This window comes from Fodinibius sp. (genome assembly GCF_034521915.1).
Classification (GTDB): Bacteria; Bacteroidota; Rhodothermia; order Balneolales; family Balneolaceae; genus Fodinibius.
Window position 1 is genome coordinate 115344 of sequence record NZ_JAXHLU010000013.1, and the last position, 57671, is coordinate 173014.

At 43.3% G+C, this 57671-nt stretch carries 58 protein-coding genes and 7 pseudogenes (2 of these 65 cut by a window edge); 34 read left to right on the forward strand and 31 right to left on the reverse strand.

From position 1 onward, the window contains the following. From U5J89_RS08745 to U5J89_RS08760, 4 genes are all read right to left on the reverse strand, one after another. On the reverse strand, positions 1-686 hold the beginning of the coding sequence (locus U5J89_RS08745; RefSeq protein WP_322575235.1) for a SusC/RagA family TonB-linked outer membrane protein. 2710 nt of this gene lie to the left of the window's left edge; 686 of the gene's 3396 nt are visible here — the first part of the coding sequence; the start codon lies at positions 684-686; its stop codon lies off the left edge, out of view. A gap of 51 nt (positions 687-737) precedes the next feature. After that, complete coding sequence (locus U5J89_RS08750) at positions 738-1277, reverse strand: FecR family protein (RefSeq protein ID WP_322575236.1); 540 nt, start codon at positions 1275-1277, stop codon at positions 738-740. 22 nt (positions 1278-1299) lie between these two features. Continuing rightward, the gene (locus U5J89_RS08755; RefSeq protein ID WP_322575237.1) at positions 1300-1797 is read right to left on the reverse strand and encodes a hypothetical protein; all 498 of its coding nucleotides are present in this window, start codon (positions 1795-1797) and stop codon (positions 1300-1302) included. Between the two features lie 166 nt (positions 1798-1963). After that, positions 1964-2536 (reverse strand): sigma-70 family RNA polymerase sigma factor, encoded by a 573-nt coding sequence (locus U5J89_RS08760; RefSeq protein ID WP_322575238.1) that lies wholly within the window; start codon positions 2534-2536, stop codon positions 1964-1966. A 384-nt stretch (positions 2537-2920) separates the two neighbouring features. Here U5J89_RS08760 and U5J89_RS08765 point away from each other — a divergent pair, with 384 nt between their 5' ends. Continuing rightward, entirely contained in the window at positions 2921-5278 is a 2358-nt protein-coding gene (locus U5J89_RS08765) for a glycoside hydrolase family 3 N-terminal domain-containing protein (protein ID WP_322575239.1), read from the forward strand. 96 nt (positions 5279-5374) lie between these two features. Here U5J89_RS08765 and folE2 read toward each other — a convergent pair whose 3' ends face one another. From folE2 to U5J89_RS08825, 11 genes and pseudogenes are all read right to left on the reverse strand, one after another. Then, positions 5375-6274, reverse strand: coding sequence for a GTP cyclohydrolase FolE2 (folE2, locus tag U5J89_RS08770; protein WP_322575240.1), 900 nt, complete (start codon positions 6272-6274; stop codon positions 5375-5377). 24 nt (positions 6275-6298) lie between these two features. Next, positions 6299-6751 carry a 6-pyruvoyl trahydropterin synthase family protein gene (locus U5J89_RS08775; RefSeq protein WP_322575241.1) on the reverse strand — a complete coding sequence of 151 codons (453 nt, stop codon included), beginning with the start codon at positions 6749-6751 and terminating at the stop codon, positions 6299-6301. Between the two features lie 233 nt (positions 6752-6984). Further along, on the reverse strand, positions 6985-7581 hold the full coding sequence (locus U5J89_RS08780) for a protein-tyrosine-phosphatase (RefSeq protein WP_322575242.1): 597 nt from the start codon (positions 7579-7581) through the stop codon (positions 6985-6987). Between the two features lie 120 nt (positions 7582-7701). Then, positions 7702-8596, reverse strand: a pseudogene (locus U5J89_RS08790) (arsenite methyltransferase). A 1-nt stretch (position 8597) separates the two neighbouring features. Further along, positions 8598-8933: a metalloregulator ArsR/SmtB family transcription factor gene (locus tag U5J89_RS08795; protein WP_322575245.1), complete on the reverse strand. Its 336-nt coding sequence runs from the start codon at positions 8931-8933 to the stop codon at positions 8598-8600. 142 nt (positions 8934-9075) lie between these two features. Then, positions 9076-10164, reverse strand: coding sequence for an ACR3 family arsenite efflux transporter (arsB, locus tag U5J89_RS08800; protein ID WP_322575246.1), 1089 nt, complete (start codon positions 10162-10164; stop codon positions 9076-9078). A 47-nt stretch (positions 10165-10211) separates the two neighbouring features. Next, on the reverse strand, positions 10212-11051 hold the full coding sequence (locus U5J89_RS08805) for a universal stress protein (protein WP_322575247.1): 840 nt from the start codon (positions 11049-11051) through the stop codon (positions 10212-10214). A gap of 47 nt (positions 11052-11098) precedes the next feature. Beyond that, complete coding sequence (arsA, locus tag U5J89_RS08810) at positions 11099-12880, reverse strand: arsenical pump-driving ATPase (RefSeq protein ID WP_322575248.1); 1782 nt, start codon at positions 12878-12880, stop codon at positions 11099-11101. A 393-nt stretch (positions 12881-13273) separates the two neighbouring features. Next, positions 13274-13909, reverse strand: a complete 636-nt coding sequence (gene arsD / locus U5J89_RS08815; protein WP_322575249.1) for an arsenite efflux transporter metallochaperone ArsD — start codon at positions 13907-13909, stop codon at positions 13274-13276. A 29-nt stretch (positions 13910-13938) separates the two neighbouring features. Further along, positions 13939-14385, reverse strand: coding sequence for a DinB family protein (locus U5J89_RS08820; RefSeq protein ID WP_322575250.1), 447 nt, complete (start codon positions 14383-14385; stop codon positions 13939-13941). Positions 14386-14477: 92 nt separating this feature from the next. Further along, a complete protein-coding gene (locus U5J89_RS08825) occupies positions 14478-15242 on the reverse strand; it encodes a metallophosphoesterase family protein (RefSeq protein WP_322575251.1) in 765 nt (254 codons plus the stop codon). A 993-nt stretch (positions 15243-16235) separates the two neighbouring features. Between U5J89_RS08825 and U5J89_RS08830 the strand changes: the two genes are divergently transcribed. Together U5J89_RS08830 and U5J89_RS08835 are read left to right on the forward strand one after the other, a co-directional pair. Beyond that, positions 16236-16472: a thioredoxin family protein gene (locus tag U5J89_RS08830; protein WP_322575252.1), complete on the forward strand. Its 237-nt coding sequence runs from the start codon at positions 16236-16238 to the stop codon at positions 16470-16472. A 26-nt stretch (positions 16473-16498) separates the two neighbouring features. Further along, positions 16499-17476, forward strand: coding sequence for a permease (locus tag U5J89_RS08835; RefSeq protein WP_322575253.1), 978 nt, complete (start codon positions 16499-16501; stop codon positions 17474-17476). Positions 17477-17687: 211 nt separating this feature from the next. On the opposite strand, the gene moaCB is transcribed toward U5J89_RS08835, so the two are convergent. Genes moaCB through glp form a run of 6 tightly spaced genes read right to left on the reverse strand, consistent with a single transcriptional unit; the run spans position 17688 to position 22189 of the window. Further along, a complete protein-coding gene (gene moaCB, locus U5J89_RS08840; RefSeq protein ID WP_322575254.1) occupies positions 17688-18605 on the reverse strand; it encodes a bifunctional molybdenum cofactor biosynthesis protein MoaC/MoaB in 918 nt (305 codons plus the stop codon). Between the two features lie 4 nt (positions 18606-18609). Further along, entirely contained in the window at positions 18610-19047 is a 438-nt protein-coding gene (locus tag U5J89_RS08845; protein WP_322575255.1) for a molybdenum cofactor biosynthesis protein MoaE, read from the reverse strand. Continuing rightward, a complete protein-coding gene (locus U5J89_RS08850; protein ID WP_322575256.1) occupies positions 19040-20173 on the reverse strand; it encodes a HesA/MoeB/ThiF family protein in 1134 nt (377 codons plus the stop codon). Before U5J89_RS08850 ends, U5J89_RS08845 begins: the two co-directional genes overlap by 8 nt. Beyond that, positions 20174-20407: a MoaD/ThiS family protein gene (locus U5J89_RS08855; RefSeq protein ID WP_322575257.1), complete on the reverse strand. Its 234-nt coding sequence runs from the start codon at positions 20405-20407 to the stop codon at positions 20174-20176. Then, positions 20397-20993, reverse strand: a complete 597-nt coding sequence (locus U5J89_RS08860) for a molybdenum cofactor guanylyltransferase (protein ID WP_322575258.1) — start codon at positions 20991-20993, stop codon at positions 20397-20399. Before U5J89_RS08860 ends, U5J89_RS08855 begins: the two co-directional genes overlap by 11 nt. After that, positions 20990-22189 carry a gephyrin-like molybdotransferase Glp gene (gene glp / locus U5J89_RS08865; protein ID WP_322575259.1) on the reverse strand — a complete coding sequence of 400 codons (1200 nt, stop codon included), beginning with the start codon at positions 22187-22189 and terminating at the stop codon, positions 20990-20992. Before glp ends, U5J89_RS08860 begins: the two co-directional genes overlap by 4 nt. Positions 22190-22673: 484 nt before the next feature. On the opposite strand from glp, the gene U5J89_RS08870 reads away from it, so the two are divergent. The 7 genes from U5J89_RS08870 (at position 22674) to moaA (ending at position 31422) form a co-directional block, all read left to right on the forward strand. Then, complete coding sequence (locus tag U5J89_RS08870; RefSeq protein ID WP_322575260.1) at positions 22674-23795, forward strand: hypothetical protein; 1122 nt, start codon at positions 22674-22676, stop codon at positions 23793-23795. A gap of 187 nt (positions 23796-23982) precedes the next feature. After that, the gene (locus U5J89_RS08875; protein WP_416208510.1) at positions 23983-24804 is read left to right on the forward strand and encodes a 4Fe-4S dicluster domain-containing protein; all 822 of its coding nucleotides are present in this window, start codon (positions 23983-23985) and stop codon (positions 24802-24804) included. A gap of 29 nt (positions 24805-24833) precedes the next feature. Then, positions 24834-26009, forward strand: coding sequence for an NrfD/PsrC family molybdoenzyme membrane anchor subunit (gene nrfD, locus U5J89_RS08880; protein ID WP_322575262.1), 1176 nt, complete (start codon positions 24834-24836; stop codon positions 26007-26009). A gap of 46 nt (positions 26010-26055) precedes the next feature. Further along, positions 26056-29232 carry a molybdopterin-dependent oxidoreductase gene (locus U5J89_RS08885; protein WP_322575263.1) on the forward strand — a complete coding sequence of 1059 codons (3177 nt, stop codon included), beginning with the start codon at positions 26056-26058 and terminating at the stop codon, positions 29230-29232. A gap of 74 nt (positions 29233-29306) precedes the next feature. Continuing rightward, positions 29307-29642 (forward strand): carboxymuconolactone decarboxylase family protein, encoded by a 336-nt coding sequence (locus U5J89_RS08890; RefSeq protein WP_322575264.1) that lies wholly within the window; start codon positions 29307-29309, stop codon positions 29640-29642. Between the two features lie 20 nt (positions 29643-29662). Then, positions 29663-30397: a sulfite exporter TauE/SafE family protein gene (locus U5J89_RS08895; protein ID WP_322575265.1), complete on the forward strand. Its 735-nt coding sequence runs from the start codon at positions 29663-29665 to the stop codon at positions 30395-30397. A 65-nt stretch (positions 30398-30462) separates the two neighbouring features. Further along, positions 30463-31422, forward strand: a complete 960-nt coding sequence (moaA, locus tag U5J89_RS08900) for a GTP 3',8-cyclase MoaA (RefSeq protein WP_322575266.1) — start codon at positions 30463-30465, stop codon at positions 31420-31422. A gap of 108 nt (positions 31423-31530) precedes the next feature. Here the strand turns inward: moaA and U5J89_RS08905 are convergent, their stop codons facing one another. From U5J89_RS08905 to U5J89_RS08940, 6 genes and pseudogenes are all read right to left on the reverse strand, one after another. Continuing rightward, the gene (locus tag U5J89_RS08905) at positions 31531-31836 is read right to left on the reverse strand and encodes a metalloregulator ArsR/SmtB family transcription factor (RefSeq protein WP_322575267.1); all 306 of its coding nucleotides are present in this window, start codon (positions 31834-31836) and stop codon (positions 31531-31533) included. Positions 31837-31846: 10 nt separating this feature from the next. Further along, entirely contained in the window at positions 31847-32215 is a 369-nt protein-coding gene (locus U5J89_RS08910) for a hypothetical protein (RefSeq protein WP_322575268.1), read from the reverse strand. Next, on the reverse strand, positions 32151-32444 hold the full coding sequence (locus U5J89_RS08915; protein WP_322575269.1) for a hypothetical protein: 294 nt from the start codon (positions 32442-32444) through the stop codon (positions 32151-32153). Before U5J89_RS08915 ends, U5J89_RS08910 begins: the two co-directional genes overlap by 65 nt. A 292-nt stretch (positions 32445-32736) precedes the next feature. Then, a pseudogene (locus U5J89_RS15940) lies at positions 32737-33636 on the reverse strand (arsenite methyltransferase). 1 nt (position 33637) lies between these two features. Next, positions 33638-33973 carry a metalloregulator ArsR/SmtB family transcription factor gene (locus U5J89_RS08935; RefSeq protein ID WP_322575273.1) on the reverse strand — a complete coding sequence of 112 codons (336 nt, stop codon included), beginning with the start codon at positions 33971-33973 and terminating at the stop codon, positions 33638-33640. Between the two features lie 72 nt (positions 33974-34045). Next, positions 34046-34399, reverse strand: a complete 354-nt coding sequence (locus tag U5J89_RS08940; RefSeq protein WP_322575274.1) for a metalloregulator ArsR/SmtB family transcription factor — start codon at positions 34397-34399, stop codon at positions 34046-34048. 60 nt (positions 34400-34459) lie between these two features. Here U5J89_RS08940 and U5J89_RS08945 point away from each other — a divergent pair, with 60 nt between their 5' ends. The 9 genes and pseudogenes from U5J89_RS08945 (at position 34460) to U5J89_RS08985 (ending at position 41788) form a co-directional block, all read left to right on the forward strand. Then, entirely contained in the window at positions 34460-34795 is a 336-nt protein-coding gene (locus tag U5J89_RS08945; RefSeq protein WP_322575275.1) for a YnfA family protein, read from the forward strand. Positions 34796-34883: 88 nt separating this feature from the next. Then, a complete protein-coding gene (locus U5J89_RS08950) occupies positions 34884-35339 on the forward strand; it encodes a hypothetical protein (RefSeq protein WP_322575276.1) in 456 nt (151 codons plus the stop codon). A 48-nt stretch (positions 35340-35387) separates the two neighbouring features. Beyond that, a complete protein-coding gene (locus U5J89_RS08955; RefSeq protein ID WP_322575277.1) occupies positions 35388-35750 on the forward strand; it encodes a hypothetical protein in 363 nt (120 codons plus the stop codon). Between the two features lie 268 nt (positions 35751-36018). After that, positions 36019-37372: pseudogene (locus U5J89_RS08960) on the forward strand (M28 family peptidase). Between the two features lie 157 nt (positions 37373-37529). Further along, positions 37530-38096, forward strand: coding sequence for an AraC family transcriptional regulator (locus U5J89_RS08965; RefSeq protein ID WP_322575279.1), 567 nt, complete (start codon positions 37530-37532; stop codon positions 38094-38096). Between the two features lie 441 nt (positions 38097-38537). Continuing rightward, positions 38538-40276: pseudogene (locus tag U5J89_RS08970) on the forward strand (heavy metal translocating P-type ATPase). 222 nt (positions 40277-40498) lie between these two features. After that, positions 40499-40714, forward strand: a complete 216-nt coding sequence (locus U5J89_RS08975) for a hypothetical protein (protein WP_322575280.1) — start codon at positions 40499-40501, stop codon at positions 40712-40714. 174 nt (positions 40715-40888) lie between these two features. Continuing rightward, positions 40889-41206, forward strand: coding sequence for a hypothetical protein (locus tag U5J89_RS08980; protein WP_322575281.1), 318 nt, complete (start codon positions 40889-40891; stop codon positions 41204-41206). A gap of 150 nt (positions 41207-41356) precedes the next feature. Further along, entirely contained in the window at positions 41357-41788 is a 432-nt protein-coding gene (locus U5J89_RS08985; RefSeq protein WP_322575282.1) for a hypothetical protein, read from the forward strand. A 4-nt stretch (positions 41789-41792) separates the two neighbouring features. Here the strand turns inward: U5J89_RS08985 and U5J89_RS08990 are convergent, their stop codons facing one another. Further along, the gene (locus tag U5J89_RS08990) at positions 41793-42557 is read right to left on the reverse strand and encodes a sugar phosphate nucleotidyltransferase (protein ID WP_322575283.1); all 765 of its coding nucleotides are present in this window, start codon (positions 42555-42557) and stop codon (positions 41793-41795) included. Positions 42558-42695: 138 nt separating this feature from the next. Continuing rightward, the gene (locus tag U5J89_RS08995; RefSeq protein ID WP_322575284.1) at positions 42696-42893 is read right to left on the reverse strand and encodes a hypothetical protein; all 198 of its coding nucleotides are present in this window, start codon (positions 42891-42893) and stop codon (positions 42696-42698) included. On the opposite strand from U5J89_RS08995, the gene U5J89_RS15945 reads away from it, so the two are divergent. The 7 genes and pseudogenes from U5J89_RS15945 to U5J89_RS09025 all read left to right on the forward strand — a co-directional run bounded on the left by U5J89_RS15945 (position 42805) and on the right by U5J89_RS09025 (position 48425). Then, a complete protein-coding gene (locus U5J89_RS15945) occupies positions 42805-43086 on the forward strand; it encodes a SulP family inorganic anion transporter (RefSeq protein ID WP_416208511.1) in 282 nt (93 codons plus the stop codon). The two genes, U5J89_RS08995 and U5J89_RS15945, sit on opposite strands and share 89 nt — an antisense overlap. 323 nt (positions 43087-43409) lie before the next feature. Continuing rightward, entirely contained in the window at positions 43410-43676 is a 267-nt protein-coding gene (locus U5J89_RS09000; RefSeq protein WP_416208508.1) for a hypothetical protein, read from the forward strand. Positions 43677-43836: 160 nt separating this feature from the next. Beyond that, positions 43837-45726 (forward strand): tRNA uridine-5-carboxymethylaminomethyl(34) synthesis enzyme MnmG, encoded by a 1890-nt coding sequence (gene mnmG / locus U5J89_RS09005; RefSeq protein WP_322575285.1) that lies wholly within the window; start codon positions 43837-43839, stop codon positions 45724-45726. A gap of 24 nt (positions 45727-45750) precedes the next feature. Further along, positions 45751-46272, forward strand: coding sequence for a 16S rRNA (guanine(527)-N(7))-methyltransferase RsmG (locus U5J89_RS09010; protein WP_322575286.1), 522 nt, complete (start codon positions 45751-45753; stop codon positions 46270-46272). Between the two features lie 260 nt (positions 46273-46532). Then, the gene (locus U5J89_RS09015) at positions 46533-47075 is read left to right on the forward strand and encodes a helix-turn-helix transcriptional regulator (protein WP_322575287.1); all 543 of its coding nucleotides are present in this window, start codon (positions 46533-46535) and stop codon (positions 47073-47075) included. Then, positions 47042-47464 carry a WYL domain-containing protein gene (locus tag U5J89_RS09020; protein WP_322575337.1) on the forward strand — a complete coding sequence of 141 codons (423 nt, stop codon included), beginning with the start codon at positions 47042-47044 and terminating at the stop codon, positions 47462-47464. The genes U5J89_RS09015 and U5J89_RS09020 overlap by 34 nt, the downstream gene beginning before the upstream one ends. A gap of 5 nt (positions 47465-47469) precedes the next feature. Beyond that, a pseudogene (locus U5J89_RS09025) lies at positions 47470-48425 on the forward strand (L-lactate dehydrogenase). 20 nt (positions 48426-48445) lie between these two features. Here the strand turns inward: U5J89_RS09025 and gyrA are convergent. Next, a pseudogene (gene gyrA, locus U5J89_RS09035) lies at positions 48446-50966 on the reverse strand (DNA gyrase subunit A). A gap of 117 nt (positions 50967-51083) precedes the next feature. After that, positions 51084-53017 (reverse strand): annotated as a pseudogene (gene gyrB, locus U5J89_RS09050) (DNA topoisomerase (ATP-hydrolyzing) subunit B). Positions 53018-53306: 289 nt separating this feature from the next. Between gyrB and rpmB the strand changes: the two are divergent. From rpmB to U5J89_RS09090, 8 genes are all read left to right on the forward strand, one after another. Then, positions 53307-53552: a 50S ribosomal protein L28 gene (gene rpmB, locus U5J89_RS09055; RefSeq protein ID WP_322575293.1), complete on the forward strand. Its 246-nt coding sequence runs from the start codon at positions 53307-53309 to the stop codon at positions 53550-53552. Between the two features lie 83 nt (positions 53553-53635). Continuing rightward, positions 53636-53800, forward strand: coding sequence for a 50S ribosomal protein L33 (gene rpmG, locus U5J89_RS09060; protein ID WP_322575294.1), 165 nt, complete (start codon positions 53636-53638; stop codon positions 53798-53800). 15 nt (positions 53801-53815) lie between these two features. Next, positions 53816-53986 carry a DUF4295 domain-containing protein gene (locus tag U5J89_RS09065; protein WP_322575295.1) on the forward strand — a complete coding sequence of 57 codons (171 nt, stop codon included), beginning with the start codon at positions 53816-53818 and terminating at the stop codon, positions 53984-53986. A gap of 112 nt (positions 53987-54098) precedes the next feature. Next, a complete protein-coding gene (locus U5J89_RS09070) occupies positions 54099-54554 on the forward strand; it encodes a GatB/YqeY domain-containing protein (protein ID WP_322575296.1) in 456 nt (151 codons plus the stop codon). A 12-nt stretch (positions 54555-54566) separates the two neighbouring features. Beyond that, on the forward strand, positions 54567-55136 hold the full coding sequence (locus tag U5J89_RS09075) for a CvpA family protein (protein WP_322575297.1): 570 nt from the start codon (positions 54567-54569) through the stop codon (positions 55134-55136). Between the two features lie 7 nt (positions 55137-55143). Beyond that, positions 55144-56358 (forward strand): tyrosine--tRNA ligase, encoded by a 1215-nt coding sequence (gene tyrS, locus U5J89_RS09080; RefSeq protein WP_322575298.1) that lies wholly within the window; start codon positions 55144-55146, stop codon positions 56356-56358. 119 nt (positions 56359-56477) lie between these two features. After that, a complete protein-coding gene (locus U5J89_RS09085; RefSeq protein ID WP_322575339.1) occupies positions 56478-57212 on the forward strand; it encodes an exodeoxyribonuclease III in 735 nt (244 codons plus the stop codon). A gap of 72 nt (positions 57213-57284) precedes the next feature. Next, positions 57285-57671, forward strand: partial view of a MarR family transcriptional regulator gene (locus U5J89_RS09090; RefSeq protein ID WP_322575299.1) — the 5' portion only. 72 nt of this gene lie beyond the right edge of the window; only the first 387 of its 459 coding nucleotides appear in the window; it begins with the start codon at positions 57285-57287; the stop codon falls past the right edge of the window.

A 57671-nucleotide genomic window follows, 5' to 3' on the forward strand; every position in this document is an offset into this window, starting at 1 on the left:
AAATCCTCTGAACTTACAGAAGATATTGAACCACTCACATTTCTTCTCTCCTGTGTTCCGTATCCAACAACTACAATTTCTTCTCCCGCTGCAAAGACCTGGGGCTGAAGAGCAACATTTAATACGTTTTGTCCATCATATACAATCTCTTGAGTCTGATAACCAATATAAGAGAAACGCAATGTATCCTGTGGCTCTACTGATGTGAGAGAGTACTCTCCATCCATGTCCGTCGAAGTACCACGACTAGTTCCCTTGATAATAATATTCACTCCGGGAAGTGTTTCGTTTGTTTCACTATCAGTTACAACACCGGATACGGTATCAGCTGCAATTTCTAATTTTGTCTCAGGTAGCTTTGAAATCACAAAGGTACGATTATCAATATAGCTATAATCTAAACCATGAGGCTCCAATAGCTTTTTAATTTTTTCTCTTAGCGTTCCATCGAGCTCTTTTGCAGAACTTAATTTTCCTTCCACAATACTGGATTCGTACAGAAATACCACATTGTAACCGGTTTCAATACGTTCCAATTGTTTTTCTAAACTTACCTTTGTATCAACCTCCTGGGCTTTCACAAAATTTTCATTTAGAACATACTGCGTCGACTGTCCCGCCCAAGCGGCATTAATCCCAAATAAAAGGATGAATAAAACCAAGAAGGTGTATCTTTTAGTCTTCATATCATTTAGATTTTTTATTATGTAATTAATCATGATCCAGTATCCTGTGAATCAATTTTTGGTGTTGATATAAACTTTCTGTTCCCGCTTTTCGATATCCACATTCAGCGTCTTAGCAATACCTTCCAGGATGAAACTTAAGTTTAAATTCTTAAATCTGCCTGTAAGCTTCTTATCCAAAAGTGCTTTGTTATTTACTTTTACTTCCACACCGTAAGTAAATTCAATTCTTTTAATTAAGTCTGATAATGGCGTATTATCCAACACCAGACTATCGCTGGCCCAAGAGGTATACACTTCGGGATTCACTTGCTCCACCTCTATTTTGTCAAGATTTTGAGAAAATAGGGCCATTTGATTTGGCTCCATGACATACTCCAGATCTTTCTTTCCCAGAGAATCTTGAACATTGACCCTAACGCTGCCCTCTTTTAATACCACCCTGCTACGCCCATCGGTAGTATTTACTGAAAACTCTGTTCCCAAAACCGAAACATTTCCATCAGGCGTATGCACAATAAAAGTTCTGGAATCATACTTTGGCTTTCGGGTAATACTAAAAAGGGCTTCTCCCTCTAACCAAACACGCATGGTATCAACGGTTGTTATTCTTTCAGGGTACCCGCATTTGAGAGTTTGCATTCATCACTATATCAGAGCCATCAGAATAGTGTACCGTTGTTTTTTGTCCTGTTTTAGTTTCTATAAGTTGATAATTAATCGAGGCGGCCCGGCTACTTTCTGTTCCGTCGTTCTGTTGTAAAAGTGTGTGCCGGGCCAAAAATCCAACCAACAGTAAAATACCCGCGGCTGCGGCCATAGTGGCCCAAACCATCTTAGTGTGCTTTTTCTTTACTTCCTGAAGGGGCTTATATCGATTTTCCGAGTCGATACGCTCCATCAGCCGTTCTAACTCCAGATCGGAATCTGGCTTTGGAATGGTTTGTGTACCCTTATTAAGCAACTTTTGTGCTTTCTTCGCTATTTTTGCATTCTTAGCACTTTCCTGCATCCAAGCAGTCCATTGCTCTATTTCTTCCTCCGATGCACTTCCTTTCAGAAAGCGGACAAAAGAGTCATCCTTTAATATTTCGGAGAGTTTATCAGGCATTGGTTTATTTACTTTTTCTATTGGATTATCCTCGATTCTACCCTAATAGAGGGGGCTCAACCTGATTTCTACTCTATATTTTCTATATTTTTTTCTCTTGAAATGCAATAATAGCATAAATTGCTGTAAGGCAACGACTTACGAGACAATGAATTCAGAAAAAAAATTAATTTTTTAAAAAAATTCGCAAGTTTTCCAAGGCATCGTATACTAAATTGTAGATACTTTGTGCGCGAATCTGCAGAACTTCAGCAAGCTCGTTAGTAGATAGGCCTTCAAAATATTTTAAATAGATCACTTCTCGCTGACGCGGGGTAAGTTCTGCAATCGCCTCTTTTAAACCTTCATGTTCTTCCTCCCCCAGCTCCAATGTTTCCTGCCAAACCTGGTAATTCGGCAATACATCAAATTCTTCTGAAAAATATTTCTTATCAATATCCTGTCTGCGTTCAATATTTTTCTTTTTCCGAAGAAGTTGGCGACGAAGAGATATGAAAAGATAAGCTTTAATAGAATCTGGTTGATTAAGATTATTCCGGTATTTCCAAAGGTTGTAAAAGACTTCCTGAATCGAATCGCGAACCAGATCAGTATTGGGTACGATCCGATACCCATAACGGTAAAGAGAATCAAAATTGTCATTAAAAAGAGCTGCCAACGCTTCTTTATCTCCTTGGCAAAGCTTTTCCCAAAGCTCAACCGATTTTAAATTATCGTAGTCAAACTGATTAGCGCTCATTAATCTGTGCAGGTAATATTCGCCATGTTATGATTGGATAAAATACAAATATTAAAGACAAAAAACTCTTTAGAAAGTGATCACTTGTTTTATCTCAAAATTGGAACAATAAACTTTTAAAAATAAGTCACGGTTTAAATTCAACAAATATTAACCCTTAGTTGGTTAGGATCTAAACAAAAATTTATCAATTCCTATCAAAATGAGACTTAAAAAACATATAAGAGTTGTAGTATTATGCAAGTTTTATACTTGCTCTTGATAGTTGCAAAATCTTGCAGTAGCTTCAAGGCGTTCCGTCGTTCTGAAATTTTAAATACTTCTGTTGCAAACAAAAGGCGGAAGTACTTTATATTTAAATTTAAATTTCAGAATACGACGATTATGGATTTTCTACTATTTCTTTTCTCACGCAAGTCACAAAAGGGCGTTTCTCTTCTAATCGCCTCATTTTTAAGCTTCTTAATATTTTTGGGAAGTTTTAATATAGCATCAGGTCAAACTTACTTAGATCCTGAAAGCCCTATCAAAGAACGGGTAGATGATCTACTCAGTCGCATGACGATTGAAGAGAAAGTAGGTCAGATGACGCAGCTTAACATCACACTTATAAACGAAACCGGTGTTCAGCGTAATGTTAATCTAGATCCGGAAAAAGCCAAAAAGTTATTGACCAATCATCACATTGGTTCATTTCTAAATGGTGAGGCTGTACCACCGGAACAATGGATTGAGTATACTCGAGCACTCCAAGAAATAGCTGTTGAAGAAACGAGATTAGGCATCCCGATTATTTATGGTATCGACCACATACACGGAGCCAGCTATGTGCAAAACAGTACGATATTTCCGCATAACATAAATATTGGTGCTACTTTTAATCCTGAACATTCGTTCCAAAACGGTCGTATTACAGCTCTTGAATCTGCACCGCTGGGACATACCTGGAACTTTGCACCGGTATTGGATCTCGGTCAAAATCCATACTGGCCCAGACAATATGAAACATTTGGTGAAGATCCTTATTTGGCTTCCAAGCTTGGTACTGCTTATGTGAATGGATATCAGCAAAAGCATGATATTGCTCCTTACAGGCTGGCTGCAACCGCCAAACATTTCCTCGGATATTCTGTACCACGATCAGGCTGGGATCGCACCCCGGTAGATCTTTCAATGCAGACCATCCACGAGTTTCATCGTCCATCCTTTCAAGCAGCCATCGATGCAGGAATTAAAACAGTGATGGTTAACAGTGCCGAAATAAATGGGATACCGGTCCACAGTTCCAAACAACTTCTGACTGATTTACTTCGGGATGAAATGGGATTCGAAGGCATCATATTAACAGACTGGGCAGATATCGGTAAACTCGTTGATTATCATAAAACGGCCCAAAATTATGATGAAGCCACGTATCAAGCTATAGAAGCAGGTGTAGATATGAGTATGACTCCGGAGTCATTGGAGTTTAATGAAAGCCTGTTAAAGTTAGTTAAAGAGGGACGTATCAGTGAAGAACGTATTGATGAATCAGTACGTCGTATTCTAAAACTTAAATTTGAGTTGGGATTATTTGAGCATCCATATCCATCTGGCAAAGGGTTAGATAATATTGGAAGTGACTCTCATAAGAAAAAAGCGCTCCAGGCAGCTCGGGAATCTATGGTACTGCTAAAAAATTCTAACAACACCCTGCCCTTTTCAAAAGGTTTAGAACAAATTTTAGTTGTCGGGCCATCGGCAAACAGCAAAAAAAATCTTTCCGGAGGTTGGACATTAGCGTGGCAGGGAGCCTCAGAAGATCGTTATCCCGAATCAATGAAAACCATAAGTGAGGCTATTGCAAACAAGTTTTCTGATACTAAGGTTGTTAGCATAGATTCAATTGGACCAATGAATTCAGATCACAGATCCCATTTTAATGAAACCTTAAAAAATTCTGATGCAGTTATCATAGCAGCCGGGGAAGAACCTTACACTGAGTTCGTTGGTAATATTACCAACCTTAAACTTCCCGAAGATCAGTTGGATCTGATTCGAGCTGTAAATCAGTCTGGCAAACCCACCGCCTTGGTATTGGTAGAAGGACGTCCCCGTGTTATTACTGATATTGTGGATGAAACTGAGGCTATTGTCTGGGCCGGTTTACCCGGTTTTGAAGGGGCCGAAGCCATTGCTGATGTGTTAAGCGGCGATTACAATCCCAGTGGTAAACTTCCCTTCTCCTATCCACAGTTTGTAGGTCATTTTGCGCCATATAATCACAAATCAAGCGCTGTATATTATTTTGATCCTGATGTTGCCAATAATATCGAACAGGCTGATAAGACCACCGCGCTCTGGAATTTTGGTCACGGTCTAAGCTATACCAACTTTTCTTATGATAATTTAGCAGTTAGCGACACCACATTAACCGACAATCAAAAGGTAACAGCTACGGCAACAGTAACAAATACTGGAGATCGAGTTGGCACTGAAACAGTGCTGTGGTACATCACAGATGAGGTAGGACGTATTACCAGACCAGTAAAAGAATTAATTCATTTTGAGCGTCTGCAATTGAAACCCGGAGAGCAACAAAAAGTAACATTTAAAATTGAACCCAAGAAGCATTTGGGATATCCCGACTTCAGCGGTAAAAATATTCTGGAGGAAGGGTATTTTCAGATCCACGTAGGTTCGCAAAGCACGCGCTTTCATCTTAAAAATGATTCCCAAAACATTCAATTGCAGTCCAACTGATTGCAATTGGTGAACTACAGTAATATTTAAAAACATTAAAAAAGCCCTGAACTTTAGCTGAGTTCAGGGCTTTTATTTTACAGTAATTTGGCTTTTCTATCGCAGACCATTTTTAATGCCTTTGCAAATACGACTTACGGCATCATGGCTGTGCAGACTTTCCATATGCACACATCGAATCACAAAATCGTGGATCCGTTCTTCTTCATTCAACTGTTCATAGAGCAATCGAGCAGCATCTTCCACAAATTTCTGATACGCGCCATTCATCTCTGCAAAGGCCTGCTCATCTTCGCGCTTGACCATTACCTGGGTTTCGGTCATCAGCGCTTCCTGGCAATGGTTAACTAAATCCTCCACAAAAATTTCTTCGTTTAGCTCAACCGTTAAATTTGCAATACTGCGCTGGCTGTGCGGAATACTGGCTACTTCCCTGGTTTCGCGAGCATGCTCGGAAAGTTCATACGAACATGGACAAGCACTACTGTATTCAAAATCCAGATGCATAAATTTCCTGAATTTACCATCGGCATCCATGGTCCCTTCAATAGCCACCGTATAATATTGATAGCCTTCCAATCCAGAACGCAAACTCTCTTGTTTAATCGGATAATTAAACGACAATCGCAGATACGCCGTTTGCGTATCGAGCTCTTCTCTATAAGTCTCAAGAACTTCTTCCAATTTATCCGGATGAAAAACATCATCTTCAAAATCATAAAACGACCGCATAATGCGACTCATATTGATGCCTTTCTTTCCGGCCTCTAGTCCCACATACCCATCAACCGACGTTTCCAGCGTAAGCAGTTCTCCATCGGGACGGGGATACTTCAAAGGCAATTTAAAGTCCGATATACCAACTTGCTGAATGGGAACATCTGCTCCTTCAATCAACGAAGCAGGACCATTTTGCAAATCGGGAAGACTTGCTTTATAGTCGTCGGAGACCGTGAATGTAGGATCGTAATGTCGTTTCAATTTTGTAGAAATCATTCGTTTAATGATACAATTCTTAAGTTAATCTATAGCGGGAATCTCTTTTTCTAAAAGATACGGACAATATTTAGCGGAATTTCGTTCGGTTTCTTGCAACTCAACCTCATACAAAAATCCACGTTGTTCAGTGGCTTCTCGAATTGGATCTTTGAGTTCTTGAAAAAATACTTCTACCAAATTTTCAGTTGATGGCATAATTCCGTCTAAAAAAGGAATATCCATATTGAGATTTTTGTGATCACACTTCTCAACAATACGTGATTCAATTATTGCTTTAAGGTCTGATAAATCAATAACATAACCGGTATCCTTATCCTGTTTACCGGCAACAGTTACATTTAGGATGTAATTATGTCCATGCCAATTTTCATGATTACATTTCCCAAACGTTTGTTTATTCCATTCATCTGATTTTTCAGGATTATGCAAACGATGGGCAGCGTTAAAATGGACACGTCTTGTTACAAATATCAAATTAGTAGATTTTATCTTTTACTGGGTTCAAATATTGAATCCCCATAACGCTGATTTTAGATCAAGGGTTCCAAAAATCATAATTCGAAGTTATCAGCTTCAGCTATTTTTATCAAATAGCTGATAATGTGAAAGCACTATTTTCACATCATTTGTTTAGCTATTTAATAAAAACACGGTAATAACAACCCAGAAAGTATTATTGATGGCAATAAAATCCACTGGACAATCTTTTAAACTTGTGACATCATATAATACATTTCTGATGCAATCTGCCGGCAGCGCTCATCGTACGTCTCTTTCTCCTTGGAAGTGCCATCAGATTCTTTGGGATCAACATACGGAATAGAAAATCGCTTTTCGGCTCCAGGCACTATAGGACAATTTGCATCGGCATCCGAGCAAGTCATAATAGCCGCAAAATCTTTTTCGGGATTATGGGAATCATCAAATGTTTTAGAAAAGCAGATTAACGGCTTTGATTCATCATCAAAAGAAACCTCATACTTTGGATTCTCTCCACCTGGATTTTCGACCTTAAAACCAGCTCGTTCAATAGCTGCTACAGCACGCGAATTAAAGGCTGTGGCTTCGGTACCTCCGGAATACGTTTCCACACTTTCTACCCCAAAATACTCAGCTAGTGTTGCTGCCCAGATCTGGCATAGATGACTACGTCGGCTGTTATGGGTGCAAATAAAGTTGAGCTTGGCCGGCTCTTTTGACCGAATATAATCAGCAATTTTAGCTAATTTTTGTTTTCGCTGATCTGGTATCTCATTCACCAAATTATCCAGATCATCAATGTAGGATTGTAATGTTGAGTACATGTAATTTGTTAGGTTATAAAGGCTGAAACCTAGGCTCTGAAGTTACTTCTGTTCCGCAGCAGAGCTACGAAACGAGATGAATAGATCCTGAAACAAGTTCAGGATGACACTGTGGTAAATTTAACAGCAACCTGAACCCGGTTCGCAAACATTACCAGCATCAATCATTTCAATTTTCTCCTGGTCTATATTCTTTTCAGATTCCCCACCAGGCTTTTGAGCAAAAACGGTAATACTATAAATTCCGGTATCTCCATTTTTAAAGTTATCTATTTCTTCTTCTGATAAATATTTAGCCAAGATATCATCAGGCAGCTCAATAGTTTTTTCTTTCTGAATGGTACTATTTTCGAAGCCGGTTTCTTTTATATGACCCAAGGTACTCATCTTTCTGGATGGCCCCAGCTACACATCCCGCATACATTTCGGCGTCTTCGCGCAATGCATCAGGCAGCTCTCCGACAAGTACAATATCCGAAATACTAAAATGTCCGCCGGGTTTTAACGTGCGAAAAATTTCTGAAAAGACTTTAGGTTTATTCGGCACCAGATTAAGTACACAATTACTGACGATTACATCGGCCACATTATCGGAAACAGGCATGTTTTCAATATCCCCATAACGAAACTCTACGTTATTGTAGCCCAACTTGTCGGCATTTTTACGGGCTTTGGCAATCATCGGCTCGGCAAAATCGATACCAATGACTTTGCCTTCGGCGCCGGCCTCATGACGTGCTACAAAGCAATCGTTGCCAGCTCCCGATCCCAAATCAATAACGGTATCCCCTTCTTTAATTTTAGCAAATTGAGTGGGCAAGCCGCAACCGAGTCCCAGGTCTGCATCGGGATTATAACCCTCAATCGAATTGTAGTCATCACTCATGACATTGTAGACCTCATCGGAGCTACAACATGAGCTGGAGTCGTAATCCTTGGATTGTTCACTAATTTGGCTGTATTTTTCTTTAACCGTTTCTTTCAGTTCTTCATCCTTTTTTTTATTAGTACTCATCTCAGCAGCAGTTTTCTTTATTTTTAGTTGTTACATCGTTAATTAATGGAATCAGTAGTTCGTTTATTTCCTGAATGCCCTCTTCGCTTAAGCAATAGCACGTCCGCACACCGTCTATTTCGCCGGTTATAATACCGACTTTTTTTAACGCCTTTAGGTGTTGCGAGACGGTTGATTGAGCCAGCGGAAGCTCGTCTGTAATGTCACCACAAAAACAGGTTTCCCGATCTGCCAACAGTTCTATGATGGCTATACGTGCCGGATGTCCGAGCGCCTTCATCAACTCAGCAGATCGCTTTTGCGAGGGGTCAAATAGTTTTGCTTTAGTAATCGCCATAATATCTATGATTATCGTATATTTACGATTAAATATACTGCATTTTTATTCTCATTTCCAACATTAATTGATTGTCTGTACGGTTGAAAGTGTCATTCTTCGTTCGCTTTGTCAGAAAATTGTTTTCAACGCAGGAAATTTGTTATCCCAATACCTTCTCTTTTTCTTTCTCTTCTTTTCTTTCAACGCTCGTTTGGTAGTGTGGTCTTCTGCTATTGGCAAACTTAACCAGCGACAGCATAATGGGTACTTCAATAAGAACACCGACCACGGTTACCAGGGCCGCTCCGGATTGTATCCCGAACAACATGATGGCCACAGCTACCGCCAGCTCGAAAAAGTTACTAGCCCCAATCATAGCACCGGGTGCGCAGGTTTGGTAATTCAGGTTTAGCCACTTGCCGCCGAACCAGGCCAGGAAGAAAATAAAGTACGTTTGAATAATCAGAGGAACGGCAATAAGCAGTATCACCAGCGGATCCTGTAAAATGCGATCTCCCTGGTAGGCAAACAATAGAATAAGCGTCAGCAGCAGGGCAGTAATCGAAACCGGTTTGAATTTTGGCAAAAACCGAGTGCTATACCACTCCATTCCCTTCTTGTTGACTAATATCTTGTGTGTCAAATAACCGGCAACCAGCGGAATCACAACAAAAGCGACAATGGAGGTAATCAGGGTATTATAGGGAATGCTGATATCTGTTATTCCAAGCAAAAAGGCTACAATCGGGATAAATAAAATTAATATCAGCAGGTCATTAACCGAGACCTGTACCAGCGTGTAGGTAGGATCGCCATCAGATAGATACGACCACACGAACACCATGGCCGTACAGGGAGCGGCTCCCAACAAGATGGCACCTGCAATATATTCCTGAGCCATGGCCGGATCGATCCACGCGCTGTAAATATGGGAGAAGAAAATCCAGGCAAAAAAGGCCATCGTAAACGGTTTGATAGCCCAGTTCACAATGACCGTCCAGACGACCCCTTTCGGCGCTTTTCCCACATCGGCCAGCGAATCGAAATCGATCTGGAGCATCATCGGATAGATCATGGCCCAAATTAAGAGAGTAATGGGGATATTAACCTTATACAAATTAAAATCGCTGAGTACCTCAATGGAATCGCCAACAAGCGAACCCAGGCCAATGCCGGCCCCAATACACAGAAGTACCCAAACGGTTAAGTATTTTTCAAAAAAGTCAATGGATTTATTAGAATCAGACACAGTTTAGCTCTTCGTATTTTGATTAATTTTACAATTTGTAATAACAATTATTGATCGGCGGGAATAAGCAAAAGGGGCTTGGTAGTACGACGGGCGACCCGGTGGCTGTTACTGCCAATAAACAGATCCTCCACATAACCTTTTCCCTGGGAACCCATGACAATCATGGACGCATCTTTTTGGTCGGCATACTCGGTAATTTTCTTCCAGGGTCTGTGGGAGGATACGACAGCAGTAGCTTCTACAGTTTCAATCCCTTTTTCTGTAAGCCAGTCTTTTCGCTTATTTAATTCCTTCTCTTTGGCCGCATCGGACGCATTTTGGACATGCAACAGCGTTACGTTTGATGCTTTAAGCTGTCCATTTCCAAACACCAGTAGCGCTCGATCTGCATTTTCCGAAAAATCAGTGGGAGCCAAAATATGGGAGGTCAAATTTTTGCAGATAGAAATATTGGTGTCGTCTTCGCTGTCCGATACTCTGAGCAGTAATACTGGACGAGCAGACCGCTGAATAATCTCAGAGGCCACACTGCCTAACAATAGTTCTGACAACCTGTTATGCCCGCGGTGACCGACAATAAGCAGGTCGGCCGACAGTTCTTCGGCTACTTGTAAAATAGTAACCGGTGCATATATACTTGACTGGATCTCTAACTTCCAGTCCGCATCAAATCCCTGCTTATTTAGTTTTTGCGCGTACCCTTCTAACTTTTTCTCAAAAGAAGAAGTATCAAACTTCTCGGGACCGCCGGGATAGGGATTCGAGACAGCGGTAAGAAGGGTTACCTTGCTGATGCCCAGTTTCTTCAGGTCTCCCATGCAGTGGACCAGATCATCACTTGATTTTGAGAGATCGACGGCTAACAGTGCGTGTTCAAATTTCATGGCTTTTTACCTGTTGTTTAAAATATAATTTTGTGACTTGGGATCTCCTATTTCGCGACCATATCGGCACGGTCTTTAACTAATGCCTCCAGAATATCGTCATTGGCAATCCAGGGAATAGCGTAAAGCCGGTTGGCGTGCTCTTCTTCGATCTCTTTAAGCAGCGGTACCTCTTCGGCCGCGCGCTGCTTGAGCAGCGGATCAGAAACGGGCGTGGCCGACATGCTCTGGTTGGCAATCCACGCGTAGGGCTCAATGCCGGAGCGGTGCAGATCGTCCTGCAGTTTGGCAGCTTCAGTAATCGGGGTTGTTTCCGGAATGGCTACAATCAGCAGCTTCGAATAATCCGGATCCTGCAGGTACATATAGGGCGTTTTGATCTTGTCCTTGTCCATACTGGTATTGCGCAACACCTCTTTGTGGTAGCTGCCGGTCGTATCTATCAGCAGCAGGGTATGACCCGTCGGCGCCGTATCGACGACCACGTACTGGCGTTTTGCTTTATGGATGACTTTGGAAAACGCCTGGAATACGGCTACCTCTTCGGTGCAGGGCGATTCGAGATCTTCGCGAAGCAGCCGGCGCTCCTCTTCGGTTTTATCTTTGCCTTTCTGCCGGAGCACTTTCTCGATATATTCCTGCTTTTGCTCATCGGGATCAATGCGATCTACGGTGAGCTCTTCCGGCAGTTCCATATCGCCAATATGACCTTGCAGGTGCGCGGCCGGATCGGTGGTGGTCAGGTGAACCGGGTATCCGCGCTGGGCTAATTTCATGGCTACTGCAGCGGCAATAAGCGTTTTTCCGACGCCGCCTTTGCCCATCGTCATAATGAGGCCGTGATCCTTATCGGCGATAATATCATCTACCAGTCCGTTTAAGTCAGGAAGTTCACTTTCATGCTCTTCGGTCAATATCGATTCGCTCTTATCTTTAATCTCATCGTTATCAAGCGGTTCAAAGACCTTGCGAAGCTTATCGATTCCCAACAGGTTATAGGGACGGAGCGGGAACACCAATTGCTCCATCTCTTTTAAACGCTCAGGCATCTGCTCGAGGTTTTCATCCGCCTGCTCCTTCATCTTACGCGCAAACGGATCGGAAGAGTCAATGGGTTCGAAATAGCCGTTAATCAGTAGCAGCTGATTCGAAAGGCCCAGCTCGTCGAGCTCTTTGCTTGATCGGTTGGCTTCGCGCAGCGCAGAGGCATCGGGACGGCTCACCAAATAAATGGTGGTCGTTCCTTTATCCTGCAGCCGCTCAACCACTTTTTGATAGCGCTGCTGACTCGTTTTAAGCGCTGAAGACGGACCAATACAGCTGGCGCCATCGGGATTTTTCTCAATAAAATCACTCCACGCCTCCGGCAGTTCAAGCAGTCGCAGCGTATGTCCCGTCGGAGCCGTATCAAAAATGATCACATCGTAGGGCTGGTCATCTTCATCGCCAGCCACATATCGCGCAAATTCATCAAAGGCCGCAATCTCCGTAGTACAGGCCCCGGACAGCTCTTCACGGATCTTATTTATTTCATCCTCCGGCAATACATCTTCGAGCGGAGACAACACGCGATTGCGGTATTCCTCAGCCGACTCTTCGGGATCGATATTCACGGCATGCAAATTAGGAACATCATTCACCGGCGTAATTTTATCGGAAATATCGGTTTCCAATACCTCTTTTAAATTGGAGGCCGGATCGGTACTGATGAGCAGCACATCTTTGCCCTCATCGGCCAATTTTACGGCCGTAGCACTGGCCAGCGAAGTTTTGCCAACGCCACCTTTTCCGGTGAAAAAGATATAGGGAGTAATTTCTAGATTTTTCATAATGCTAAGTTATATTTATTCAATTTTTTCCTTCGTATTTTGAGAGATGACATAACATATAATGCAATTGTCATCCCCTTTATAAAGCTGCCTAAAAAGTCACGTTAAACAATCAGAATCCTTAAAATACGGCCTATTATTCTAATCGATCAATCCTCCTGCCCTTGTGGGATGGAGCTCAATTCCACAGGGCCTGTCCTCCTTCTCCCACCGACGTATCGGGGCAGGCAAGGAAGAACTCTTGAATTACGATCTAGGTCAAGATGCCAAAAGGTACTTTTAAAGTCCCTCTTGGCGAAGAGGGATTTAGGGAGATTGATATTACCTTTATTATTACGACAACAATTTCTTGGTCCAGACTTTTGGGACAGCCTCACAATTCAAATTTCTTTTCTAACAGCAACCACTACCCGGTGCGCAACCGTTAGCTGCTGATGATTTACCAGCTCCCAATAATTTATTGGATAGTTCTACTATATTACCTGCGGGTACTTGTTTTACATTTTGAGCAACCTGCAGCGTCTGGGCGATAGTCTGTTCAGACACACCTAAATCTTTAGCTTTTTTATAATGTGCTTTTAAACAAGTCTCACAATTTGAAGCCAATGCTGCAGACAACGCTACCAGCTCTTGTACCTGTTCATTCCAAATATTCTCATTTTCTACCATTGTACGTTCTTCTGTTTTCTGATTCGAAGTTTCGCCATTTATATTTAATAGCTCCTTCAACTGATTACGGTCTGGATAATCCCCTTCCAAAATAACGGATCCATTTACCGCTATTATGGGCAGGATATCAGAACCTTCATTTTGCAGGCGCGTGATGACTTCCGGATTGGATTTAAACGCCTCGGGCTCCTGTCCCAGGTTATATCGCTGAACGTTAATGCCCTGCGACTTTAACCATTTTACATCATTGGCGAAGTCTACCAGTTCATCGTCCACATCCGGTCCGCAAACGCCCGTGCTACAACACATGGCGGGATCAAAAACTTCAAGGGTCATCGTTTTCTGTTGTGTATCTTCCATAATAAGGTTCTCTGTTTTATACGTATTGATTAATATTCTTTGCCATATTTCCTGGACAATGCTACTTGACCCGCATGGTAAGCCGTGTGCGTCATGATGCGAGCCAGGGCTTCGGCTTTGGTAACCGTGCCAAATTCAGCCGTCGTAACTTCCTCGTCCCAGTCATCTACCTGCTCAATAGCTGCTTTCAGTTCATTTCCGGCTCGTTCAATTAATTCCATGAGTGATGCTAAATCCGTAAACTGCCCGCGATCTTTGGCCAGGCTTCCAATCGTTTGAGCTTTCACATCCAGCTCGCGACCAAACACATTTTTGCTGAACAACAGCTCTACTTCTGCCATATGACGCAACAGCCAACCCACACTATTCGATTCACTATCGATGCGTTTTAACAAGTCGGCATCCTGAATGTCATCAAGCTGATTGGTCAGCCTTTTGCGTCCCATTTTCCACATTGACAACTGCATTTCTTTCATTGAAATAAACTTTATTTATTTTTCATCGTAAATATACGATTAATAAAAGTGCCTCCCAAACTATTTGTCAAATTTTTGCTTTCATGGATATCTTAGCCGCCGTTTCTCAACATATCTGCAAACGCATCGGGGAGTGGACTTTCTTCAACAGCGTTCGCTGCTTTTTCCACATGGTATTCAACTCGAATGAATTCCACATTCAGATCATTTGCATCTGAAAGGTTTAGGTCTCCATCCCATTCCAGCATGGCATAACAGGCCCGCGGATCACCGTCTTTTGGCTTGCCAACAGAACCGATGTTAATGGCGTGACGGTATTTCCCATCACTGTCTTCCAGGATTTTGTGATACGGTTTGTGGGTATGGCCAAACGCCATGATATGCGCCTCTGCTCTTTCCATCATTCGGATCATGCTTTTATCGGGTCGGTCTTCAAAAAGATATTCATTAATTTTTCTAGGGCTTCCGTGCACAAGCAGCAGATGGTACGGATCCGTATTTACGCCGAACTCTATGCGCAAATGTGCTGGTAACGAACGAAGATAAGCGCGGTTTTCATCAGTAATGACCTTGTTTGTAAAGGCAATAGACTCAGCCCCGCGCGCTTTATCTTCTTCCGTTTGATACGCACAACCACAATCATCGCTGTTTAGTCCAACACCCTGGTCGTAATTACCGGCAATCACCGGAATTCCTTTTTCTCTTATCGTTTCAATCACTTCATTTGGATAGGGCGCATATCCAACAAGATCCCCAAGGCAATATACCGCATCAGGGGAACGACTGTAGATATCATCCAGCACAGGATTCAGGGCGTCAATATTTGCATGGATATCGCTAAATAGGGCTATTTTCATGATTGGTTTTACTTTATATAAGAGTTCAAATACATTTTATTTAATTTTTCAATACTGCCTAAGCTCATATATGCGGGTGATATCTTCGCAAATACAGGTTTCACACACTACAAGCAGCCCGACAATGGCCATTCGGGCCGGGTACCCTAACGCCTTCATCAATTCGGCCGTCCGTTTCTGAGTAGAAGTATAGAGTTCGCTTTCGTTATTAGCATAGAATTAATTATTAATCGTAATTATACGATTATAAGATAGGGTTACCAAATATTTTAAGAGAACTACTGGTTAAAATCTTTAGTCGCCATTACGCTGTGTATATTCCTTCTTCCTTACTTATAGATTTTTATCAGAACTTATAATCTTTAGCAGAGGTATCTTTCTGATTCCTTTTATGCTGATTCTGGTATGAGAGAAGCTTAAATTTTACCGCTATTAATGTTCTATTTATGCTAACTTAACAAGCGGTATTAGTCATACAAAAGGTCTTTGCAAAACCCAATATGTCATCCTGCCGTATCCCGCCTGGGAATTATACTCTCGTTGAAACTTCGGAGTACAGGTTTCAATCTGTATTTAGACATTGTACAGGACTTTTTAGATTCTAAAGAGATACTGAGATAAACTCAGCACATGGTTCAGAATGACACAAATTAGTAGTTTTGCAAAGGGCTGATACAACTTTTCTCACCAGTAAATTTTGGACAATCGTTATCTATATTGCAATTCGGTGGTATTTAAGAGATTTAATCAAATAAAGAGTTGGAGTTAAATCTGTTACCAACTTCTTTATTTAATGCCTGACTACTATTGCTTTATGTATTGCTGGCTTTCAAATACTCGCAACCCATCTTAGCTGATTCATAAATAATTTTTAAAGCCTATCTATCTATGACATAAAAAATTCCAATCAAATTAATCGCAATAATACGATGAATAGAATATATTAATCGTTATATTACGATCTATTGAAATTAGAACAAAACCAATAACACGATGAAAAAAATAAAGATTTTAGGTCCAGGCTGTCCCAAGTGTAAAGCAACCCATCAAAATGTATTAAAGGCACTAGAAAGTTTACAGCTTGACGCTGATGTTCAAAAAGTTGAGGATATGGAGGAGATGTTAAAATATGATGTAATGACAACGCCAGTACTGCTGATTGACGAGACGATTCATATTAAAGGACGAGTAGCACAGGTAAGCGAAATTAAAGAGTTGTTGAAACAGTAAGCAATAGATCAAAAAATATTACAGATATGTTTGACTGGTTAGAATCATTTGCAGACTGGTTTGTTTATTCAATTTTACAGATTTCAGCAGAGTCGCATCTAGGCACAGCATTAAACTTTTTTGTGTATGATACCATCAAGATTTTAATCTTGCTGTTCGTCATTGTATTCATCATGGGTATTGTAAATGCCTACTTCCCGGTTGAACGACTCCGAAATCTCTTACAGCGAAAAAAACTTTATGGATTAGAGTATTTTTTATCCTCAATTTTTGGAGCTATTACTCCATTCTGTTCCTGTTCATCGGTTCCTCTATTTATAGGATTTGTAAAAGGCGGCATTCCTCTCGGGGTCACCTTCTCTTTTTTAATAACCTCCCCCCTTGTGAATGAAGTAGCTATTGCTATGTTTATCGGTCTTTTTGGATGGGAAGCTACTCTCATATACGCGGGCTCCGGGATTTTACTTGGAACATTAGGAGGATGGTTGTTGGGAAAATTCAATCTGGAATCATGGCTTACAGACTGGGTAAAAAAACTTATGGACAATACCAGTCAGGAAAAAGTTGCTGTAAATGAACAAAAAAGAGGATTTCTTGAACGCATACCCGAAATTTCCAGAGAAGCCTGGGGAATCGTTAATAGTGTATTACTCTATATCATAATTGGTATCGGTATTGGGGCTGCAATGCATGGATACGTTCCGGGTGATTTTTTTACTGAATATTTAGGCAATGGAAGTTGGTGGACGGTACCTTTTGCTGTGATTCTGGCTGTACCTATGTACGCAAACGCAGCAGCTATCGTGCCTGTAATCGAAGTTTTTGTAGCAAAGGGGGTACCATTGGGAACGGCCATTGCATTTATGATGGCTACCGTAGGACTTTCACTTCCCGAAGGAACGCTCCTGAAAAAGGTAATGACCATGAAACTAATTGCGGTCTTTTTTGGGGTGGTAACAATTTTTATCATCCTATCAGGATATCTATTTAACCTGATTATATAGATGTAAATACAAAAGGACAGATCGAAGGCATTGATACTACGCTGTATAAAGCTTAGAAATTTCACACTGCACATTTAGGATACAATTACATCAGCTACGTTATTAGAAAAGGACATGCCTTCAATATCCCTATAGCAAAATTCTACGTTATTTGAGTCAATTTCATCAACATTTTCCGGACTATAGCAATCAATAGCTCCACATAAATAACTTATAGTTCATCATGCCGGGCAGCTTCCATCACCCTAAAAATGTGAAGTACATGCGGAAAAATGGCGTCCATACTTTCTTTTGCACCATTAGTTGAGCCCGGTAAGGCCAGAACCAAGGAGTCTTCAATCAACCCGCTTACGCTTCTGGAGAGCATACTATAAGGCGTGCGATCTTGCCCATAGCTTCGGATGGCTTCCTCAATACCCGGAATTTCACGGTCTAACATAGGACGTAGTGCTTGAGGCGTTACATCGCGGGGCGACATTCCCGTGCCGCCGGTGAAGATGATCATGTCTGTTTTTTGATCCACGTGTTTACGAGTAAGGTCAATTATCTGATCTTGTTCATCCGGAATAATCGTATATTCTGCTATGGATATGTCAGACTCTTCCAATTTGGAAATAATTGCTTTTCCGGCACGATCTTCTTTTTTACCATCTGCAATGGAGTCGGAGCAGACAATAACTGCTGCCGATAGCCCCTCACGTAATTTTTTAGAGTAGCTGCTTTTACCCCCTCTTTTCTCAAGCAGTTTAATAGAACCGATTTCAATCTCTTTATCAATTGGTTTTAACATGTCGTACGCCGTGAGAGCTGCCACACTGGCCGCATGCATGGCTTCTACCTCTACCCCGGTTTTGTAGATGGTTTTGATTTCCATTTCGATTCGAATAGTCAAATCCTCAATAGTGAAGTTAATACCGGCATACTCGATGGGCAGCGGATGGCAGTCGGGTATCATATCGCTGGTTCGCTTGGCTGCAAATAGAGCGGCCGCTTTTGCCATCTCAAAAAGATCCCCTTTAGGGACATTTTTTTGCTCAATGGCCGTAATAGTTTCCTGCTTGCTTACATTAACCACGGCTTGCGCTTTAGCATACCGTAGTGTTGAAGATTTATGTGTGATATCTACCATAAAATTATCGGTTTACTTTCCAGCTATAATTTTCTTCTCCTATGATTTCTTTTCCCCAGATCGGTAATTCATTTTTAATTTTTTCAACAAGAACCCTACACGCTTCAGTAGCATCTTTCCGATGTTTGGATGAGACAAATACAAACAAATTGATTTCACCAACCCCGATATTCCCCAAGCTATGATACACGTGCATGCACGACAGAGAATAAGACTCGAAAAGCTCTTCACGAATCTCTGCGTACTGTTTTTCCGCCATCTCACGGTAGGCGGTAAATTCAATAGACTGTACTACCCCATCTTCCTTTTCATCGGCACGGATCTGCCCCAGAAATATCTGATGCGCACCAATAGCCGTTTTAGTACTGTGTTTGGCGATAGCTTCGGAAATAAACTCCGGAGAGATGGCTCCTTCCATAAAAAGTGATGATGATTTACTCATAATGTTCGTTTTGTTGAAATTGCTTCCAGTGATTAAGTCCGCCTTTGAGATTATATAGGTTGTCAATGTGACCTTCATTAGATAACTGCCGTATGGCCGATGCACTTCGCCTGCCAACCTCACAGTAAACAACCGTTATTGTATTTAGATTAATAGAATCCATTTGCTGATTAAGCTTGCTCATAGGTAAACGAATTCCTTTCAGTTCTGGGGGCGAATCACCCTCATGGTTTTCTCTTACATCAATGAATTGAATCTGATCTGATGTTTGCAGCATTCCTGCCAGTTCTTTGGGCGTTATTTGCTGAACTTCGCTATTATCACAGGAAAAGTTATAGCTATACTCTCGCAGGGACTCAAAATCCTTCGGGGTTTGTTGTGCTGGATCATAATTACTTTTAAGTGTCATTATGGTTGTATTCATGGTCAATGCATCAAGCATCCACAATTTTCCGGAAAGAACATCTCCAATACCGGTAATCCACTTAATAATTTCGTTAGCCTGCACAGTTCCAACAATTCCGGGCAGTACTCCTAGCACACCAGCCTCCGCGCAGTTCATGACAGATCCATCTTCAGGCGGTTGCGGAAACAGGCAGCGATAAGAAGGGGGATTCTCCGAGCTGCGGTAATCATGAAATACGCTTACCTGACCCTGATAGCGATGAATAGACCCATACACCATCGGCTTTTTTAAGATGGCACAGGCGTCATTAATCAAATAGCGGGTGCTAAAATTATCTGTGCAATCCACCACCAAATCATAAGGCTCAAATAATTTCTGGACATTATTGCTTGAAAGTTGCGTATTGTGTGTGTGAATTTCGATCAGTGAGTTACGCTCTCGGAGATAATCGGCGGCTCGTTCAGCTTTGGGATACCCAATATCCGACTCCTTGAAAATTACCTGCCGCTGTAGGTTTGTTAATTCTACCACATCGCGATCTACAATTCCAATAGTTCCCACACCGGCCGCCGCCAAATATTGCAGAACGGGACATCCCAAACCACCGGCACCCACCACTAACACCTTGGCCTGCTTTAATTTTTGCTGTCCTTCAGGTCCCAGCTCTTTCAACAGCAAGTGCCGGCTATAACGATTGTATTCACGTTTAGATAACATCATTCAACCTCCTGAAAATGGCGGAAGCAGTGCAATTTCATCATCAGTAGAAATCTTCTGGTCATTCGAAATAATATCCTGATTTACAGAAATTTTATAATTCACACTCTCAAAAGAAGGATACTTCCTATTCACTTTTTGTAACAATTCTTCGGTTGTTGAAACATCCGAAATTTCAATTTTATTAGCTTGGGCATTGTCCGCTAATATTCCAAATAATTTAACTTTAATAGTCATAATCAGTCTGATGCTCTTCTACTTCCTCAGGGGTATTTAAATTAGCAAACCAATTTTTATTTCCTGTGTCATAATCTGAAATCTCTATGAAGGCCGTATTAATTTTTGTCAGAAATTTACGCATGCTTAAATTTTCGACTTCAATCGATGATTTCATTTGTTCCGCAATCTCTTTTTTATAAACAGCACACAGCGGTTGTTCTTGATCTTTATAAACTGGGACATACGCCTGATTTTCAGCCTGGTAATTTACCAGACTTTTTAAAAATGAAACAGGAACCAGTGGAATATCGCAGCTGAGCACCAAGTTGTTCTCTGTTTGCGAATAATGCAGGCCGGTATAAATCCCTCCCAGTGGGCCTTTGTCCTGAATCAGGTCGGAATACGTAGGCACACCAAATTTTTGATAGCCGGACTGATTTGTAATAATCATGATTTGGTTCGAAATAGATTGGGCTTTTTCTATTACATGCTGAACCATTGGTTTATCATTTAGGCGAACCAACCCTTTGTCGCTTCCCATACGACGGCTTTGACCTCCTGCCAAAATTATAACGGTAATTGGTTTTATATCAGCTTGTTTCATAAGGGCAATAAATGAGTTTCCACGTTGTCTCCAGGTTCATATTGCTTCTCACCGGCTGGTAACAACACCAGTGCATTGGCTTCGGCAAAAGTCTGAAGCATATCGGATCCTTGTCCGCCTAAAATAGTTACTACTCCGTCTTTGATTTTAGCCTTAAAAAAGATATCACGAGTATCATTCATCATAAAAGAATGTGCCAACGGTATGCTCTTTTTAGGGAGTTCATAATCCGGCTCACCGCTCATTTTTTTGAGGGAGGGCAACACATATTCATAGAAACAAACGAGAGCCGAGGCAGGATTTCCGGGCAGTGCAAATACAAGTTTATTTTCTTTCTTACCGGCGTAAATCGGTTTCCCGGGTTTTTGTTTTACTTTGTAGAATATTTGCTCAACGCCAAGTTCCTCAAGCGTCTGTTTCACCAAGTCATATTTTCCTACCGAAATACCACCTGTTGTTATAACCACATCAAACTTATTCAACAGATTTTCTAAAGATGTTTTCAGTTCATTACTTATGTCCCGAACCGGTTCTGCTGCTTGTGCAGTAAAGCCAGATTGCTGTAGTGCAGCATTCAGCATTGAAGAGTTACTTTCATAGATTTCGCCGGGCTGCAATTCTTCACCCGGCTTACGTAACTCGTTACCTGTAGCAAGTATAGCTACTTCTGGTTTTTGGATTACTTCTGCCTCAGAAATTCCCAAAGCATTCAAAAACCCGATAGCAGCGGGCGTGAGTTTAGTACCCTTTTTCAATGCTAAATCTCCTTTCTTGATCCGGGATCCTGCCGGGCGAATATTGTTTTCACTAGCTATATCTTCAGTTGAAATGGTTACTGATTTTCCATCTGTTTGTACATACTCTTGCCTGACTACGCATCTGGTTTGGTCAGGGACAGCTGCACCTGTAAAAATACGGACAGCACTGTTTGGTGGCATGGAATTATTGAAATATCCGCCCGCCTGTACTTCTCCTTTTACCGGCAGGGTAATATGCTCTTGATTGGCTAGTTTATTATCCGCAACTCTCACCGCGTACCCGTCCATCGCCGATTGGTCGAACATCGGAATTGTAATATTAGAAAAGAGATTATCTGCCAAAATATAGCCTTCACTTGTAACAGTCGATACTTCTGTAGGTTGTAAAGGTTCGATTGATTCAAACAAAAGGGATTTGGCCTCAGAAATGGAAATCATATTTAGTTTATTTGTTAAATGCTAAAATAAAAATACTAAGTATGGATAATTTGCTTGAATTGCTAAAAAAAGACCTGATTAATTTAGCCTTGCAATGTAAAAGTAGATCAGATTTCAATGTGTTGCAAATTTGCAATAGGTCAACAAAAAAACCATGCGTAAATGCAATGAATAATTGAAATCAACGACCATATAAAAAAACATGACGCAAAATAAATTCTTGGACAACTGCTTATCGCTGCAATATAATGGTATTAATATTTTTTATGAGTTTATTCTATCCAAAATTATCTACAATGGTATTATTTTTGCAATAATAGTTTGTAGTTATTGAATCGATAGTTAATAACTATTAAAGGAGCAATAAAAGATTGATCAAATAAATAGTATTGAAAACATGTAACACAAATCCGAAATGATATATAAATACATTTAACTATTAATATACTGATCAGCAACACTGTAATATTTAAAAGGATTAACCATGAAAAAAATTAACCAACTATTACTACTTACTGTCACTGTTTTCTTTTTAAGTGGTTTCATATCAACAGTAGTGGCACAAGCGGAGTCCGAAACAGAAGACCCAAAATCGGAAGTCTGGGGATATATCTTTGGTGACATGTTTTGGAAAGCTGATGGTGATGAAGCGCTTTGGGGTGGTGGAGAGTTTATGAATACTGAGAAAAACGCTATTGGCGGAAACCTGCGAAGGGTTTATGTAGGTTACGACCACAACATTTCCAGCAATCTTACCACACGAGTACTGTTTGAAACAAATTCAGGTACTCTAAATCCAAGCGGTAAATTTTCACCAGTCATCAAACTGGGTTATTTGAAGTGGAAAATACCGGGTGATTTTCTCAATAATCAGGTATTGAGTGTTGGCTTAATCCCCACCCCTATTTTTACCTTCCCGGAAAAATCGTTTGGATACCGTTCCGTAGAAAAAGAGGCGCTGGACGCCCGGGGAATTGGCCGTTCTGCTGATCAGGGTATTTCGTATAGCGCAACGTTTGATGAAAATTCAAATTATGGCTTTACCGCTTTGGTAGGAAATGGAACCGGTAATAGGCCAACGGATACCAAACGGCTGGAATATACAGGATCTGTATTTGCAAAATTCCTGGACAGTCGGCTCACCGTTGAAACCATGTATAACTATAAGTCGCTGGGAGATGACAGAGAAAATTCTATTCTCCGCGGATTTTTAGGTTACGAGGCGGATTATTTCCGGTTGGGCGGAGAAGTAGCACGGGTATTAAATAGTGTGAATACCCCGCAGGGATACCAGGATGTAGAGCCACTGCTCTATTCGGTATTTGCCGCGTTTTCAATTCCACAAATCGGGAACCAACTTGAATTTTTTGGGCGGTACGACTGGTACAACCCGGATACGGACTATAATACCGGCAAAGTTTATCCTAATGATCCCCAATTCTTTTCCAATCAGGCCCTGGCGATTTTTGGCCTGAATTTTCAACCAATAGAACGGGTGCAGATTATGCCCAATCTCTATTTTAATATCTATGATGAAAAAAGAGATGACTTTAATGACCGCAAAACAGATATTGTTTTAAGAACAACGATTTACTACTCATTTTAGCCGATACTTAAACCCAAAGACTATGAATGAACACGATAAAAGCAAAAAGGCCGCAAGTGACTTATCTGTCGTAGCCGAAGAGAATCAATTAAAAGAGATCTTTGGACAGGATTCGGAAACGTCAGCAGAGAAACTTCCGGAAAATAATAGAAAAGGATTTTTAAAAAAGGCTGCCACAATACTTGGCATGGCTTCAATGTCGTTACCTACCTTGGTAAAAGAGGGTTTAGCCGCTGTGACGGAAGACCGGACCGATGAATATGATGCTCAATTTATTGAAGATATGCCGGTCTTTGATATTGATGAAGAAGAAAATATGATTATCCGCATGCAGAAAGAGCTTCAGACTGCGATGGAAAAACCGATTGAAGAGCGCAGCTGGGTAATGATAATCGATTTAAGAAAATGTACCGGATGTGGCGCGTGTACCGTATCATGTGTTGCTGAAAATCATCTACCTGCGGGAGTGGTTTACCGGCCGGTTATTGAAGAGGAAATCGGTACCTACCCAAATGTATCTCAACAATCACTTCCCCGGCCTTGTATGCAGTGTGAAGAGCCACCTTGTGTACCCGTTTGCCCGGTAAATGCAACCTGGGTACGTCCCGATGGCATTATTGATATGGATTATGACCAATGTATAGGATGTAAATACTGTATTACGGCTTGTCCCTACCACGCGCGCACGTTCGATTTTGGGATTAATTATACCGACGGGACCCCTGCCAAACAACCGTATGAAAAAGCTGCGAATTACGAATACAACAAAGGATATACCCATGATGATGGGGATCCAGTAATTGGCAGTGTTAGAAAATGTCATTTCTGTACTCATAAACTTGAGGAAGGGATGCTGCCCTCATGTGTAACAACATGCATAGGATACGCCACCTATTTTGGGGATGCCAATAATCAAGATAGTCTGGTTTCAGAACTGCTGGGTCAGCGCAATCAATTCAGGTTGAAAGAAGAGCTGGGTACCAAACCCCGGGTTTATTATCTCACCTGATTTTTTACAAACCTCTAAATTTTTTCATTATGTCAACTAACACAGCAACATTCAAAATAGACAGAAATAAAGATTTCAAGATATCACTGGGGGTTTCAATTGCAGCACTCCTCATTGGTGCCATAGGAATTTTCCAGATGTTTGTGATGCACTACCATGGCGCCCTGACAAGCTACGTACCCTGGGGATTGTTGGTAGGTGCCTACATTTACATGATATGGATTGAGGTTGGAACTATACTGGCCTTCATTATTCTCTATTATGGTATGAAAATGAAGTCTTTGGAGAAGCTAACGCCCGTGGTGCTCATAGCCGCAATATCAGCCCTGGCGGCAGCTATGACTCTGGTGGGAACAAAACTTGGCCATCCATTCCGGGCCTGGAAGGTATTCCTGGAACCTAGTTTTAGTTCGGTAATGATCTGGGAAATCTGGACACATATCCTCTTCATTTTTCTGCTGCTTGGCATGCTCTATGCTACCATAAAAAACAAGCATGTTCTCATGAAACGACTTAGCTTTATTAGTGTGCCTATAGGAATTGTATTTATCAGTTTGGTGGGGGCACTTTTTGGCGTGGTGGCGGCACGTCCGTTCTGGAACGTATCGGTTATGCCGCTCATGTTCTTTATCGCTTCTATCGTTGCTGGTGTAGCGTTGTTAATACTTATTCACTTACTCTTTTCACCAACCAAGGGTACCCAAGCTTATACAAAGACGGCTGAAAAACTAACCCGTACATTTATTGGGGCTATATCCATAGGAATTATTGCTGCTCTGGGAAATGCAATTATCATCGCTTTTCCCAATGTACCGGCTTATGACGAAGCTCTTCAGCTTGTTCTTTTCGGACCATATTGGTGGACCACCTGGATCATTCATATTGGCATTGGCATTATTATTCCGCTTGCGCTGCTGTTCTTTTTCAGTCAAAATCTAAAAGCTGTCGGTACGGCCGCCGTTTGCTATCTGATCGGCTTCTCAATGGTACCCGTAAATATTATTATTCCGGGACTTGCTTACCCGATGTCGGGCATGGAGGGAATTGAGGAGGCCTTCAATCACGCAAAACTATCGTTTGAATATACTCCTGCATTGGTGGAATGGCTAGTAGTAATATTTGCAGTAGGTTTAGCACTATTCATATTTACACTTGGGTATAGATACATTCTTCAGCCGTATTTTGAACGGACATTGAATCAATAACAGGTCATTTATAAAGAAAATTTTAAAATTAAGCACGGTATTAGTTATGAGTTCACAAAAAAACCAAGGCATTAGCAGAAAAGACTTTTTAAAAACAGCTGCATTTGTAGGTGGTATTCCAGCATTGCTTTCACAGTGCCAACGTGCTGAAGAATTAAACGAAAAAGTGATGGCTGGCGACCTATCTGGGGTGGAGTTCTACGATATTTCAAAACCGGAAAACATCATTTACACAACCTGTTTGAATTGTAATACCGGATGCCATATCAAAGCAAAAATATCAGATGGCGTTGTTGTAAAAATAGACGGTAACCCGTTTAGCCCATGGACAATGAATCCTCATATCCGCTATAATCACAGTCCGGCCAATAAAGAAATTGCCAAACTGGATGGTGCTATTTGTCCTAAAGGGCAGGCCGGTATTCAAACTATGTATGATCCGTATCGAATTCGTACCGTTCTGAAACGGGATGGAAAACGTGGAAGTGGAAAATGGAAAAGCATCCCTTATGAGCAGGCTGTAAATGAAGTAGTTAACGGCGGTAAATTATTCAGCCATATACCGGGCGAAGAAAACCGCGAGGTGGAGGGATTGAAGGATATTTGCGCCATGCGTGATCCCAAGCTGATGAAAAAGATGAAAGCCGATGTGGATAAAATTCACAACGATGAAATGACCGTTGACCAGTTCAAGGAAAAATATAGTGAGCATCTGGATAAACTAATTGACCCTGATCACCCAGATTTAGGACCGAAAAACAATCAGCTTGTCTTTAATTACGGTCGAATGAAGGCCGGCCGTTCCGAATTTGTAAAACGGTTTGTACATCAAGCTTTCGGCAGTGTTAACAAACCAGGACACACCACAACATGCCAGGGATCGCTCTATTTTGCCTCTAAAGCCATGAATACGCAATATATTGACGGAGAATGGACGGGCAGTGAAAAAGCCTATTGGCAGGCCGATCTCAAGAATGCCGAATTCGTCATTTTTGCCGGTTCTAATGCTTTTGAGGGAGGATATGGCCCACCCTTAAGAACAAATAAAATTACAAACGGACTTACCGAAGGGCGGCTAAAATTTGCAGTAGTTGATCCAAGAATGAGTAAGCTGGCCGCCAAAGCCTGGAAATGGATACCGGGTAAACCCGGTAGTGAAGCGGCTCATGCCCTTGCAATGATTCAGTGGATTATCGATAACAAACGATATGATGAAACCTATCTGCGTGCGGCAAATAAAGCCGCAGCCACGGCTGTTAATGAGCCCAACTGGAGCAATGCCCCCTGGCTGGTAAAAATTGATGAAAATGGCGAACCCGGTGACTTTCTGAGAGCGGGTGACCTTCCTGAATCAATTCGTCCGGCCGGAGATGCAGATCGTTTTATCGTGCTTGATAACGGCCGTATTAGAGCATTAAATCCCAATGACACCCAAAATGTTGTAACCGGCGATTTACTAGTTGATACTACTGTTGGAGGAATTCCAGTAAAAAGTAGTATGCAGCTACTCTACGAATCATCCAAAGAACACACCATCGAAGAGTGGGCCGAGATTTGTGATATTACGCCAAAGATGATTACAGAAGTAGCAAAAGAATTTACTGCTCATGGCAAAAAGGCCGCGGCCGATATTCATCGCGGGGTATCACAGCATACGAATGGCTATTACAATGTCGCCGCCTGGATGAGCCTTAACTTATTGATCGGAAACTTTGGATGGAAAGGGGGTATGAGCTACCCTTCTACCTACAATGTAGATGGCGGCAAAGACGGACAACCATTTGATATTAAAAAAATGCACCCGGATAAGCTGTCCCCGTTCGGCACCGACATCGTCCGGCATGGAGAATCTTACGAAAAACATACTACCTTTGAAGGTTATCCGGCCAAACGACCATGGTATCCACTCTCATCAGATGTTTACCAAGAAGTGATTCCTTCTATAGGCGATGCTTATCCTTATCCCGTCAAGGCTTTTATAATGTATATGGGAGCACCGAACTATGCCCTGCCTGCCGGACATAAGCTCAATGAAATTATGAGCGATACGGAAAAAATGCCGCTTTTTATTGCCAGTGATATAACGGTGGGAGCTACCTCAGCGTTTGCTGATTATATCTTCCCAGATGGAACCTACCTGGAGCGATGGGAATTTCACGGGACACACCCCAACTGTACTCAAACTGTTCAGGGAGTTCGTACGCCTGTAATTACCCCTCTTGTAGATTCTTGTGAGGTATATGGGGAAGAACAGTATATGAGCCTGGAAAGTATGTTGATGGCGTTTGCAGAGGGCCTAAATCTGAGCGGATTCGGAGAAAATGGATTTGGAAACGGGCAAAAATTCACCCATCAGGATCACTTTTATCTAAAGATGGTAGCCAATATGGCCTCCGATGGTACACCGGTGCCCGATGCGACCGATGAAGAATTAGACTTACTGGAAAAAACAAGAAAACATATTGAACCGTACGTTTTTGATGTCAATCGGTGGAAAGAGAGCGTCGGTGAGGAACTCTGGAAAAAAGTAGCTTATGTGATGACCCGAGGTGGGCGATTTATGAATTACCCTGATACCTATGAAGGTGAACAGCTTACCAATGCGTTTGATAAGCAAATCAATATGTATTGCGAAAATACGGCAAGAACCATTAACAGCATGACCGGTGAACATTTCAGCGGTATTCCCGAGCATAACCCGGTTACAGATAGCCTTGGCAGAGAAGTAAAGGATTGGGAAGAGGGGTATGACCTGCAGTTGAGTACCTATCGGCAAACAACCCAAACCAAATCCAGAACCAATGTTGCCTACTGGCTGCTGGCCATCAGTCCTGAGAATTATATTCTCATGAACAGCATGACAGCTCGCAAAAAGGGACTGAAAACAGATGATGAAGTGGTCATTAAAAGCAAGACCAATCCGGAAGGAATTTGGGATCTTGGTGAAATGGGTACTAAAAAAGTGAAAGGAAAGATTAAAGTGGTGGAAGGAATGCGTCCCGGAACCGTCACCTTTTCACTCGGTTTTGGACAGTGGGGCAATGGTGCCCGAGATACGGTGGTAGACGGTGATGTAATAAAAGGTGATAAACGCCGTGGACGTGGAATACATGCCAATGCCGTAATGGCCGTAGATCCTTATTTGGAAAATACCGCTTTTAGTGACATTGTGGGAGGAAGCGCAGTATTTTATGATACATGGGTAAAAGTGGAAAAAGTATAATCATTTAATACTCAATGGTGTTGGAACATGGCTCTTACACCTTATCAATTTTCTAATTCAACTCAGATAAACTTATGGATAAAAAACAAAAAGACATTCCACAACCCTTTATCGATTTTACAATAGATTATCCTGATGTGGGGCAGGCTTATGCTGAATTGGGCCACGCCGTTCACAGCGCAGGACCTATTGACAAGAAAACCCGGGAACTCATCAAGCTGGCGATGTCGTGCGGAGCTCAAAAAGAAGGGGCCGTTCATTCCCACACGCGAAAAGCACTTGAGGCCGGTTGCACTAAAGAAGAAATTCATCATGTAGTTCTGCTTTTGTTGCCAACGGTGGGCATGCCGTCGATGATGGCCGCTATGACCTGGGTGAATGATATACTTGATGAAGAAGCAGAAGAATAAGTACAGAAATTATATTAACCTTGAGTATTGAACTTGTTGGACTGCTTACATTAGGCGTTTTTATTGTTTCTATCCTCTATTCATCTGTGGGCCACGCCGGTGCCTCTGGATATATTGCGGTGATGTCGCTATTTAATATAGCTCCCGAAGAGATCAAACCAGCGGCACTGAGCCTGAATATCCTCGTGGCTATTATTGGGTTTCTGAATTTTTATCGTGCTGGCCATTTCTCGTGGAAATTTACCTGGCCGTTTGTGGTCTTGTCGATTCCGGCAGCCTTTGCAGGCGGATATTTGAATTTACCTGCTGATATTTTTGAAATATTGGTCGGTGCTATTCTTTTGTTTTCTGCTGTACGATTTTTATTTAAAATGAAAGAACCGGATGATATTGTAGATATACATCCATCGGTTAAAGTGTCTTCCGGTGCCGGTATTGGATTTTTAGCCGGTCTCACGGGAACTGGTGGGGGAATCTTTTTAACCCCCTTTATTTTATTGATGAAATGGGCACCCGTAAAAGCTACGGCTGCTGCCTCTGTTGTTTTTATCCTGGTAAACTCTATTGCCGGTTTGGCCGGTAATATTACCGCCACGACTACGCTCCCGACTTTTATTTTACCGATGGCGATGGCAGTAATGGTCGGTGGATTTGCCGGCTCATACCTGGGGAGTAAATCGTGGAATGCAGTAACTATAAAACGGGCTCTATCCATCGTTCTTTTTATAGCGGGAATAAAGCTTATATTTACTTGAAAATAGAATCAAACATACGCGCCCAGCTCTTGATTAGAATCTTGAATATGGAAACCTATTAGCAAATGTTAAAAGACAAACACGGTCGTATCCACAATTATCTGAGAGTATCCTTAACCGAAAGGTGTAACTTTCGTTGCACATATTGTATGCCGGAAGAGGGTATTGATCTGACCCCGAAATCGCATATTTGCACCTATGAAGAGCTCTTACAAATAATTGATACGTTTATAGATCTGGGTGTTAATAAAATACGCCTTACTGGTGGGGAGCCGCTCGTACGCAAAGATGCCGATCACATTCTTCATGAACTTGGCAAACGTCCGGTTGAACTTGCCATTACGACCAACGGCTTGATCGTAGACCGATTTATTGACGTATTTGAGTCCTGTGGTTTGAAAAATGTAAATGTAAGCTTGGACACGATGGATCCTGATAAATTCACTCTCATCACTCGCCGTTCGGGTTTCGATCGTGTACTCGAAAATATCTATACCCTTGTGGAGCGCGGATTCAATACCAAAATTAACATGGTAGTGATGCGCGGAATGAACGAGGAAGAGATCGCAGATTTTGCGACACTTGCAAAAGATCTTCCGATAATCATCCGTTACATCGAATTTATGCCGTTTGACGGTAATCGATGGAACTATGAGAAAATGGTTCCGGCCGACGAAATCAGGGATCGCCTCTCAGAGCGTTATACCTTAATTCGTGGTGAAGATGCCCCGCATGACACCACCAAACATTACAACATCGATGGATTCAAGGGGCAAATAGGTGTCATCAGTTCCATGAGTGAGCAGTTTTGCGGAAGCTGTAACCGTATTCGCCTGCTTGCTAATGGCTCCATCAAAAATTGCCTATTCTCCCCCGATGAAACCAATTTGTTGCAACCGTTACGAAATGGAGAAGAACTGGAGCCAATCATCAAGGAGGTAATCTATCACAAAAAAGCCAAACACGCTGGGATGTTTAATCTGTCCAATCAGAAAAACCGAACGATGACGACGATTGGGGGATAATTTAAAATGGAAAAAGATATTATAAGTCTAATATCCTCATACTATTCTTGAGATCTGAACACGTTATTCAGCCCTTCAATACGGTTAGAATTCAAGAAATATAGATTTTCAACAGCGCTCTCCGTCTATTGCAGCGCTGAGATTCTGGACAAGCGGAATTACAAGGTCATTTATTTCTTTTATTCCTTCCTTGTCTAAACAATAGCAGGTTCGTACTCCGTCAATTTCACCTTTTATAATACCGGTTTTTTTTAACGCTTTCAGATGCTGTGAAACCGTTGACTGTGCCAGGGGAAGCTGTTCAGTAATATCACTGCAGATGCAGGTTTCTCGTTCTGCTAGCAATTCTATGATCGCGATGCGGGCCGGGTGCCCGAAGGCTTTCGGGATAGCATGGCGTAATATCTTTATCAATAAATGAAGCTCAAATCTTTGACATCATATAATACATCTCTGAAGCGATTTGCCGGCAGCGTTCGTCGTAGATTTCCTTCTCTTTTGGGGTACCATCCGACTCTTTAGGATCGATATACGGAATAGAAAATCGCTTTTCAGCTCCCGGCACTACAGGACAATTTGCATCGGCATCCGAGCAGGTCATAATAGCGGCAAAATCTTTTGTGGGATTATAGGAGTTGTCGAACGTTTTGGAAAAGCAGATCAACGGCTCGGATTCATCATCAAAATAGACCTTATACTTTGGATTTTCTCCACCGGGATTTTCAACCCTAAACCCGGCCCTTTCTATTGCCTGCCACAGCCCTTGGATTAAAAGCCGTAGCTTCGGTTCCACCGGAATAGGTTTCCACATTATCTATTCCAAAATAATCGGCTATCGCTGCCGCCCAAATCTGACACAGATGACTGCGTCGACTGTTGTGGGTGCAAATGAAGGTTAATTTAGGCTGATCTTTTGAGCGTATGTAATTAGCAATTTCTTCAAGTTTACGCTTTCGTTCATCTGGTATCTCATTAACTAAAGCATCCAGATCGTCAATGTAAGATTGTAATTTTTGGTACATATAATTGGTTGGTTTATAGATGCTAAAATCTGGACTGCGAAGTTTAATTCCGTTCCGCAGCAGAGCTACGGAACGAGAATAATTCAGTATTTCTCTTTCCCGACGCAGAGTATCGAGACGAGATAGTCAGTAAAATTAACATTGTCAATCCTCCTAACCTTCCGCCCAGGCGACAGGCTCTTCTCCAAGGAGGAACGCTATTACAGAAATTCCAAGCTTACAAGTCCCTCTTGGAGCCGCGACCGACTACCGGCGGTAAGAGGGATTTAGGGTGATTGATTAAATTGAATCATTAGCAGCAACCTGAACCCGGTTCGCAAACATGGCCATTCCTCTATCATTTCAATTTTCTGGCTGTCTATATTTTCTTCTGACTTTCCACCGGGCTTTTGAGCAAAAACCGTGATACTGTAAATACCGGTATCTCCATTTTTAAAATCATCTATTTCTTCTTCGGATAAATACTTCGCCAAGATATCATCAGGCAGTTCAATAGTCTTTTCTTTTTGAATGGTACTATTTTCGAAGCCTGTTTCTTTTATATGATTAAGGTAAACATCTTTTTGAATAGCCCCTGCTACGCAACCGGCATACATTTCGGCATCTTCACGAAGGGCTTCGGGCAAATCGCCTACCAGCACAATATCAGAAATACTAAAATGTCCGCCGGGTTTTAGCGTGCCGGAAAATTTCCGAAAAGACCTTTAGGTTTGTCAGGTACCAGGTTCAGTACACAGTTACTGACGATTACATCGGCCACGTCATCAGAGACCGGCATGTCTTCAATATCACCATAGCGAAATTCGACGTTATTAAAACCCAACTTTATCTGCATTTTTTCGAGCCTTTAGCAATCATAGACTCGGCAAAATCAATTCCGATTACTTTGCCCTGTCGCTCCTGTTTCGTGGCGAGCTACAAAGCAGTCGTTGCCGGCACCCGATCCAAGATCAATAACAGTATCGCCTTCATTAATTTTGGCGAACTGGGTTGGAAGCCCGCATCCAAGTCCAAGATCGGCATCTGCATTATAGCCCTCAACCGAGTTGTAGTCATCACTCATGACGTTGTAGACTTCATCGGAGCCACAGCACGACCCGGAATCGTAATCCTTGGACTGTTCACTAATTTGACTGTATTTTTCTTTGACCGTTTGCTTCAGTTCTTCAGCCGTTTTCTCTTTGGTACTCATATTAGCAGCAGTTGTCTTTTGTTGCAGTTGTAAGATTCGTTAATAATGGCGTTAGAAATTCTTTCATTTCTGCTATGCCTTCTTCATCCAGGCAGTAGCAGGTACGCACGCCGTCAACTTCACCTTTAATAATACCGGCTTTTTTCAGTGCCTTTAGGTGTTGCGAAACCGTAGACTGAGCTAGCGGCAACTCATCCGTAATATCACCGCAAATGCAGGTTTCACGCTCGGCCAAGAGTTCAATTATTGCTATACGTGCCGGATGCCCAAGAGCTTTCATAAGTTCGGCGGCCCGTTTCTGTGAAGTATCAAATAATTTTGCTTTGGTAATTGCCATAACATTAATCAATTATCGTAAATTTACGATTAAATATACTTGTTATTTAGCTTTGTAGCAATTCAAATTTTGTTAATCAATCGCATCCATCCACTTTCTTGTCTTCTTGTCAATGGATACCTCAAAAAACTCCCTGAGCTCCTCCAGCTTGTCGGGATTAACCTGAATGGCTACTTTCCGACCTTTTTTGATCTTTTCTACCAGCCCGGCATGCCGGAGCTCTTTCAGGTGAAGGGAGAGTGAAGATTTGGAGATCCCCAAATCTTCTTTCAAGGCTCCGAAGTCGCAAGTAGGTTCTTCCATACAACAATCTTCTTTCCGGTTAACTACACAGCAGGTATGGACCCGGCGAATTAATCGCTTAAGAATCGCCAGTCGTTTGGGATGGCCCAGCGCTTTGAATGCAACGTCGAGAGATTGGCTCATAGCAGTAATTTTGTTAAGCTTACCCCATAAGTTTAACAGTTTTTAATTATCTAAACAATTATGATAACCTATCTTCAATCCTTGCTGTACTTTATCGTAGCCGGACTCTTTGAAATTGGGGGCGGCTATCTTGTTTGGCTCTGGCTGCGGGAAAGCAAAAGCTGGTGGTACGGACTTTCCGGGATGATCTTGCTGGCACTCTACGGCTTCATTCCCACCCTGCAACCGGCTCACTTCGGCCGAGTATATGCTGCCTATGGCGGGGTATTTATCATTCTATCGATGCTGTGGGGATGGAAAATAGATGGCATCCAACCCGACAAGTTTGATATTATAGGTGCCCTGTTGGCCCTGGCTGGTGTTGCCATCATGATGTACTGGCCACGAGGATCCTAATAAAATGTACACTTCTCCATATTTGACTGTCGCTGACAAAGGTTATATGTTTTATTGTTATTGAATTTTTAAACAATAAAACATTATTATGAATTCTTTTCTTACCGGTCCGTTACAAAAGAGAGGGCTGCTCTATGGCTTGTTAGGAACCTTGCTTATGTCTCTCATTATGTTAATTGGAATGGGAACTGGACTGAGCCCGATTCCCCAACCCATTCCGCTGGCTATTGTAACATCAGTATTGGACAATATAGCCCAACCGCTGCTTATAATATTCGCGATCTTCACCCACTTTGGCTACGGCGCCTTTTGGGGTGCGGTGCTATTTCGAGTAGTAAAGAAGCGCGGCCAAACCTGGCACGGCCTTGCCATGGGCCTATTTCTCTGGTTCATTATGGAATTGCTCGTACTGCCATGGCTGGGATGGGGCGTATTTGGCTCGGCCATCACCCCTAAAATTGCCGTTGCCACCTTGGCCCTCCACCTTGGTGTACGGCGGAGTATCGGGCTGGGGTTTAAACAGGATCTCACCAGCAACCGATAGTTCTAACTAGCACAATTATCTAATCAAATTAAACGCAAACTATTCACTATGTCCGACAATCGATCCATTGCATGTAATTTAGCTGCAATTGATAAAAATGAACGAGAGCAACACAAGGCCAACTCAGCGGAGGTATTCACCGCTATCGAAGAATGGCTGGAACTATTTAACGGCTACGCCTTTCGCCTTCCAACCGACAGCAAAATAATTGAAAAGGCGGCAGTTTTTATGGCCCGCGAACGACAGTGCTGCCCCTTCTTCGAATTTAACCTGGAAGTAACACCGGAGAGCGGCCCGGTTTGGCTGAAACTCACCGGCAATCAAAAGGTTAAAGAATTCATCAAACACAATATAATCCCCCAGCTAAAACAGGGACAGCCGGGAATAAGGCCGCAAAGCTCAGAAACATAGCCGACAATACATTTCTAATATGGGATCAAATGCTACACACAGATACTTAGATGAAGTAATTAAACATCTATTATAGAGTCATTACAGCAATCTCTTTTCTGCGGATCTTAGTACAGGAATCGCCATACTCTGTTAGCGCTATCTCTGATAAGTAATAAAATGTGAAACTGTTCGCATTTTACTCAGTTCTCTATAAATTTATGTCACTGTTTTTAGGGCTAAATTCCAACTTTTCTGTAAATTCCTTCATAATCACATCCGTGCTATCATGAAACGTCTGTTGCTACTTCCTTTTCTGATACTTTTTGCCTGTAACACCCAGGCGCAAGACCTCACTATTGATCCCAAAATGTACGATATCATCCGATTCGGTCAGTGCCGACCGGCTGGAATCAGACATCCGGACACTGGCCGGCTTCGGCACACGGCATACCATGTCTGACACCACCTCATCAACGCGGGGTATTGGCGCGGCACGCCGGTGGATTAAGCAGGAGTTCGAATCCATCAGCGAAAAATGCGGCGGCTGCCTGGAAGTCCACGAGCAGCGTACGCTTGTCGAGGGGGACCCCGACAGCCGAATTGATGAAGATACCTGGATTGTAAACGTCTATGCTGTGTTAAAGGGTAATACCCATCCCAACCGCTATGTAATTATGAGCGGCGATATCGACAGCCGAGCCTCCGACATTATGAATGACAGCATTGCTGCGCCGGGTGCCAATGATAATGCAACGGGGATGGCCGGAGCTATTGAGGCAGCGCGCGTACTCTCAAACTATGAATTTGAGAACAGCATCATATTTGCCGGGCTTTCCGGAGAAGAGCAGGGCCTCTACGGCGGACGATTTATGGCCGAGAAAGCCAAGGAAGAAGGATGGGATATTATTGGCGTGCTCAACAACGATATGATTGGTAATATTCGGGGCATCGACGGGGTGATCGACAACCGCGAGTTCCGCATATTTTCTGAGCCTTACTCGGCAAATGCAACCGAGCGTGAACTACAGATGAAACGGTTTTACGGCGGAGAAAACGACGGGATTTCACGTCAGCTTGCCCGCTATATCTATGAGACCACTTCATTGTATATGCCGCAAATGGATCCCATGCTCATCTACCGGCTCGATCGCTTTGGTCGGGGCGGGCATCATCGACCGTTTAACGAGGCCGGCTTTGCCGGAGTTCGTATTATGGAAGCTCATGAAAATTATACCCAGCAACACCAAGACATCCGCACGGAGGATGGTATTGAATATGGGGATGTAATTGAACACGTGAACTTCAATTATGCTAAGAAACTTACCGCTGTTAACGCCGTAGCTATGGCTTCGCTGGCTGAAGCCCCGCCTAAACCTGCAAATGTAGAAATTGGCGGTGCAGTAGAACCTTCTACTACCCTGCGATGGGACAAACCGGACAGCGACCTGATCAAAGGCTACAAAATATACTGGCGGCCTACCTCTGCACCACTCTGGGAAAATGTCCGCTATGTGGGTAATGTCAATAAATTTACGCTGGAAAACATTGTTATCGATAATTACCTCTTTGGGGTTACCGCTGTAGGCAAGGATGGCCACGAAAGCGTCGTTTCGTATCCAAGTGGACTTATTCGAGACTAGAAATATGAGCGCCTAACATTATTTCCTTTCTGAGTTCTATAAAAGGCTGGCAGCTAACTGTCGGCCTTTTTATTTGGATATAGTATCGATCCTGCAACCTGTAATATAGCCTATCCAAGCAGTGGTAGTCTCTAAATATTTATGTACTTTACAGCTTATGAAAAACACTCATTTTCATATCAAAAATATGGTTTGCAGCCATTGTGCCGAGGTTCTGGAAGAAAAACTATCCCAGGCCGGCTTTAAGATTGAACGAATTGAACTGGGTGAACTGTACCTGTCGGAAGCTCTTGATGAACAAGAATATGGGCAGTTAGTAAATCTAATTCAAGATAATGGTTTTGATCTTATCGATGATGAAAACAGCCGCATCGTGGAACAAATTAAGCAGCTCATCATCCAACAGGTTCGTTCAAACACCCCGATGCAAAAGAATTTATCTGATTTATTAACCGACAAGATTCATAAAGATTATCAGCAGCTAAGCCGACTGTTTTCGGCCGTGGAGGGTAAATCCATTGAGCGTTACTTTATCCTGCAAAAGATCGAACGAGCCAAAGAGCTCATCGTCTATGATGAGAAAAGTCTGAGCCAAATCGCCTTGGAGCTCGACTACAGCAGCCAGCAGCATTTTTCGCGGCAGTTTAAAAAGGAGACCGGCCTTGCCCCTTCCCACTTCAAAGATATCAAAGAAAATAAGCGCACTTCTATCGACCAGTTGTGAGATAACTCGCACACTGATATTATCTCCACTCAGCATCACTCCCCACAAAATATACTTCGCCCTAAGCCGCTATTCCAAGTGGTAACCACTCCCATACAAAATCCTGCAAAAGATTTACATAAAGATGCAAGAACTGCATAGCGGCGAATCCTATCTTAAGAATTGAAATTCTTTGCATCCCCAACTTCCCATGCATCAAAGGGGTTTGAACAAAACCACAGCTTATTAATGATATCATTTGTACAAAGATATAAAGAAGCTGTCAGCAGCGCATTGCTACTGGCAATAGCTATCGTAACAGAACACGCCGTATCATTTTCGGGTCAAGCTTACGTGTACCTGCCGCTCTATGGACTCTCGTACCTGGCCGTAGGTGGACCGGTCTGGATGAAGGCCTTTCGATCCATCAAAAACGGCACCATTTTCAGCGAATTTATGTTGATGGGCATTGCCACCGTCGGCGCTTTTGCTATCGGCGAATACACCGAAGGAGTGGCAGTAATGCTCTTCTATATGATTGGGGAATATGCCCAACACGGGGCGGTCAACCGCGCCAAAAACTCCATCAAAGCCCTTATTAATCAACAGCCCGATACGGCTATAATTGAACGCGATGGTAATACCGAAGAGGCCCATCCTTCTGAAGTCAAAATTGGAGAAATCATCCAGGTCAAGCCCGGCGAAAAAGTACCGCTGGACGGGCAACTACTCACCGAGAAAGCCTCGTTTAATACCGCTGCCCTCACCGGCGAATCTAAGCCCATGAGTCGCCAGGCCGGTGAAGACGTCTGGGCGGGATCTATCAATCAGGATACCCCGGTACGGATTGAGGTGACCAGCAGCTTTGAAGATACCAAGCTTTCGAACATCCTACAGATGGTTCAGGAAGCCTCTAAACGGAAGGCGCCTACCCAGCGATTTATGACTCGCTTTGCCAAAATTTATACGCCTATTGTAGTTTGGCTGGCAGTAGCGCTGACGTTTCTTCCGTATCTAGTTGTTGAAAATTACGTCTTCCAGGATTGGTTTTACCGGGCGCTTATCTTCCTCGTTGTTTCCTGTCCCTGCGGACTGGTGATTTCCATCCCCCTTGGCTATTTCGGTGGCATTGGTGCAGCATCGCGCAACGGCATCCTGTTTAAAGGATCAGACTTCCTGGATCAGCTGCGTAAAATCACCATCCTATTTATGGATAAGACCGGCACCATGACCGAGGGGTCTTTTGAAGTACAGGATGTCCAACCTGTAAACGGATACAGCCAAGAAGCGATCCTTCGGCTGGCCGCCTCCCTGGAACAGCAATCCACACATCCCATTGCCAGGGCTATTCTCAACAGCGTTAACGGGCAGCCCCTGCATTCCGTAAAAAAACAACAGGAAGTTTCTGGGAAGGGGCTGCAGGGTATTATCGATCAAAAAACGGTGCTGGTTGGCAATCGTGCGCTCTTGCAGGAATTCGATATTCAACTAGCTACCGACGAACTGGATCCCTCCTGCACTTATGTGCATGTGGCCAAAGATGGAATGCATGTGGGTACCATCAGCATTGCCGATCGCATTAAAGAGACAGCAAGCAGGCCATTGAACAGCTGCACCAATTGGGGATCTCCGAGCTCGTTATGCTGTCCGGCGACAATCAGGCGGTCGTCGATCGTGTGGCCGCAAAGCTGAATATAGACCGGGCCTATGGCGGCCTGCTACCCGATGAAAAGTATCGCTATGTAGAACAAGCCCTGGACGCATCCCAAACGGTAGGATTTGTCGGCGACGGGGTCAACGATGCACCGGTCATTACGCTGGCCGATGTAGGCATTGCCATGGGCGGTATCGGCTCAGATGCTACGGTTGAAACAGCAGACGTAGTAATTCAAACGGATCAGCCTTCTAAAATTCCCACAGCTATAGAAATTGCCCATTTTACCCACCGCGTGGTATGGCAAAATATTAGTTTTGCGCTGGGGATCAAGGTCTTGGTAATGGCGCTGGCCGCTTTTGGAATGGCAAATATGTGGGGGGCTATTTTCGCTGATGTAGGGGTAGCACTGCTGGCCATTGCCAATGCCATTCGGATTCAGCATAAATATTCAGCTGACCAGACGACCTTTCCCCTATCATCAAGCAGTACTGATACGAAATCACGAACCAATAATCCCCCTGAAACCTGCTGTGAGGCATGCTAGCTGTTATCAACTTTTGGATTGCCAAACAATGCTGGATGTAACTATCCCAAGTGGACAACTAACAAAGTCTAAGCAATACCGAAGCAGCGCATCAACCACATACTGAGACAAGTATTTTTATATGGCTTTTAATTTTATTTAGTAGTAAATTATTCGATAATCATTTACACATGCCGCAATCAGGCAACGTTAAGCGTACATATAGCACGAACTCATTTGCATATGATCCCCCAAGACACTACGAAGTGGCAAAAATTCTATGCCACCGGTAAATACAAAGGATTCCGAAAAATCAGCGAACACGTTTTTAAATTATCCGGTACTACCCGTGTAACATTTACTAACGGTGAAAAAAAGGTCTATGCCGCCGGTAATTTTAAAGAAGAGGCGCTGGAGAAAATCTTTAAACAGATTGATCGGCACTACTCCAGCAATTAGCAAATATTCTGCCAGGCAGGTCCATTATTACTTCGCCTTTGATTTGCTGAAATTATGGTCTTTACTGCTACTTTCCTTTATCCCACACTTGTTACGGGATGAAAGTTGAGTCCTTTTTTATTTTATGTATTTTAGGACCGAAACAGTTGATCAAAATTTTAGCAGATATTTATTATGACACAAGAAGAAGCAAATAACGGAAATCGGCTTATTGAAAATCTGATGGGTAGTACCATTAAGATTGATCAGGAGGATGTCAAAGATATCCCCCTGGCCTTTCTTGCTGTTGAGGATATGAAGTTCCACGAGTCGTGGAAATGGTTAATGCCGGTAGTTACTAAGGTTGAAGAAGACCTTGGCTACAGCGTACTCATTCAAGATAACTTCTGCCGCGTAATTGTTGACGAGGATACCGGTTATGAGCACGAGGGCGAATCCAAGCTGGATGCGGTCTGGCATGCTATCACTGCATGTCTTGACAGCGAACTGTAATGCTTGTACATGCAAGTTTTTTAAGCCTCAATCCACCAAGATTGGGGCTTTTTCATTTTTGCTCTATGATAAATATCATACTTGTTGATAGTTGAAAAATTAATTAACACAATTACGATTTTTTATTCATATCAACACAACCTATTTATCATGGAGCATTCCCAACTGCGTATTTCTGACAACTGGTTATCATTTTCGAACGACGACTTGGTAATACCAACTGTTTGTAGTGTCCTTCTGCTGCTTTCCTCGATTACGCCCCTGCTGCAAGTTGTCTTACTTGAACTGCTGAAAGTTTATGAGCCCATCAGCAGTGCACTGGGACTCGAGCTAACACAATTTGTTTTTGCCAGTTATGGACTTATTTCAATAGCTATATTCTACCAGTTTTATAATGCCGAGACACAGTGGTCCAAAATCGTTGCCAATATTTTGGGCGTGCTATTCTTCTATCCCCTGATTACGCTGATCATTCGGTCGTTTGGCTATAATGCTACCGGCGTATTTTTCGCAGCCGCCCTGATTTATGGGTGCTTTTTCATCGGCATTGGATTGTACCGTTCAGCCAATCCACAAAAGTGACCGATTATTTGATAAAATCGTTGAATGCCGCAAAGTATCCCTCAAAATGGCCAGTGTCGTATCGCTGAAGCTGACCGGGCATCGGCATCCCCAACACAGACTTCCCTTCTTTTATCAGTTGGCGGATGGCAGGTGTTAACTGCAGCTCTCCGCCGGCATCAGTAGAAATATGCTGGAGGGCATCAAAAATTGTGGCGTCCAGTACATACCGGCAGGTTGATGCCCAACGGCTGGATGTTTCTCCGCTTGTGGGTTTCTCGATAATATCAGCAAGCTTACCAAAGCGTTGCCTAGCTATGCCGGGCTCCTCGAAAACGACCACACCACGTGAGGATACTTCGGCTTTGGGAATCCGATACGTGGACAGTACCGCCGCCGCTTGGTTTTGCTGTTTTAACGCCATCAGCTCTTTCAGATGATCTGATCGGCCCGCACCGCGAACCGGCGCATCAGAAAAAACAACTGCAAACGATTCATCACCAATAAAATTATTGGCCTTCAAAATCGCCTCACCCGGCCCTGAGGCGGAATTATCTTCTACCAATTGAATGCCGGGCTTGTCCCCAAAATAGTTGAAAATAGCGCTATGCTCGGTCCGTGCTACAATTACAATTTCACAAATACCGGCTGCGTTCAGCTCATCCAGAATATGCTGTAATACCGGCTTTTTACCAAGCGGCAACATAGGCTTGGGCAAATAATCACTGATGGGTTGCATACGAGTTCCCAGACCAGCGGCGGGAATTATGGCTTTCGAAATGTTGCTCATCACTATGGTATTTATATATTTTGCGTTAAGTTCTGGAATGCAGGTAACCAGTTATTTGCTATTTAAGTTGTAAAGGAATTACCGGAAAGCTCAATTACTTTTTGCTACGCAAAATAGCAATAAGTCGTTGGTAGCTCGTTACATTCTAATAACGGTATAGATTAATAAATACCAGGCCGGGAATTTCAAAAATGATCTCAGAGCCGGACTACCCACTCCAATTTTACCGTCATTGTCAACGGTTCCCATCTGGCAACTTCTGTCCACCGTGCTTGCAATTGCATTCTTAAGCTTTACCCAGTCGATAGCACTGGCCAAAACGATAGTTCGCCCCATCCCCAACTACAAGATCGATTCAAATCAAGGATTGTTCAGTATTAGACTTACAAATACGGTCGAATCGATTTTAAGGCCTGTCCCGTTGCCGGCATTTTCGCCTATCGCAGATAATGATGAAAATAGAGCCAAGAGCAGTATCTCACTTCTGATAAGTGCGGCAATAGTAGCTACTCACCGATGCTATTTTTAATACCATTGATCTACTATTTGCCAAAAACTGTCTTGCCCGCAATTACCATCACCACTGTGCCGGAACTAGTTGAGTTGGTCTAGCACCATTTCTATGGAATGTTCGTACTCGTGAATTCATCCTATTAATAGTCACCTTTACTGCTACCCTGACATTGGGGATCCTTAAAGATATTGGTATCGGAGTACTAATTTCGCTTAGCATTGTCATCCACCGCAGTAATTATCCTAATAGTGTGATGTTGAGCCGAATCCCCGGCACCGATCACTTTTGATAACTTCAATGCCACCCCCGAAGCAATTACCCAAACCCACGCAATTATCGTGCGGATTGCCGCCTTACTTTATTTTACCAACATCCTCTATCTAAAAAATAAACTAGAACAGCTCGAAATTAAAAGTGATAAGAATATCGATCAGGTTATTATTGATGCGATCGATATAAATGATGTGGATGCCAGCGCACTGGACTGGCATATGTTATTGGCAATCATCAATTTCACCTGGATATCCCGCGAGCCGTTGACAGCCTGGATAATCAACAAGAGGAAGCCTCACACCTGGCTTAACCATTTGCCCTCAATTTTATAGTACAAGCTAAAATTTTTCTGGAAAATTCCTTATTTTCGGTGACTACTCTGGATAACACATGATACATATTCTTAGAAACACTATTTTTGAGACTCCTCAAGCTATCCGGCACTCATTTTATTAGCACTTAAGTGCAATAAAAACAAATACTTAGATCGTAATGAAATCCCTTTACCCCGATTATGATGTCATCGTCGTAGGCGCCGGCCATGCCGGCAGTGAAGCTGCAGGTGCTGCCTCCGGAATTGGCGCAAAAACACTTTTAATCACGATGGACCTCGACTCCATTGCAAAAATGTCCTGCAATCCTGCAATTGGCGGTATTGCCAAAGGACAGCTGGTGCGAGAAATTGATGCGCTTGGTGGACTAATGGGTACGGTTGCTGACAAATCGGGTCTGCAATTTCGAGTATTAAATACCAGCAAGGGCCCAGCCATGTGGAGTCCGCGCTGCCAGAGCGACCGTGCATTATACAGTAAAACAATGCGCCAAGAGCTTGAGAAGAAAGAGAATCTTCACTTTCGGCAAGATAATGTCGTTGATGTATTAACCACTGAGGATGGGAAACGCGCCACCGGCGTCCGCACCAAAACCGGTCAGGAGTTTAAAGCTGATGCCGTTATCCTCACTACCGGTACTTTTGGCAACGGACTCATCCATATTGGGGAAACCAACTTTGGGGGTGGTCGTTCTGGAGAGCGCGCATCCATTGGTATTTCAGCAGCCCTTGAAGATCTTGGATTTGAAGTGGGTCGACTAAAAACCGGAACCCCTCCCCGTATCGATGGACGATCCATTAATTATGAGAAACTAGAGGTACAGTATGGGGATGAAGAACCGCATGCATTTTCGTTCATGACCGACTTCCTGCCCACCCGGGAAGAACAAATGACCTGCTGGATTGGCAACACAAATGAGGAGGTTCACGATATGCTCCGCTCCGGATTTGATCGAAGCCCCATGTTCAATGGCACGATCGACTCTACCGGGCCACGTTATTGCCCCAGTATTGAAGATAAAATTAATCGCTTTTCTGATCAGGACAGCCACCAACTTTTTCTCGAGCCCGAAGGATGGGATACCTACGAAATGTACCTCAACGGATTTTCTACCTCCCTTCCCGAAGATGTACAATACAAAGCATTACGTACTATCCCAGGTTTTGAAGAAGCCATTATGCTGCGCCCGGGCTATGCTATTGAGTACGACTACTTTCCTCCCTATCAAATCCGCCGCAGTATGGAGACTAAAATCACCGACGGGCTTTTCTTTGCCGGACAAATTAACGGAACAACCGGCTACGAAGAAGCCGCATGCCAGGGACTAATGGCCGGCATTAATGCTGCAAGACAATCACAAGGGAAAGATGAATTTATACTAAAGCGATCCGAAGCATATATCGGGGTACTCATTGATGACCTGATCACCAAAGGTACCGAAGAGCCATATCGTATGTTTACTTCTCGTGCAGAACACCGCATCCTGCTTCGCCAAGATAACGCTGATCTCCGCCTTACCGAACTCGGTCATAAGATTGGACTTGCCTCTGATGAACGCTATGAGCAGTACCAAGAAAAGAATAAGTCCATCGATAAAATCCACGATCTCTTTGCCGACTATACCGTTTACCCCGAAAAGATGGATCCTATGCTCGAAGAAAACGGCACCTCAACTCTCAACCAACCCGTTAAGGCAAAGACGTTAATTCCGCGTCCCGAGCTTTCAATATTTAATATTCTTGAAGCCGATCCCGAACTCAAAGAGAAAGCCCTGGACATAACCACCGACGAGCTCGTCTTTGAACAAGTAGAAATTCAGATCAAATATTCCGGCTATATTGAGAAAGAGTTTGAGATGGTTGAGGAAATGAAAAAGCAAGAAGACACCGTCATCCCCGAAGAGCTTAACTACGATAAAATTCAAAGCCTTTCCTCCGAAGGGAAAGAAAAAATGGACAAAGTGCGTCCCGAAACACTTGGTCAGGCCAGCCGAATTAGTGGCGTCACCCCAAGTGATATCTCTGTGCTAATGGTTTATTTAAATAACTAACACTCAACTAAGCCTACGTTTCACGTGGAACATCGAAATATTAAAACACAGAACGTTTCACGTGGAACATTTGATCATGCAGATCAACTCATTGGCAAACACAGAAGCCAACTACAAAACTATCTCGATCAACTTCTCTGGTGGAACAAGCGAGTTAATCTTGTGAGTCGGGATGTTTCACGTGAAACAGTATGGAAGCATATTCAGCATTCATTACTATTATCAGCGTTTAAAAGCTTTGGATCAGCAGAAATAATTGTTGATGCCGGTACCGGAGGCGGGCTTCCGGGCATTCCGCTGGCGATCACCCACCCCGATAAGCACATTATTTTAAACGATCTCGTTACAAAAAAGTGCTTGGCTATAAAGCAAATAGCAAAAAAAATGGGGCTTAACAATATTGGTATTGTTGATGGATCCATCGAGGATTTTAGATACGACGAACCGTTCCTTCTTATTTCTAAGCACGCCTTTAAAATAAATCAGCTTTACAAGATCGACCGCCTCCCTCCCATGGTCGACGATGGTGTTCTACAAAGGAACTGATTTTTTCAATGAGCTCGAAGGACTACCCTCTTCATTTGAGCTTGAAAAGCATGAGTTATCCGAAGGGTCCCAGTTTTTCCAAGGTAAAGCTCTCGTATTCGCTCACCGAAGCTAGCTATCCCCCCCCAATCTGCAATCAAGCTTTTACGGCTTCGCTTAGAACAGTTGGTAAATTAATTTATCTTTGTACCCTTTATACAGAAGCCTAAATCACAATAATTGAATATTTAGTATATCGATGAATAGCTTCTGAGCGCCGCATGAAGCTTATCCTGATGCTTCAGCAAGCCAACCAGCGTATTACGGTAGACAAAATTGCTGAAAATTTTGATATCAGTCGCCGTACCGTATTCCGTGACTTTAATGCTCTTTCAGAAATGAACGTGCCGGTTACTCACGACCGATACAATGGATACGGTATTGTGCGTGGGTATAAAATTCCGCCCCTCATGTTCACCTCTAAAGAGTTAGCCACAGTTATGGTGGGACTCAACTTTGTTAAATCCCAGGTTGATAAAAAGCTTATCGAGGATGCCAAAGGGGTAGAATTAAAAATCAAAGAGGTTGTTCCCGAGGACTTACTGGACTTTATGGAATCCCTGGAAGAGCGAACCGTGGTGGATCCCTATCTAAATTTTGGGGCCGAAAAAATGGAGGGCGGCGACTGGTATGTGATAAGCAACGCAATCTCGGACAATAAATCCATCAAGTTTAATTACCGATCGAAATCGAGAGGAAGAAATCAACCTCCCGAAAAATTGATCCCTACATTCTCGTTTTTTATCGGGATCACTGGAATGTGATCGGGTACTCACACAAAAGAGATGACGAACGCAACTTTTTGCTTGATCGCATGTCAAAAATACAAATTTTGGACGAAGATTTTGTCCCATATGGCAAAATTGACGTAGAAGGCCTAATTTTCCGATCTGACGGGAGTTCGCAAAAAGTAATAGTAGATGTATCTGAATCGACATTGAAACGATTTCAGGCCAATCTGCCGGCTAATATATTAAAGAAAAACAAAATAAAACCTAATTTATTTCGGATAGAGTTTATGTTTGATAATATGGACTTTATCAATAAATGGTTACTTCAATTCCCAAAAGATGTTGAAATCATTTCTCCAGATATTTTAATTGAAAAAAGAAGTGATTTACTACATGAAATGATAGATAAGCAAAATAATTAAATACAATAATGAACAAACAATCTATTGGTATCGTAGGTACCGGCAACGTTGGAGTGGCTGCTGCTTATGCCCTCTTTAATCAGCGACTAGCCAGTGAAATTATTCTGGTAGATAAGGATAAGAAACGTGCCGAAGGTGAGGCCATGGATCTGATGCATGGGCAGTTGCTCGTCGGAAATGTTAATGTAGAATCCGGTGACTATAGCGATCTCTCAGATGCACAGGTTATTGTGATATCGGCCGGTATTAGCCAGGGCTCTTCCAGCGATAGTCGGCTCGACCTTTTAAATAAAAATGTAGAGGTCTTTCGAGAAATTATTGCCGAAATTGATAAGCATGCCCCAGAAGCTATTCTCGTAATCGCCACCAATCCTGTTGATATATTAACATATGTAACCCAGCAAGTTAGCCGTCGATCGGCAGCAAGGCTCATCGGTACCGGTACCCTTTTGGATACAGCACGGTTTCGTTCACTCCTCGGAAAGTACTACGGCGTAGATCCCAAATCGGTACACGCCTATATTCTTGGTGAACACGGGGATTCGGAGGTGCCGATCTGGAGCCAAGCTGCTATTGGCGGCAACCCATTGCAAGGCAACGAGATATTGGGCCAATCGTTTGAGGAATCTAAAATGAATGCCCTGTTTGAGCAGACAATAATGCTGCTTATCACATAATCGACCGGAAAGGATATACCAATACCGCCATTGGTGTTGTCATCACGCGTATAGTTCGCGCCATTCTTGACAATGAAAGTAACGTCTTGCCGGTCAGCGTTAATACTAGGGGCAACTATGGCATCAACAATGTTTGCCTGAGCTTACCCTGCGCTATCGGTATAGGCGGGGTGAAGGGGCATATTATACCTGATATTACAGATACCGAAAAACAGCAGCTGCAGAAGTCGGGCGCGGTACTGCAAGAGCAGATCCAAAAGCTTAATATCAGCCAGGAATCTTAAACTCTCAAAGTTAGCTTAAATTAAAAAAGCCCGGCAGAGTAATTCACTCTGCCGGGCTTCTTCGATATGATCTTATTTGAAGCTAGACCGTTTGCGTCCTCTTCTTCGTTAACAACACGGGTTACCGCACCAATTTTACCATCGGTATCGAGGCGCATAATACGAACCCCCTGGGTATTACGTCCCATGGTTCGAATATCACCGCAATTCATGCGGATAACTTTACCACCTTCAGTAATTACCATCAGATCGTCGATGTCTGAGACTTCTTTCAGTGCAATAAGATCACCGGTTTTCTTGGTTACCTTGAGGGTAATTACCCCTTTGCCACCGCGACTTTGCTCGCGATAATCTTCTACTTTCGAGCGTTTGCCGTAGCCGTTTTCAGAAATCGCAAGTACCGTTGCTTCGTGGGTATTTTTAAGTACAACCATGTCAACGAGTTCATTATCGTCTCCAAGCTGCATACCCTTGACTCCTGAGGTGTTTCGACCCATATCGCGAACTTCATCCTCGTGGAATCGAATTGCGCGACCTTTGCGGTTAGCCAAGATAACATTACTCTTTCCATTGGTCAGTGAGGCTTCGAGCAGTGAATCATCGTCATCGATATTGATTGCAATAATACCGTCGCGACGGGGACGACTGTAAGCTTCCAGCGTCGTCTTTTTAACCTTACCGTTCTTGGTTGACATAATGATGTAATTGTTATTGATATACTCCTCATCGTCCAGTGTCTCTACCGGTACAAATGTCTTAATGGAGTCATCTTTATCAATGTCAATAAGATTGACGATTGCTCGTCCACGAGCGGTTCGAGAGGTTTCGGGAATTTCATACACTTTCAACCAGTAGCACTGCCCCTTCTCAGTAAAGAAGAGAATGTAATTGTGGTTGGTGGCCACAAACAGATGTTCAACATATTCGTCATCTTTGGTATTTGTGCCTTTCATTCCCTTACCGCCCCGTTTTTGTCGGCGATAACCACTGACGGGCATTCGCTTAATAAAGCCTTTATTGGAGATCGTAATCACCACATCTTCATCGGCGATCATGTCCTCAACGCTGAAGTCATCAGCTGAGTGTACAATCTGCGTACGACGAGAATCACCGTAACGGCTCTTAATCTCTAGCAGCTCGTCTTTGATAATTTCTTTCTGTCGATCACGATTCCAAAGGATCTCTCGGAATTCAGCAATTTTTTCAGCAATATCGTTGTATTCGAGCTCAATCTTATCGCGCTCGAGTCCGGTAAGTTTCTGCAGACGCATATCCAGAATAGCTTTTGCCTGGAGATCGGTAAGCGCAAACTGCCTGCGAAGCGCCTTGTTGGCTTCGTCCGGACTGTTGGATGCGCGAATCGTTTTAATAACTTCATCGAGATCATCAAGAGCAATCTTAAGTCCCTCGAGAATATGAGCACGCGCTTCGGCCTGATCCAGATCGTAAAGCGTACGGCGAATTATCACCTCAACGCGGTGCTCAACATAGTGATAGATAAGCTCCTTCAGTGGCATCACCTTGGGTCGGCCTTTAACCAGCGCCAAGCTAATCACACCAAAAGTGGTCTGCATCTGCGTATATTTGTACAGCTGATTAAGCACAATGCCGGTATTGGCATTCTGCTTACACACAACTACAATACGCATCCCATCACGGTCCGACTCATCGCGGATCTCGGAAATATCCTCAATCTTCTCGTTTTGCGTGAGTCGCGCAATTTTTTTCACCAGCGTTGTTTTGTTTACCTGATACGGAATCTCGGTAATCACAATCTGCTCGCGACTACGACGAAGTTCCTCCGTAGTGCACCGTGCACGCAGCGTAATTTTACCGCGTCCCGTTTCGTAGGCTTTCTTTACGCCATCATAACCATAAATAATACCGCCGGTCGGGAAGTCCGGAGCCGGGATGTGTTCCATCAGCTCTTCGGTTTCAATATCCGGATTTTCCAGATAGGCGACAATGCCGTCGATCGTCTCATCAAGGTTGTGGGGGGCCATATTGGTGGCCATTCCCACCGCAATACCGGAAGCGCCATTCAGCAGCAAGTTGGGAAGCATCCCCGGCAGAACCGTTGGCTCTTGCAGGGTGTCATCAAAGTTAGTTTGGAAATCAACGGTCTCTTTGTTGATGTCGGTCAAGCATCTCTTCGGCAATGCGTTCCATACGAGTTTCCGTATAACGCATAGCAGCAGCTGAGTCGCCGTCGATGGAGCCGAAGTTTCCTTGCCCATCTACCAGCGGATAACGCAAAGAAAAGTCCTGTACCATTCGAACGATAGAATCATATACCGCTGAGTCGCCATGCGGGTGATACTTACCCAGCACCTCACCGACAATACGGGCGCTCTTCTTATAATTTCTGTTATGAAGCATCCCCAGCTCACTCATGCCGTACAGAATACGTCGGTGAACTGGCTTTAGACCATCCCGAACATCGGGCAGGGCACGAGATACAATCACCGACATCGAATAATCGATATAGGCCGACTGCATCTCATCTTCTATCGCTACAGGTACAATTTTATCTTTAGCCATGAATAAATCAGTACAGTGTTAAAGTTAATTGCATTTATCGATCATAAAAGTGGTCCAGTTGAAGTGCATTACCTTACACTCATTCTTAGCACTCCCAACGGTCCACTAGGTGGATCCTTAAATATCAAGCGTTGCGTACTTGGCGTTGCGCTCGATGAATTCGCGACGGGGCTGCACATCAGAGCCCATTAGTCTTGAGAACAGCTTGTCGGCCGCAGCTGCATTATCAACCGTTACACGCTGCAAGGTTCTTGTTTCGGGATCCATGGTAGTCTCCCAAAGCTGTTCCGGATTCATCTCTCCAAGTCCCTTATAGCGCGATACATCAAACTTGTACCGCGATTCTTTATGCTCTTTAATTAGCTTATCGCGGGTTTCGTCATCCCAGGCATAATCAATTTTATCTTGGCTGTTGGTGACGCGATAGAGCGGCGGCGTAGCAATATAAATATGGCCACCTTCAATAAGAGGCTTCATATATCGGTAAAAGAAACGTCAAGCAGCAAGGTGCGAATGTGAGATCCATCCACATCAGCATCCGTCATAATAATAATTTTGTGATAGCGGAGCTGCTCAAGATCAAAGTCTTCCTCTGAGTGGCCTACCCCGGCACCAAGTGCCGTAATCATCGCCTGAATTTCGTTGTTTTCCAGTATGCGATTGATCTTCGCTTTCTCAGTATTAAGGATCTTACCGCGCAGCGGCAGAATGGCCTGGAAGCTACGGTTTCGTCCCATCTTGGCAGATCCACCGGCCGAGTCACCCTCTACCAGATAAATTTCGCTCTGCTTGGGATCCTTAATCGAACAATCCGCCAGTTTACCGGGCAGTCCCCCTCCACTCATCGCACTCTTGCGCTGGATGAGTTTCCGTGCTTTTTTAGCAGCCTGTCGTGCTTCGGCCGCCAAAATCACTTTCTCAAGAATTCGTTTCGCTGCCTTAGGGTTACGCTCCAGGAATTCGTTCATCTGTTCATATACAATCACCTCAACAGCACTTTGCACTTCAGAGTTACCAAGCTTGGTCTTGGTTTGACCTTCGAACTGCGGCTCCGGAACCTTCACGCTGAGAACGGCGGTCATACCTTCGCGAAAATCACTTCCCGATACTTTAATGTCGCCCTTAATCAGGTTGTTATCCTTGGCATATTTTTTCAGTGAACGAGTGAGCGCCCGTCGAAATCCGGAGATATGCGTTCCACCTTCACGCGTATTAATATTATTAACGTATGAATGCACGTTCTGCGAGTAGCTGCCATTATATTGAATGGCAAGCTCAACCGGCACCATATCCACTTCTCCCTCAATTAGGATGGGCTCCTCCATCATGGGCTCGCGGTCTTCATCGAGATACTGAACAAAATCCTTGACGCCGCCCTCATAATGGAAGCTATCCTGCAAATCATCCTCATCTTCGCGATCATCACGGAGATTAATCGTAATTTGTGGATTCAAAAATGCCAGCTCGCGCATGCGATCGGCAATAATATCGTACTTAAATTCGGTGGTTTGGTTAAATATCTCAGCATCAGGTGTAAAGGTAATAGTCGTCCCGGTCTTGTCGGTTTCGCCTTTCACCTTGAGCGGCTGTACGGTCTTCCCGTACTCAAATTCCATTACATAAATTTTACCGTCACGATGGATCTCACAATAAAAATGAGAAGAGAGGGCATTTACACAACTAACGCCTACCCCGTGCAAGCCACCCGAAACCTTGTAGGTATTTTTATCAAACTTACCACCGGCGTGCAACTTGGTAAGGACAACCTCAACAGCGGGTAATTTAATTTTAGGATGCTCATCAACCGGAATGCCGCGACCGTTGTCGGTAATAGTAATAGATCCGTCTTCATTAATTATAACATCCAGTTGGTCGCAGTGGCCTTCCATGGCCTCGTCAATGGAGTTATCAATAACTTCATTTATCAGGTGGTGAAGTCCGCGCTGACCGGTATCTCCGATATACATGGCCGGGCGTTTTCGAACGGCCTCTAAACCTTCGAGAACCTGAATATTTTCCGCCTTGTAATCTGATCCTTTCTTTTTCTCCATAAATATAGGTATGAGTGGGGTTTATAATAACAATGAAGACGCCTGAAAATAGGGCATAAATACGCAAAATCAAAGTAAGCGATGGGCTTTATTGGCGAAAGCCGAGTTGGGCGCGCAGATCAAGTCTAACAAGTATAAAAGCATCCCAGACAATCACTACTTTATGTTCTCCCGAGAACCGCCCCAATATGTTAAAAAATTAGGTCTAAAAGAAACATTGATATTTTTAGGGATTAAGCCTATTTTTTCGGTCTATCTGAGAAATTGCAAACAATGCTTATTACGAGTTATGGCACGTAAAGATGATATTACTGGAAAGGGAGCTCAAAATGGTTATCGCTCCTCAAATGCTAACAACAAAACGAAGCATAAGTTTCAGCAGAACCTGCAGACAAAAAAGTTCTACGTTCCCGAGGAAGATAAGTGGGTTAAACTAAAAGTCTCTGCCAAGACGCTTCGTACGATCAACAAAAAAGGCATCCATGCTGTACTGAAGGAAGCGCGCAAAAAGGGAACACTTATCAAAGACGTTTAATCGTTATCGGTTAACTGTTATACGTTATTGGTCATTGCCTTTGACAATAACAATTAACAACTAACCCAGAAACAACAAACATTATGGCAAAAGGAAACAGAGTACAAGTTATTTTAGAATGCACGGAAGCCCCTGGCACTTCGCGGTATCATACGACAAAAAATCGTCGTAATACGCCCGATCGACTTGAGATTAAAAAGTACAACCCGGTGCTTCGTAAGCATACCGTTCACAAAGAAATTAAATAGTAACACTGTATAGTTATGGCGAAGAAGAAAACATTTGGAACTGAAGGACAGGAACAACAGGCTGGCGACGGCCGCATGGCAAAGGTGATTGTGGCTCACAAAACGCCCGATAACAATTATGCTTACAAAGAAGCCGTTATCCAGGAAGATAAGGTGCAAGACTTTATTCAAGAAAATAAAGACTAGTTCGATCAATCTTTATTTGCCGGAAAAGGTTGCATTCGTATAAGCGGATGGAACCTTTTTTTATGAGCTCTTAACAGCTCCCGGATTCCCCTTAATTTTTAGCTAACAGCCTATGTCTATCAAAGACCAAATCATGGCAGACTTAAAACAGGCCATGAAGAACAAAGAGAAGGATAAGCTGCGTGTGTTGCGCTCATTAAAGTCGAAGCTGCTGGAACGCGAAATCAGCGAGCGTAAAGAGGGCGAAGCCTCACTTTCTGATGAACAAGCCATTGAAGTACTGATGAAAGCGGCCAAGCAGCGCAACGAATCCATTGAGCAATTTGAAAAAGGCGACCGCAATGACCTGGCCGACTCCGAAAAAGCGGAGCTGGAAGTTATTGAGTCGTACCTGCCCGAAATGCTTTCCGAGGATGAGGTACGCGATATTGCCCGTGAAAAAATTGAAGAGCTCGGAGCTGAAGACATGTCGGATATGGGGCAAGTCATGGGCGTCCTGATGCAAGAACTGAAAGGTAAAGCTGAAGGGTCAATCGTCAGCAAGGTCGTCAAAGACGAACTCTCCTGATTATTTTGCCCTATGAATATCCTGGACTTCCTGATATTTCTGCCCATCGCATATTTTTGCTATCGCGGTTTTTCTAATGGGCTCATCAAGGAAGTGCTGAGTATTGTAGGAATTGTGCTGGCCGTGTTTTTAACCTTCCAGTATATGGAACCTGTTGGCCAGTTGATAAGCCCCCTTTTCGAGGAAAAAGCTTCTGTTATTCCTTTCGCCTCCGGGTTGATTATTTTTCTAACAACACTGGCCGCCGTACACCTGGTGGCTTACCTGAGCAAAAAGTTTCTTGAGGCTGTCAAGCTCAACATTGTTAATCGACTGGCCGGTGCCGCCTTTGGATTTCTGAAAAGCGGCATTGTAATTAGTGCTGTTTTATTAATCCTGGCCGGGTTCAGCATCCCTTCGCAGCAGGCGCGACAAGATTCAGCCACCTACTCGTACGTAGTGCATCTGGCCCCTTGGGCATACGATACTGTGGCCAGCGTTTATCCCGGCGCCGAAGATTTTAAATCAACGGTCGAAAAGACTCTCGACCAGTACAACCCAATCGAAAGTTTTCCCATTCTAGAAAAGAACCGTAACTCTTAGCATTATCATGACGTTTCCACCTGTTGAAGAACAACTCGAAGTTATTAAACGCGGTACCGCTGAAATTGTACCCGAGGATGAGCTTGTCGAAAAGCTCAAAAATTCCAAAGAAAAAAATAAACCACTTAAAATTAAGCTGGGCTGCGACCCCACCCGTCCCGACCTGCACCTGGGACACTCGGTGATCCTACGTAAATTACGGCAATTTCAGGATCTAGGTCACGAAGCCATCCTAATTATTGGAGATTTTACAGCGCTCATCGGCGATCCTACCGGCAAAAGTGAAACGCGTCCCGCACTGTCGAGCGAAGAAATCGAAGAAAATGCAAAAACCTATCTCGATCAGGCCACAAAAATTCTGGACGAGGACAAAACCTCTATTGTCTATAACTCAGAGTGGTTGGGCAAAATGAACTTTGAGGATGTCATCAAGCTGACCTCGAAATTAACGGTTGCCCGAATGATTGAGCGCGATGACTTTTCGAAACGCTACGATAATAACGAACCTATCTCGCTGCACGAATTCTTATATCCGCTGGCACAGGGCCAAGACTCGGTACATCTTCAGTCGGATGTTGAACTCGGCGGCACCGATCAGAAATTTAACCTTCTGGTGGGACGAGAACTCCAAAAAGATGACGAACAGGAGCCGCAAATTGCGCTGATGATGCCACTACTAGTAGGTACCGACGGCACCAAAAAGATGTCAAAATCCTACGATAATTATATTGGTATTACCGAGGATGCCAACGATATGTACGGCAAGGTGCTCTCGATCCCCGATGATCTGATCTACTCCTGGTTTGAGCTGATCTCGGACGTTGATGTGGATGAGCTGCCAAAGTACAAGAAGAAAATTGCGGAAGATCCCCGTAATACAAAGCACGAGCTGGCCCTCAGCATAACCCGCATTTACCACGGTCAAGAAAAAGCCGAAGCGGCCCGCAAACACTTCGAAAAAACAGTGGTTGGCGATCAAATTCCCGACGATGCCCCTACCATGGAATACGATGCCGGAACCGAAGTTCGTCTGCTCGATATCGTATCAGATGCCGGTTTCACCGACAGCAACGGCCAAACCAAGCGCCTGATCCAACAGGGCGGCATCTCTATCGACGATGAAAAAGTATCCGACAAAGGCTACAGCGTGACGTTTAAGGGCGATACCGAATTTACCCTTAAAGTTGGTAAACGGAACTATGCAATTGTAAAAAGTAAGTAATGCGTATTCAGTGATGAGTAATAGTAACTTGTCACTCACCACTTTTCAATCATCTTTCTGCGACTAAAACTAAAGATTTACCATCGTGCTTAAGATCTCATCCCTCAAACCTCAATGGTATCCGCGCGGCGCACCGTCACGGCTTTTTAGACTGGGTTGATCAGAGTGATCCCGATATTATTTGTCTGCAGGAACTCCGTGCTATGGAACACCAAGTGCCAAATCCTATCAAAAACCTTGACTACCACGACGTGTATCATACCGCCGAAAAGAAAGGCTATTCCGGGGTCGGCATTATGTCGAAAGAAGAGCCAATCAACGTGGAAAAAGGAATTGGCGTGGACTGGATTGACAGCGAGGGACGTGTAATCAAGGCGGAATTTGAGGATCTTACTGTCTTTTCAATCTACGCCCCCAGCGGTACGACCGGCGATGAGCGGCAGGATCTGAAGATGGAGTTTCTCGACTACTTTCTGCCCTATGCGCAGAAATACCTCAGCAGCGCCAAACCCGTTGTCTTCTGTGGAGATTACAATATCTGCCACAAAGCCATCGACATTCATAATCCAAAGCGGAATAAAAATACCTCCGGCTTTTTACCCGAAGAACGCGAATGGGTTACGCGTCTGCTCCAGACGGGTTTTGAAGATGTCTATCGTCGACTCCACGAAGACGAAGAGGATCTGTACAGCTGGTGGAGCTATCGCGCGGCATCCAAGGAGCGCAACAAGGGATGGCGCATCGATTACCAGATGACAAGTCCCGATCTGCTGGAAGCAGCCACCGAAGCCGAAATTGAGATGGAATGGGATCTCTCAGATCACGCCCCAGTGACGGTGACCTACAAACACTGATAGCTTTCCCTGCTGCAAAATTATATATTGCTCCTCCATTATAATTTAATATTCAAAACAGACCTCAGCACAATGGGTACCCACTTTGATGGCGACGAGAAAGAGAAGCAGGTGTTAAATACATTCATCAAACTAATGCGCGCAACCGAGTCGCTCACCAATCGTCTGAATAAACACCACGCGGACGCTAACCTTACAGTTAGTCAATTTGGAGTAATGGAGGCTCTGCATCACCTGGGCCCGTTAAACCAAAAAGCATTGGGCGAAAAGCTTCTCAAAAGTGGGGGAAACATTACCTTGGTGATCGACAATCTCGAAAAAAGCGGGTGGGTAAAACGCCAGCAGGATCCCGAAGACCGACGATCGATGCTCATTCACCTGACGCCCGAGGGAAAGAATTTTATCGCTAATTACTTTCCAAAACATCTTCAACGTATCAAAGAAGAATTTGAGGTCCTA

What these genes read in the sequence shown, in the direction of transcription:
- arsD (WP_322575249.1), bottom strand. Translation starts at nt 13,909, where the DNA reads ATGGAAGATACACAACAGAAAACGATGACCCTTGAAGTTTTTGATCCC.
- U5J89_RS08945 (WP_322575275.1), top strand. Translation starts at nt 34,460, where the DNA reads ATGATAACCTATCTTCAATCCTTGCTGTACTTTATCGTAGCCGGACTC.
- U5J89_RS08860 (WP_322575258.1), bottom strand. Translation starts at nt 20,993, where the DNA reads ATGAAACAAGCTGATATAAAACCAATTACCGTTATAATTTTGGCAGGA.
- moaA (WP_322575266.1), top strand. Translation starts at nt 30,463, where the DNA reads ATGTTAAAAGACAAACACGGTCGTATCCACAATTATCTGAGAGTATCC.
- U5J89_RS08850 (WP_322575256.1), bottom strand. Translation starts at nt 20,173, where the DNA reads ATGATGTTATCTAAACGTGAATACAATCGTTATAGCCGGCACTTGCTG.
- U5J89_RS08990 (WP_322575283.1), bottom strand. Translation starts at nt 42,557, where the DNA reads ATGAGCAACATTTCGAAAGCCATAATTCCCGCCGCTGGTCTGGGAACT.
- U5J89_RS08965 (WP_322575279.1), top strand. Translation starts at nt 37,530, where the DNA reads ATGAAAAACACTCATTTTCATATCAAAAATATGGTTTGCAGCCATTGT.
- U5J89_RS08755 (WP_322575237.1), bottom strand. Translation starts at nt 1,797, where the DNA reads ATGCCTGATAAACTCTCCGAAATATTAAAGGATGACTCTTTTGTCCGC.
- U5J89_RS09015 (WP_322575287.1), top strand. Translation starts at nt 46,533, where the DNA reads ATGAAGCTTATCCTGATGCTTCAGCAAGCCAACCAGCGTATTACGGTA.
- U5J89_RS08955 (WP_322575277.1), top strand. Translation starts at nt 35,388, where the DNA reads ATGTCCGACAATCGATCCATTGCATGTAATTTAGCTGCAATTGATAAA.
- U5J89_RS08760 (WP_322575238.1), bottom strand. Translation starts at nt 2,536, where the DNA reads ATGAGCGCTAATCAGTTTGACTACGATAATTTAAAATCGGTTGAGCTT.
- U5J89_RS09075 (WP_322575297.1), top strand. Translation starts at nt 54,567, where the DNA reads ATGAATATCCTGGACTTCCTGATATTTCTGCCCATCGCATATTTTTGC.
- U5J89_RS09070 (WP_322575296.1), top strand. Translation starts at nt 54,099, where the DNA reads ATGTCTATCAAAGACCAAATCATGGCAGACTTAAAACAGGCCATGAAG.
- U5J89_RS08825 (WP_322575251.1), bottom strand. Translation starts at nt 15,242, where the DNA reads ATGAAAATAGCCCTATTTAGCGATATCCATGCAAATATTGACGCCCTG.
- U5J89_RS08795 (WP_322575245.1), bottom strand. Translation starts at nt 8,933, where the DNA reads ATGGCGATTACTAAAGCAAAACTATTTGACCCCTCGCAAAAGCGATCT.
- U5J89_RS08975 (WP_322575280.1), top strand. Translation starts at nt 40,499, where the DNA reads ATGATCCCCCAAGACACTACGAAGTGGCAAAAATTCTATGCCACCGGT.
- U5J89_RS08915 (WP_322575269.1), bottom strand. Translation starts at nt 32,444, where the DNA reads ATGTACCAAAAATTACAATCTTACATTGACGATCTGGATGCTTTAGTT.
- U5J89_RS08995 (WP_322575284.1), bottom strand. Translation starts at nt 42,893, where the DNA reads ATGGGGCGAACTATCGTTTTGGCCAGTGCTATCGACTGGGTAAAGCTT.
- U5J89_RS08890 (WP_322575264.1), top strand. Translation starts at nt 29,307, where the DNA reads ATGGATAAAAAACAAAAAGACATTCCACAACCCTTTATCGATTTTACA.
- U5J89_RS08885 (WP_322575263.1), top strand. Translation starts at nt 26,056, where the DNA reads ATGAGTTCACAAAAAAACCAAGGCATTAGCAGAAAAGACTTTTTAAAA.
- U5J89_RS08830 (WP_322575252.1), top strand. Translation starts at nt 16,236, where the DNA reads ATGAAAAAAATAAAGATTTTAGGTCCAGGCTGTCCCAAGTGTAAAGCA.
- U5J89_RS08845 (WP_322575255.1), bottom strand. Translation starts at nt 19,047, where the DNA reads ATGAGTAAATCATCATCACTTTTTATGGAAGGAGCCATCTCTCCGGAG.
- U5J89_RS08935 (WP_322575273.1), bottom strand. Translation starts at nt 33,973, where the DNA reads ATGGCAATTACCAAAGCAAAATTATTTGATACTTCACAGAAACGGGCC.
- U5J89_RS08870 (WP_322575260.1), top strand. Translation starts at nt 22,674, where the DNA reads ATGAAAAAAATTAACCAACTATTACTACTTACTGTCACTGTTTTCTTT.
- rpmB (WP_322575293.1), top strand. Translation starts at nt 53,307, where the DNA reads ATGGCACGTAAAGATGATATTACTGGAAAGGGAGCTCAAAATGGTTAT.
- arsA (WP_322575248.1), bottom strand. Translation starts at nt 12,880, where the DNA reads ATGAAAAATCTAGAAATTACTCCCTATATCTTTTTCACCGGAAAAGGT.
- U5J89_RS08780 (WP_322575242.1), bottom strand. Translation starts at nt 7,581, where the DNA reads ATGTACTCAACATTACAATCCTACATTGATGATCTGGATAATTTGGTG.
- U5J89_RS08985 (WP_322575282.1), top strand. Translation starts at nt 41,357, where the DNA reads ATGGAGCATTCCCAACTGCGTATTTCTGACAACTGGTTATCATTTTCG.
- U5J89_RS08855 (WP_322575257.1), bottom strand. Translation starts at nt 20,407, where the DNA reads ATGACTATTAAAGTTAAATTATTTGGAATATTAGCGGACAATGCCCAA.
- nrfD (WP_322575262.1), top strand. Translation starts at nt 24,834, where the DNA reads ATGTCAACTAACACAGCAACATTCAAAATAGACAGAAATAAAGATTTC.
- U5J89_RS08875 (WP_416208510.1), top strand. Translation starts at nt 23,983, where the DNA reads ATGGCTTCAATGTCGTTACCTACCTTGGTAAAAGAGGGTTTAGCCGCT.
- U5J89_RS09065 (WP_322575295.1), top strand. Translation starts at nt 53,816, where the DNA reads ATGGCGAAGAAGAAAACATTTGGAACTGAAGGACAGGAACAACAGGCT.
- folE2 (WP_322575240.1), bottom strand. Translation starts at nt 6,274, where the DNA reads ATGATTTCTACAAAATTGAAACGACATTACGATCCTACATTCACGGTC.
- mnmG (WP_322575285.1), top strand. Translation starts at nt 43,837, where the DNA reads ATGAAATCCCTTTACCCCGATTATGATGTCATCGTCGTAGGCGCCGGC.
- U5J89_RS08750 (WP_322575236.1), bottom strand. Translation starts at nt 1,277, where the DNA reads ATGCGTGTTTGGTTAGAGGGAGAAGCCCTTTTTAGTATTACCCGAAAG.
- U5J89_RS08820 (WP_322575250.1), bottom strand. Translation starts at nt 14,385, where the DNA reads ATGAAAGAAATGCAGTTGTCAATGTGGAAAATGGGACGCAAAAGGCTG.
- U5J89_RS08835 (WP_322575253.1), top strand. Translation starts at nt 16,499, where the DNA reads ATGTTTGACTGGTTAGAATCATTTGCAGACTGGTTTGTTTATTCAATT.
- U5J89_RS08940 (WP_322575274.1), bottom strand. Translation starts at nt 34,399, where the DNA reads ATGAGCCAATCTCTCGACGTTGCATTCAAAGCGCTGGGCCATCCCAAA.
- tyrS (WP_322575298.1), top strand. Translation starts at nt 55,144, where the DNA reads ATGACGTTTCCACCTGTTGAAGAACAACTCGAAGTTATTAAACGCGGT.
- U5J89_RS08980 (WP_322575281.1), top strand. Translation starts at nt 40,889, where the DNA reads ATGACACAAGAAGAAGCAAATAACGGAAATCGGCTTATTGAAAATCTG.
- glp (WP_322575259.1), bottom strand. Translation starts at nt 22,189, where the DNA reads ATGATTTCCATTTCTGAGGCCAAATCCCTTTTGTTTGAATCAATCGAA.
- rpmG (WP_322575294.1), top strand. Translation starts at nt 53,636, where the DNA reads ATGGCAAAAGGAAACAGAGTACAAGTTATTTTAGAATGCACGGAAGCC.
- U5J89_RS08765 (WP_322575239.1), top strand. Translation starts at nt 2,921, where the DNA reads ATGGATTTTCTACTATTTCTTTTCTCACGCAAGTCACAAAAGGGCGTT.
- U5J89_RS08805 (WP_322575247.1), bottom strand. Translation starts at nt 11,051, where the DNA reads ATGAAATTTGAACACGCACTGTTAGCCGTCGATCTCTCAAAATCAAGT.
- moaCB (WP_322575254.1), bottom strand. Translation starts at nt 18,605, where the DNA reads ATGGTAGATATCACACATAAATCTTCAACACTACGGTATGCTAAAGCG.
- U5J89_RS08950 (WP_322575276.1), top strand. Translation starts at nt 34,884, where the DNA reads ATGAATTCTTTTCTTACCGGTCCGTTACAAAAGAGAGGGCTGCTCTAT.